The 57001-nt window shown below is 66.7% G+C and carries 55 protein-coding genes (2 of these 55 running past the window's edge); 19 read left to right on the forward strand and 36 right to left on the reverse strand.

Features of this window, described 5'->3' with window-relative positions; genetic code table 11:
• A protein-coding gene (locus tag VHP37_23150; protein ID HEX2829266.1) for an SDR family NAD(P)-dependent oxidoreductase crosses the window boundary here: on the reverse strand, positions 1-630 show its 5' portion. The gene continues 288 nt to the left of window position 1, outside the view; 630 of the gene's 918 nt are visible here — the first part of the coding sequence; its start codon is at positions 628-630; its stop codon lies off the left edge, out of view.
• Between the two features lie 104 nt (positions 631-734).
• Here VHP37_23150 and VHP37_23155 point away from each other — a divergent pair, with 104 nt between their 5' ends.
• Genes VHP37_23155 through VHP37_23165 form a run of 3 tightly spaced genes read left to right on the forward strand, consistent with a single transcriptional unit; the run spans position 735 to position 3200 of the window.
• On the forward strand, positions 735-1439 hold the full coding sequence (locus VHP37_23155) for a GntR family transcriptional regulator (GenBank protein ID HEX2829267.1): 705 nt from the start codon (positions 735-737) through the stop codon (positions 1437-1439).
• Positions 1440-1456: 17 nt separating this feature from the next.
• Complete coding sequence (locus tag VHP37_23160; GenBank protein HEX2829268.1) at positions 1457-1834, forward strand: carboxymuconolactone decarboxylase family protein; 378 nt, start codon at positions 1457-1459, stop codon at positions 1832-1834.
• A 1-nt stretch (position 1835) separates the two neighbouring features.
• Entirely contained in the window at positions 1836-3200 is a 1365-nt protein-coding gene (locus VHP37_23165) for an MmgE/PrpD family protein (GenBank protein ID HEX2829269.1), read from the forward strand.
• Here the strand turns inward: VHP37_23165 and VHP37_23170 are convergent.
• From VHP37_23170 to VHP37_23275, 22 genes are all read right to left on the reverse strand, one after another.
• The gene (locus VHP37_23170) at positions 3193-3699 is read right to left on the reverse strand and encodes a 3-isopropylmalate dehydratase (GenBank protein ID HEX2829270.1); all 507 of its coding nucleotides are present in this window, start codon (positions 3697-3699) and stop codon (positions 3193-3195) included. The two genes, VHP37_23165 and VHP37_23170, sit on opposite strands and share 8 nt — an antisense overlap.
• A 167-nt stretch (positions 3700-3866) precedes the next feature.
• Complete coding sequence (locus tag VHP37_23175) at positions 3867-5108, reverse strand: aconitase/3-isopropylmalate dehydratase large subunit family protein (GenBank protein ID HEX2829271.1); 1242 nt, start codon at positions 5106-5108, stop codon at positions 3867-3869.
• A gap of 16 nt (positions 5109-5124) precedes the next feature.
• Positions 5125-5985 carry a class II aldolase/adducin family protein gene (locus tag VHP37_23180; GenBank protein ID HEX2829272.1) on the reverse strand — a complete coding sequence of 287 codons (861 nt, stop codon included), beginning with the start codon at positions 5983-5985 and terminating at the stop codon, positions 5125-5127.
• 10 nt (positions 5986-5995) lie between these two features.
• Positions 5996-6952, reverse strand: coding sequence for a tripartite tricarboxylate transporter substrate binding protein (locus tag VHP37_23185; GenBank protein ID HEX2829273.1), 957 nt, complete (start codon positions 6950-6952; stop codon positions 5996-5998).
• A complete protein-coding gene (locus tag VHP37_23190; GenBank protein HEX2829274.1) occupies positions 6952-7908 on the reverse strand; it encodes a hydroxymethylglutaryl-CoA lyase in 957 nt (318 codons plus the stop codon). Before VHP37_23190 ends, VHP37_23185 begins: the two co-directional genes overlap by 1 nt.
• Positions 7909-7915: 7 nt before the next feature.
• Complete coding sequence (gene acnA, locus VHP37_23195; GenBank protein HEX2829275.1) at positions 7916-10588, reverse strand: aconitate hydratase AcnA; 2673 nt, start codon at positions 10586-10588, stop codon at positions 7916-7918.
• 181 nt (positions 10589-10769) lie between these two features.
• Complete coding sequence (locus VHP37_23200) at positions 10770-11771, reverse strand: tripartite tricarboxylate transporter substrate binding protein (protein ID HEX2829276.1); 1002 nt, start codon at positions 11769-11771, stop codon at positions 10770-10772.
• The gene (locus VHP37_23205) at positions 11771-12739 is read right to left on the reverse strand and encodes a tripartite tricarboxylate transporter substrate binding protein (GenBank protein HEX2829277.1); all 969 of its coding nucleotides are present in this window, start codon (positions 12737-12739) and stop codon (positions 11771-11773) included. Before VHP37_23205 ends, VHP37_23200 begins: the two co-directional genes overlap by 1 nt.
• 11 nt (positions 12740-12750) lie before the next feature.
• The gene (locus VHP37_23210) at positions 12751-13713 is read right to left on the reverse strand and encodes a tripartite tricarboxylate transporter substrate binding protein (protein HEX2829278.1); all 963 of its coding nucleotides are present in this window, start codon (positions 13711-13713) and stop codon (positions 12751-12753) included.
• A 30-nt stretch (positions 13714-13743) separates the two neighbouring features.
• The gene (locus VHP37_23215; protein HEX2829279.1) at positions 13744-15111 is read right to left on the reverse strand and encodes an MmgE/PrpD family protein; all 1368 of its coding nucleotides are present in this window, start codon (positions 15109-15111) and stop codon (positions 13744-13746) included.
• 103 nt (positions 15112-15214) lie between these two features.
• Entirely contained in the window at positions 15215-15817 is a 603-nt protein-coding gene (locus tag VHP37_23220; protein HEX2829280.1) for a thiamine pyrophosphate-dependent enzyme, read from the reverse strand.
• Positions 15817-16347: a thiamine pyrophosphate-binding protein gene (locus VHP37_23225; GenBank protein ID HEX2829281.1), complete on the reverse strand. Its 531-nt coding sequence runs from the start codon at positions 16345-16347 to the stop codon at positions 15817-15819. Before VHP37_23225 ends, VHP37_23220 begins: the two co-directional genes overlap by 1 nt.
• A complete protein-coding gene (locus VHP37_23230) occupies positions 16344-17321 on the reverse strand; it encodes a CysB family HTH-type transcriptional regulator (GenBank protein HEX2829282.1) in 978 nt (325 codons plus the stop codon). The genes VHP37_23225 and VHP37_23230 overlap by 4 nt, the downstream gene beginning before the upstream one ends.
• A 63-nt stretch (positions 17322-17384) precedes the next feature.
• Positions 17385-18431, reverse strand: a complete 1047-nt coding sequence (locus VHP37_23235; GenBank protein ID HEX2829283.1) for an NAD(P)-dependent oxidoreductase — start codon at positions 18429-18431, stop codon at positions 17385-17387.
• Positions 18367-19857: an FAD-dependent tricarballylate dehydrogenase TcuA gene (gene tcuA / locus VHP37_23240; GenBank protein ID HEX2829284.1), complete on the reverse strand. Its 1491-nt coding sequence runs from the start codon at positions 19855-19857 to the stop codon at positions 18367-18369. The genes VHP37_23235 and tcuA overlap by 65 nt, the downstream gene beginning before the upstream one ends.
• A 45-nt stretch (positions 19858-19902) precedes the next feature.
• Positions 19903-21543: a GMC family oxidoreductase N-terminal domain-containing protein gene (locus VHP37_23245; protein ID HEX2829285.1), complete on the reverse strand. Its 1641-nt coding sequence runs from the start codon at positions 21541-21543 to the stop codon at positions 19903-19905.
• A 23-nt stretch (positions 21544-21566) separates the two neighbouring features.
• Entirely contained in the window at positions 21567-21761 is a 195-nt protein-coding gene (locus VHP37_23250) for a hypothetical protein (protein HEX2829286.1), read from the reverse strand.
• A 9-nt stretch (positions 21762-21770) separates the two neighbouring features.
• Positions 21771-22940, reverse strand: coding sequence for an enolase C-terminal domain-like protein (locus VHP37_23255; GenBank protein HEX2829287.1), 1170 nt, complete (start codon positions 22938-22940; stop codon positions 21771-21773).
• A 3-nt stretch (positions 22941-22943) separates the two neighbouring features.
• Positions 22944-23906 carry a tripartite tricarboxylate transporter substrate binding protein gene (locus VHP37_23260; GenBank protein HEX2829288.1) on the reverse strand — a complete coding sequence of 321 codons (963 nt, stop codon included), beginning with the start codon at positions 23904-23906 and terminating at the stop codon, positions 22944-22946.
• A gap of 7 nt (positions 23907-23913) precedes the next feature.
• Positions 23914-24891, reverse strand: coding sequence for a TauD/TfdA family dioxygenase (locus VHP37_23265; GenBank protein ID HEX2829289.1), 978 nt, complete (start codon positions 24889-24891; stop codon positions 23914-23916).
• Positions 24892-24896: 5 nt separating this feature from the next.
• On the reverse strand, positions 24897-25703 hold the full coding sequence (locus tag VHP37_23270; protein ID HEX2829290.1) for an SDR family NAD(P)-dependent oxidoreductase: 807 nt from the start codon (positions 25701-25703) through the stop codon (positions 24897-24899).
• A gap of 287 nt (positions 25704-25990) precedes the next feature.
• The gene (locus tag VHP37_23275) at positions 25991-27400 is read right to left on the reverse strand and encodes an MmgE/PrpD family protein (protein HEX2829291.1); all 1410 of its coding nucleotides are present in this window, start codon (positions 27398-27400) and stop codon (positions 25991-25993) included.
• Positions 27401-27681: 281 nt separating this feature from the next.
• On the opposite strand from VHP37_23275, the gene VHP37_23280 reads away from it, so the two are divergent.
• Positions 27682-28410, forward strand: coding sequence for a Crp/Fnr family transcriptional regulator (locus VHP37_23280; GenBank protein ID HEX2829292.1), 729 nt, complete (start codon positions 27682-27684; stop codon positions 28408-28410).
• Here the strand turns inward: VHP37_23280 and VHP37_23285 are convergent, their stop codons facing one another.
• Entirely contained in the window at positions 28411-28791 is a 381-nt protein-coding gene (locus tag VHP37_23285) for a SirB2 family protein (protein HEX2829293.1), read from the reverse strand. It abuts the gene before it with no gap.
• Positions 28792-28903: 112 nt separating this feature from the next.
• Between VHP37_23285 and VHP37_23290 the strand changes: the two genes are divergently transcribed.
• The 3 genes from VHP37_23290 to VHP37_23300 all read left to right on the forward strand — a co-directional run bounded on the left by VHP37_23290 (position 28904) and on the right by VHP37_23300 (position 32270).
• Entirely contained in the window at positions 28904-31189 is a 2286-nt protein-coding gene (locus VHP37_23290; protein ID HEX2829294.1) for a xanthine dehydrogenase family protein molybdopterin-binding subunit, read from the forward strand.
• 148 nt (positions 31190-31337) lie between these two features.
• On the forward strand, positions 31338-32090 hold the full coding sequence (locus tag VHP37_23295) for a hypothetical protein (GenBank protein HEX2829295.1): 753 nt from the start codon (positions 31338-31340) through the stop codon (positions 32088-32090).
• Positions 32091-32102: 12 nt separating this feature from the next.
• Positions 32103-32270 carry a hypothetical protein gene (locus VHP37_23300; GenBank protein ID HEX2829296.1) on the forward strand — a complete coding sequence of 56 codons (168 nt, stop codon included), beginning with the start codon at positions 32103-32105 and terminating at the stop codon, positions 32268-32270.
• A gap of 33 nt (positions 32271-32303) precedes the next feature.
• On the opposite strand, the gene trxC is transcribed toward VHP37_23300, so the two are convergent.
• Positions 32304-32753 (reverse strand): thioredoxin TrxC, encoded by a 450-nt coding sequence (gene trxC / locus VHP37_23305; GenBank protein HEX2829297.1) that lies wholly within the window; start codon positions 32751-32753, stop codon positions 32304-32306.
• An 83-nt stretch (positions 32754-32836) separates the two neighbouring features.
• Between trxC and VHP37_23310 the strand changes: the two genes are divergently transcribed.
• Complete coding sequence (locus VHP37_23310) at positions 32837-33055, forward strand: DUF3606 domain-containing protein (GenBank protein ID HEX2829298.1); 219 nt, start codon at positions 32837-32839, stop codon at positions 33053-33055.
• Between the two features lie 40 nt (positions 33056-33095).
• On the opposite strand, the gene VHP37_23315 is transcribed toward VHP37_23310, so the two are convergent.
• The gene (locus VHP37_23315; GenBank protein HEX2829299.1) at positions 33096-34133 is read right to left on the reverse strand and encodes an ATP-dependent DNA ligase; all 1038 of its coding nucleotides are present in this window, start codon (positions 34131-34133) and stop codon (positions 33096-33098) included.
• Positions 34130-35158, reverse strand: coding sequence for a non-homologous end-joining DNA ligase (gene ligD, locus VHP37_23320; protein HEX2829300.1), 1029 nt, complete (start codon positions 35156-35158; stop codon positions 34130-34132). The genes VHP37_23315 and ligD overlap by 4 nt, the downstream gene beginning before the upstream one ends.
• A gap of 128 nt (positions 35159-35286) precedes the next feature.
• On the opposite strand from ligD, the gene VHP37_23325 reads away from it, so the two are divergent.
• Both VHP37_23325 and VHP37_23330 read left to right on the forward strand, forming a co-directional pair.
• Positions 35287-36936 (forward strand): NAD-dependent malic enzyme, encoded by a 1650-nt coding sequence (locus VHP37_23325; protein HEX2829301.1) that lies wholly within the window; start codon positions 35287-35289, stop codon positions 36934-36936.
• Positions 36937-37054: 118 nt separating this feature from the next.
• Positions 37055-38014, forward strand: a complete 960-nt coding sequence (locus tag VHP37_23330; GenBank protein ID HEX2829302.1) for a hypothetical protein — start codon at positions 37055-37057, stop codon at positions 38012-38014.
• On the opposite strand, the gene VHP37_23335 is transcribed toward VHP37_23330, so the two are convergent.
• The 7 genes from VHP37_23335 to VHP37_23365 all read right to left on the reverse strand — a co-directional run bounded on the left by VHP37_23335 (position 38011) and on the right by VHP37_23365 (position 44726).
• Positions 38011-38202, reverse strand: a complete 192-nt coding sequence (locus tag VHP37_23335) for a hypothetical protein (GenBank protein ID HEX2829303.1) — start codon at positions 38200-38202, stop codon at positions 38011-38013. The genes VHP37_23330 and VHP37_23335 overlap by 4 nt on opposite strands.
• 109 nt (positions 38203-38311) lie before the next feature.
• Positions 38312-39274 carry a tripartite tricarboxylate transporter substrate binding protein gene (locus tag VHP37_23340; protein HEX2829304.1) on the reverse strand — a complete coding sequence of 321 codons (963 nt, stop codon included), beginning with the start codon at positions 39272-39274 and terminating at the stop codon, positions 38312-38314.
• Between the two features lie 37 nt (positions 39275-39311).
• Positions 39312-40364: a GTP-binding protein gene (locus VHP37_23345; protein ID HEX2829305.1), complete on the reverse strand. Its 1053-nt coding sequence runs from the start codon at positions 40362-40364 to the stop codon at positions 39312-39314.
• A gap of 105 nt (positions 40365-40469) precedes the next feature.
• Positions 40470-41699 carry a hypothetical protein gene (locus VHP37_23350; protein ID HEX2829306.1) on the reverse strand — a complete coding sequence of 410 codons (1230 nt, stop codon included), beginning with the start codon at positions 41697-41699 and terminating at the stop codon, positions 40470-40472.
• Positions 41700-41701: 2 nt separating this feature from the next.
• Positions 41702-42685, reverse strand: a complete 984-nt coding sequence (locus VHP37_23355; protein ID HEX2829307.1) for an NAD(P)-dependent oxidoreductase — start codon at positions 42683-42685, stop codon at positions 41702-41704.
• 41 nt (positions 42686-42726) lie between these two features.
• Entirely contained in the window at positions 42727-43719 is a 993-nt protein-coding gene (locus VHP37_23360) for an amidohydrolase family protein (GenBank protein HEX2829308.1), read from the reverse strand.
• Positions 43716-44726, reverse strand: a complete 1011-nt coding sequence (locus VHP37_23365) for a LysR family transcriptional regulator (protein ID HEX2829309.1) — start codon at positions 44724-44726, stop codon at positions 43716-43718. Before VHP37_23365 ends, VHP37_23360 begins: the two co-directional genes overlap by 4 nt.
• Before the next feature lie 226 nt (positions 44727-44952).
• Here VHP37_23365 and VHP37_23370 point away from each other — a divergent pair, with 226 nt between their 5' ends.
• The 9 genes from VHP37_23370 to VHP37_23410 all read left to right on the forward strand — a co-directional run bounded on the left by VHP37_23370 (position 44953) and on the right by VHP37_23410 (position 54192).
• A complete protein-coding gene (locus tag VHP37_23370; protein HEX2829310.1) occupies positions 44953-46017 on the forward strand; it encodes a Gfo/Idh/MocA family oxidoreductase in 1065 nt (354 codons plus the stop codon).
• A gap of 9 nt (positions 46018-46026) precedes the next feature.
• Positions 46027-47142, forward strand: coding sequence for a Gfo/Idh/MocA family oxidoreductase (locus VHP37_23375; protein ID HEX2829311.1), 1116 nt, complete (start codon positions 46027-46029; stop codon positions 47140-47142).
• A gap of 36 nt (positions 47143-47178) precedes the next feature.
• Complete coding sequence (locus VHP37_23380) at positions 47179-48159, forward strand: tripartite tricarboxylate transporter substrate binding protein (protein ID HEX2829312.1); 981 nt, start codon at positions 47179-47181, stop codon at positions 48157-48159.
• A gap of 53 nt (positions 48160-48212) precedes the next feature.
• The gene (locus tag VHP37_23385) at positions 48213-49319 is read left to right on the forward strand and encodes an LLM class flavin-dependent oxidoreductase (GenBank protein ID HEX2829313.1); all 1107 of its coding nucleotides are present in this window, start codon (positions 48213-48215) and stop codon (positions 49317-49319) included.
• Between the two features lie 82 nt (positions 49320-49401).
• Complete coding sequence (locus VHP37_23390) at positions 49402-50400, forward strand: Gfo/Idh/MocA family oxidoreductase (GenBank protein ID HEX2829314.1); 999 nt, start codon at positions 49402-49404, stop codon at positions 50398-50400.
• Positions 50401-50406: 6 nt separating this feature from the next.
• Positions 50407-51588, forward strand: coding sequence for an acyl-CoA dehydrogenase family protein (locus tag VHP37_23395; protein ID HEX2829315.1), 1182 nt, complete (start codon positions 50407-50409; stop codon positions 51586-51588).
• Complete coding sequence (locus tag VHP37_23400) at positions 51585-52118, forward strand: flavin reductase family protein (protein ID HEX2829316.1); 534 nt, start codon at positions 51585-51587, stop codon at positions 52116-52118. Before VHP37_23395 ends, VHP37_23400 begins: the two co-directional genes overlap by 4 nt.
• Before the next feature lie 140 nt (positions 52119-52258).
• Entirely contained in the window at positions 52259-53128 is an 870-nt protein-coding gene (locus VHP37_23405; protein ID HEX2829317.1) for a tripartite tricarboxylate transporter substrate-binding protein, read from the forward strand.
• A gap of 86 nt (positions 53129-53214) precedes the next feature.
• Positions 53215-54192: a Gfo/Idh/MocA family oxidoreductase gene (locus VHP37_23410; protein HEX2829318.1), complete on the forward strand. Its 978-nt coding sequence runs from the start codon at positions 53215-53217 to the stop codon at positions 54190-54192.
• Positions 54193-54363: 171 nt separating this feature from the next.
• Here the strand turns inward: VHP37_23410 and VHP37_23415 are convergent, their stop codons facing one another.
• Together VHP37_23415 and VHP37_23420 are read right to left on the reverse strand one after the other, a co-directional pair.
• Entirely contained in the window at positions 54364-56202 is a 1839-nt protein-coding gene (locus VHP37_23415) for a phosphoenolpyruvate carboxykinase (GTP) (protein ID HEX2829319.1), read from the reverse strand.
• Positions 56203-56430: 228 nt separating this feature from the next.
• Positions 56431-57001, reverse strand: the 3' portion of a protein-coding gene (locus tag VHP37_23420; protein ID HEX2829320.1) for a glutathione binding-like protein. The gene runs 125 nt beyond the window's last position; only the last 571 of its 696 coding nucleotides appear in the window; its start codon lies beyond the right edge, outside the window; its stop codon occupies positions 56431-56433.

Below are 57001 nucleotides of genomic sequence, written 5' to 3' on the forward strand. Positions count from 1 at the left end.
CGTGTTGGCCGGGATCGAGCTCGTCATGCGGCTCCACGCGTACGGCGCGATGCAGTTGGAGCGCACGTTGTAGCGCGCCATGTCGAGCGCGATGCTCTTGGAGAGCGCGGCGATCCCGAGCTTCGCCGCGGAGTAGTTCGCCTGCCCGAAATTGCCGACCAGGCCGGAAGCGGAGGTCATGTGCACGAACGCGCCGGCGTTCTGGTTGCGCATGTGATTGGCCGCGGCGCGGCTCATGAAAAACGAGCCGTCGAGATGCACCGCGACGACCGAGCGCCAGTCGTCCTCGGTCATCTTGTGGAAGATGCGGTCGCGCAGGATGCCCGCATTGTTGACGACCGCGTCGATGCGGCCGAAGTGGTCGAGCGCGCACTGGATGATGCGCTCGGCCGACGCCCACGTGGCGACCGAGTCCGCGCTGGCGACGGCCTCGCCGCCCGCCGCGCGGATTTCGCCGACCACGCGCTGGGCGGCGGATTCGCCTTCCTGCACCTGGCCGCCGAGCGACGCGCCGATGTCGTTGACGACGACGCGTGCGCCCGCCGCGGCCATCCCGATCGCGATGTCGCGGCCGATGCCGCCTCCTGCGCCGGTCACGACGACCGCTTTGCCTTCGACGATACCCGGCATGTCATATCCTTTCTGTAAGTCTGCTTGCTTTATTGTAGACGATCATACAATATGCTAACCATTAAGTTACACAGTCGGCCGACCCGAGGGCCGAACACACCCTGATGAGCTCAACGGCCCCGCTACGGGCGATCGAAGCGCCGGCACCCCTGCGCAAGCAGGTGGTGGGCAGGCTTCGCGAAGCGATCATGCAAGGTCACCTGAAGCCGGGCGAGCGTCTGAGGGAGCGTGAGCTCTGCGAGATGCTCGGCGTCTCGCGCACGTCGTTGCGCGAAGGCCTGGTCGAGCTCGAGTCCGAAGGGCTGATCCAGAACGTCCCGAATAAGGCGCCGGTGGTGACCCCGATCAGCATTCGGCTGGCGGAGGAGATCTACCAGCTCCGCGGCGTGCTCGAGGCGCTCGGCGCCCGGCTTTTCGCGCGCCAGGCCAGCGCGGGGCAGATCGAGGAGCTGCGCGCGGCGACCGACGAGATCGAGCGCGTGTACGCAAGCTTCGAAGCGTCCGCTTTCCTCAAGGCGAAAGCCCGCTTCTACGAAGTGCTCATGGAGGGCGCGGGCAACCAGCTCGCGGCGCAGGTTCTGCGCGGCATCCACGCGCGGGTGAGCCAGCTTCGCGTCACTTCGCTGTCGAATCCGTCGCGCACCGCGCTCAGCATTGCCGAGATTCGCCGCATCGTGGACGCGGTGGCGGCCCGCGACGAGGAAGGCGCGTGGCGCGCCTCGACCGAGCACGTGGCGAGCGCCGCCGAGGCGGCGCTCGAAGTACTGCGCAAGCAACAGGCTCCCGAAGCCTCGACCCCAAACGTCTGAACGAAAGGAAGGAAACCGTGGACAAGCAACTGATGGATGCAGGACTGAAAGCGCGCCGCGAAGTGCTCGGCGACGAGTACGTCGATCGCGCGATGAAGAACGCCGACGACTTCAACAAGCCGTTCCAGGAAGTCGTCAGCGAGTATTGCTGGGGCCTGTGCTGGACCGACGAGACCCTGTCGCGCCGCGAGCGCAGCATCCTCAACCTCGGCATGATCGCGGCGCTGGGCAAGATGCACGAGTTCGAGCTGCACCTGCGCGGCGCGATCCGCAACGGCCTGACCAAGGAAGAGCTGCGCGCGGTGCTGATCCAGATCGCGGTGTATTGCGGCATCCCCGTCGGCGTCGACTGCTTCCGCGTCGCCAAGCAGGTGATCGGCGAAGCGAAGTCGTAGCGTGCCCGGCGCCACCGAGGGGCTGCTCGAGCTCGTCCGCGATCTTGCGCTTTCGAAGCTGCCGCGCTCGGTGGTCGAGAACGCGAAGTGGTGCGTGCTCGACACGCTCGGCTGCGGTCTTTACGGCAGCCGCGAGGCGTGGAGCGAGATCATGGCTTCGGAGATCGGCGACGAGGCGCCGCGCGGGACGAGCACGATCCTCGGCCGGACCGGCGGCGTCTCCGCACCCGCGGCGGCGCTGTGCAACGGCACGGCGAGCCACGGCTTCGAGCTCGACGATCTCCTCGACGAAGCGATCGTGCATCCGGGCGCGATCGTCGTTCCCGCCGCGATCGCCGCGGCGGAAGCGGCGGACGCCCCGGGCGAGCGCGTGCTCCTCGGTGTGATCGCGGGCTACGAAGTCATGGATCGCGTCGGTCTAGCGCTCGGGCTCGAGCCCGCGCATCGCGGCTTTCACAAGACCTCGCTGGCGGGTCCGATCGGCGCCGCGGTCGCCGCGGGCGTAGTGATGAAGCTCTCCCTCGGCGAGCTTCAGTCGTCGGTCGGTCTCGCCTGCTCCGCCGCGTCGGGCATCAAGACCTTCGCGACCGGTAGCGGCGGCGGCATGATGAAGCGCATGCACGCCGGGCGCTCGGCCGAAGCGGGCGTGCGCATGGCGCAGCTCGCTGCGCGCGGCTTCAGCGGTCCGCCGAACGCGATCGAAGGACGCTTCGGCGTGCTCGAAGTGTTCGGGGGCGAGACCGCGCAGCCCGACCTCATCGGCAAGGATCTCGGCGAGCGCTGGGCGGTGAACCGGGTGTTCGTGAAAGTGTTTCCGTGCTGCAGCTGGATACAGGCGCCGGTGCAGCAGCTCGTCGCGCTGCGCGGTGCGCAGCCGCTCGCGGCCTCGCAGATCGAGGCGGTGCGCATCGGCGTCAACTCGTACGCCCGGCGCATCAACGGCGAGCCGGCTCCCGTCGACACCATGGGCGCACAGTACAGCATCCCGTATTGCACCGCGCTCGCGCTGACCGGCAATCCTCACGACCCCGCGATGTACAGCGGCGGCGCGCTCGAGGACGCCTCGCGGCGCGCGCTCGCTTCGAAGGTCGAGCTCTTCGTCGACCCCGAGATGGAAGCAGTCTATCCGCGGCATTACGGCGCCAGCGTCGAAGTGCGGCTCGCCGACGGGCGCAAGCTTCCGAGCAGCATCCTCGACCCTCACGGCATGCCCGCCGATCCGGTCACCGAAAGCGAGCGGCTGCAGAAGTTCTCACGGCTCGCTTCGCGCGTGCTCCCACCGCAAACCGTCGAGCGCGCGGTGCAGAGCGTGCGCACGCTCGACCGCCTGCGCTCGGCGCGCGAGCTCGCGGCGGCGCTCAGGTAGTCGCAGGGAATACGATCGCCCCTGCTTTCGCGAGCAGCGGGTAGATGCCCCCGGCTTTGACGATGTCCAGAAGCTGCCGGGGAACCGGCTTGCCCCGCAGCGACCTGGCCGTCGTCGCGTTGGTGACGGTGCTCGCGTCGAAATCGACCTCGGCGATCTCGCCTTCCTCGAACAGCGTGGAGACGCCGGCGCACACCATCGCCGGAAACGCGTAGTTCACGCAGTTGCGGAAGAAGAGGCCGTTGAGCGACTCGGCGACGACGCAGCTCAGGCCCAGGTTCCGCAGCGAACGCGCCGCGGGCCGGCTCGAGCCCATCCCGAAGTTCGTCCCCGCGACGATGATGTCGCCCGGCTGCACGAGGTCCACCCACCCCGGCCGGTTCGCCTGAAACACGTACCGCGGCTGCTCAGACACCGGCAGCATGCTCGCCGGCGACGGCAGGATGAGGTCGGTGTTGATGTTGTCCGGGAACTTCCAGGCTCGGGCTTTGAATTTCATTCGATCAAGTCAAAGTCAAAAGCAATTGACCGCCAAGGTCGCAAAGGACGCAAAGGAATTCTTCGGGTGGCTAGTCACCCGGCTCTTCGTGCTCAAGGAACGCGACAGAGCAAGGCGCTCGCGACCGCCTCATCGCTTTTCCTTTGCGTCCTTTGCGGTTCAACTAATCAGCTCAAAAATTCGCGCGGATCCGTGATCACGCCCGTCAAAGCCGAGGCCGCGACGGTCGCGGGTGACGCCATGAAGATCCGTGCGGTCGGGTCGCCCATGCGGCCTTTGAAGTTGCGGGTCGAGGCGGTGATGCACGTCTCGCCGGGGGCCAGGATGCCGGAGTGGACCGCCGAGCATGCGCCGCACGAGGCGTGGGTCACCACCGCGCCGGCTTCGTTCAGGATGTCGATGAGGCCGCGGCGGCTCGCTTCTCGATAGATCGCCTGCGACGCCGGCGTGACGATGAAGCGCGTCTTCACCTTGCGCCCTTGCACCACGCTCGCCGTGAGCTCCAGGTCTTCGAGCGTGCCGTTGGCGCACGAGCCGACGAACGCCTGGTCGATCGCGGTTCCGGCCGCCGCCGAGACCGGCTGCGAGTTGTCGATCACCGCGTCGGGAAACGCCACCAGCGGCTCCAGCGACGACAGATCCACCGTGCGCACGTCGGCATACGCCGCATCCGCGTCGGGATAGACGCACTCGTACGCCGCGTCAGTGCGCTCGCGCAGCCAGCCGTTCATGATCTCGTCGGGCTCGAACGTCGCGAACTCCGCCGCGAGCTCGGTCGCCATCGTCGTCAGCGTCTTGCGCGCGGCGATCGAGAGGTCCTTCATGCCCGGGCCGCCGAACTCGACGTTCGTGGTCACGTGATCGCCGTAGCGCCCGGCGATGTGCAGGAAAGCGTCCTTCGCGGTCACCGCGCGCGGGAGCTTGCCGCGCAGCTCGTAGCGCACCGTCTCGCCCACCGCGAACCACGTCTCGCCGGTCACCGCCGCATAGACCACGTCGGGCGGCCCCACGCCGCGCGCGAGGCAGTTCAGCGCCCCGCCGCTGCCGGTGTGCGAGTCGCTGCCGATGAGCACGCTGCCGGGCAGCGCGTAGGCGTTGTCGACCGCGAGCTGATGGCTGATGCCTTGCGTGTAACCGACATCGTGAAAGCGCTTGATGCCGAAGCGCTTCACGAACTCGCGCCCGGTCTGCATCGCGATCGCCGAAGGCGGATTCATCGCCGGCACCCGGTGGTCGAACACCACCACGATGCGGTCGGGATCGGCGACGCGCAGCACGTCGAACCAGCGGTTCGGCATGAAGTTGGTGTCGAGGAGGAACACGACGTCGACCGGGACCGTCACCAGATCGCCGGGCGCAACGCGCTCGCGCCCGCTCCTTTTCGCGAGGATCTTCTCGGCGATCGTCATGCCCACGGTCGTCGCCTCAGGTGTCGTAGCCGGGGTTCTCGCGGTCGAGCTTGCGCAGCAGCGCCGACCACACCAGCGCGCCGCCCGCGGACTGGCCGCCCTTGCCGTAGATCTGCGGGCCTTGCGCCATCGCGTGGTCGACGACCTCCTGTGCGACCGGGTTCGGCTCCGCGCCGCCCGACAGCGCCAGCACCTGGAGTCGGCACGCGCGCTCGAGGCGATTCATGCGCGCGAAGGCTTCGCCGACGGTCTCGCCGAGCGTGAGCGTGCCGTGATTGCGCAGGATGAGCATCGCGCCGTCCGGTCCGAGGTCCTCGAGCAGGCGCTCGCGCTCGCCGGTGTCGAAGGCCACGCCTTCGTACGAGTGGTATTTGAGGAGGCTCATCACGGTGAGCGCCTGCTGCGAGATCGGCAGCAGCCCCTGCTTCTGCATCGACACCGCGGTGCCGTAGTGCGTGTGCAGGTGCATGACGCAGTGCGCGTCGGCGCGGCCCATGTGCACCGCGCTGTGGATGACGAAGCCCGCGCGGTTGGCGTTGTACGGCGACTCGGAGAGCTTGTTGCCTTCGACGTCGATCTTGAGCAGCGACGAGGCGGTGATCTCCTCGAACATGAGCCCGTACGGATTGATGAGGAACTGGTCGTGCCGACCGGGCACCCGGCACGACAGATGGGTGCTGATCATGTCGGTCCAGCCCATGATCGCGCACAGGCGATACGCGGCCGCGAGCTCGACCCGTGCCTGCCACTCTTCCGACGAGATGCGCTCCTTCGGCTGCCGGCGCGGCGGCGGACGCAGCTTGGTGACCGTGGCCTTCTTCGCGGGTGCGCGTGCGCGCAGGCGCGTGACGGTGGCGTTCTTCGGTACTGTTTTCATCGTTTCTCCTTTAGTCCGCCTGTATCCCCGCGGCCTTGATCACCGACGCGTATTGCGCGATCTCGGACCGGATGAACTTCGCAAACTCCTGCGGCGAGCCGCCCGCGGGCTCGAAACCCTGGTGCACCAGCGGCTCGGCGACCTCGGGCCGCTTGAGCGCGGCGTTGATCTGGGTGTTGAGCAGCGAGACGATGGCCGCAGGCGTACGCGCCGGCGCAAGCACGCCGTACCAGTTGCCCGTGACGTAACCGGGCAATCCCGCTTCGGCGAACGTCGGCACTTCGGGCGCCGCGGGAGAGCGCCGGCTGCCGGTGACCGCGAGCGCGCGCGCCCGTCCCGCTTTCGCCTGCGCGTAGGCGAAGAATACGCTCGTGAACGTGAGCGGCACTTCGCCCGAGACAACCGCCGTGACCGAGCCGGTGCTCGTCTTGTACGGCACGCTCATGAGCTTCACCTGCGCCGCGCGCATGAAGAGCTCGGCGGTGAGGTGCGTGCCGCTGCCGGCGCCGGTGTGCGCGAAACCGATCAGCCCCGGTTTCGCTTTCGCCATCGCGATCAGCTCCTTCACCGACGAGGCCGACGACGGATGCGCGATCAGCATGTAAGGCTGCGTCGCGACGAGCACGATCGGCGCGAAGTCGCGCACCGGGTCGTACGGCAGCTTCTTGTACAGGCTCACGCTGACCGCGATCGCGGCGCTGGTGCTGAAGAGCAGCGTGTGGCCGTCGGGCGCGGCGCGCGACGCCACTTCGCCGGCGATCACGCCGCCGGCGCCGGGCCGGTTGTCGTAGACGATGGGCTGTCGCAAGACGGGCGCCAGGCGTTCGCCCACGACCCGCGCGAGCGCATCGGTGCTGCCGCCCGCGCCCGCAGCGACGATGAAACGCACCGGGCGCGTCGGATACGGCTCGGCGGCCGTGGCGTGGCAGGCGACCGCGCACGCGATCGCGGCGAGTACGGCGCGCACTAGTGGACCTGCGCGCGCAGCCGCGCGAGGCTGCCGCCTTTCATGACCGACCCCGGCAGCGGATGGCCGACGATGTCCTCGGCCAGCTTCGCGCAATCGATGAGCCGATCCAGATCGAGACCGGTCTCTATGCCCATCTCAGCGCACATGAACGCGAGATCCTCGGTGCAGACGTTGCCCGCCGCGCCTTTGTGGCCCGCGAACGGGCAGCCGCCGAGTCCGGCGATGCACGCGTCGTACATGTCGACGCCCATCTCGAGCCCCGCGTAAGCATTGGCGATCGCCATGCCTCGCGTGTCGTGCAGGTGCAGGCTGATGCGCAACGACGGGTAGCGCTCGCGGATCGCCCCGACCGTGCGCTTGATGGAGGTCGGCGTCGCCCACGCCATGGTGTCCGACAAGCCGAAGGTCTCGATGTCGACATCGTGCTCGGCGGCGATCTCGTGCGCCTGCGCGACGAGATCCATGATCGTGCTCACCGGCACGTCGCCCTGGAAGTTGCAGCCGAAGGCGGAGTTGATGCCAGCGCGCTTCACCGGGATGCCGAGCGCCTTGAAGCGCTCGACCGCACGGTGGTTGTAGTCGACCTGTGCCTGCATGGTCTTGTTCTGGTTGCGCATCAGGAATTTCTCGGAGGCCGACAGCGAGATCTTCCCTTCGACGTGCAGCCGCGGCATCGCCAGCGCGCGCTCCAGGCCCTTGTCGTTGAGCCACACCGCGGTGTAGTTCACGCCGTCCTGCTTCTGGATGCCGTTCACGACCTCTTCCGCGTCCGCCATGCCGGGAACGCGCTTGGGATTCACGAACGAGACGATCTGGATGTGCTCGAGCCCGGTCTGCGACAGCGCGTCGATCAGCTCGATCTTGCGCGCGGTGGCGATGGGGCCGGGCTCGATCTGGAACCCTTCGCGCGGGCCTTCTTCCTGGATGTGGATCGCTTTCGGGAAATCGGACATCTGTGCCTCAGACGGTGGCCGGCCTGCGCTGCGCCGATCGGGTGATCTCGGAAAGCACGTACGGCATGATCCCGCCGTGCCGCTGGTATTCGATCTCGGCCGGCGTGTCGAGCCGCAGCGTGAGCGGCACGTCCTGCTTCTCGCCGTTCGCGCGCGTGATGACGAGCGTGACCTGCTGGCGCGGCTGCGCACGCTCGGACAGGCCGACGAGGTCGAACGTCTCGCTGCCGTCGAGCTTCAGTGTCGCGGCGGTGACGCCCGCGGGAAGCTGACACGGCAGCACGCCCATGCCGACGAGGTTGCTGCGGTGGATGCGCTCGAAGCTCGAAGCGACCACCGCGCGCACGCCCAGCAGCCGCGTGCCTTTGGCCGCCCAGTCGCGCGCGCTGCCGGTGCCGTATTCCTCGCCCGCGATGACGATCAGCGGCACGCGGTCGGCGGCGTAGCGGATCGCCGCGTCGTAGATGGTCGTCTGCGTCGCGCTCGGCTGGTGCACCGTCACGCCGCCTTCGACGCCGGGCACCATGAGGTTCTTCAGCCGCACGTTGGCGAACGTGCCGCGCATCATCACCTCGTGGTTCATGCGGCGCGCGCCGTAGTTGTTGAAGTCCGCGGGCGTGACGCCGAGCTTCTGAAGATAGAGGCCGGCGGGCGAAGTGGACTTGATGCTGCCGATCGGGCTGATGTGGTCGGTGGTGATCGAGTTGCCGAGGATCGCCAGGGCACGCGCGCCGCGGATGTCGGCGAGCGTCGACGAGCGCAGCGGCTCGCCGAGGAACGGCGGCTCCTTGATGTAGCTCGATTCGCCCTCCCACGTATACATCTCGCCCTTCGCCTGCGGGATGTCTTTCCAGTGCGGGTTGCGGCTGGTGATGTCGGCGCTGTAGGTCTCGCGATAGAACGCCGGGTTCTCCGCGATACGCAAGGCTTCTGCCAGCTCTTCGGCCGTCGGCCAGACGTCGCGTAGGTACACGTCCCCGGCGATCGGCTCCTTGTCGAAGTCGATGTTCACTCGGCCAGCGAGGGCGAACGCGACCACCAACGGCGGGCTCGCGAGGAATGCCGCGCGCACCGCCGGATGGATGCGCGCCTCGAAGTTGCGGTTGCCCGAGAGCACCGCGCACGCGACGACGTCGTCGTCGGCGATCGCTTTCTCCACCGCGGCGTCGATCGGGCCCGAAGCGCCCACGCACGTGCCGCAGGTATAGCCGGCGACGTTGAAGCCGAGCTTGTCCAGGTACGGCTGGAGGCCGGTCGCATCGAGATAGCGGCTCACGACCGTCGAGCCCGGCGTCAGCGAAGTCTTGACCTTGGCGTTGACCTTCAGGCCTCGCTCGATCGCTTTCTTCGCGACGAGACCGGCGGCGACCATCACGCCCGGATTGGACGTGTTGGTGCACGAGGTGATGGCGGCGATGACGACGTCGCCGTGCCTCACCTTGCCTTCGGCATTGCGCGCCTTCTCGTAACCGCCGCTCGCGGCAGGCTGAGTCAGCACTTCGTCGAAACGGCGCTTGATGTTCTTCAGCGCGATGCGGTCCTGCGGACGCTTCGGTCCCGCGACGTTGGGCTCCACCGTGGAGAGATCGAGCTCGATGACGCGGCTGTAATCGACCTCGCCTTTGCGCGCCGCGCCGAAGCAGCCTTGCGCGCGGTATAACGCTTCGGTCTCGCGCACGCGCTCTTCCGAGCGGCCGGTTTGCAGCAGGTAGCGGCAGGTCTGCTCGTCGACCGGGAAGTAGCCGATGGTCGCGCCGTATTCGACCGCCATGTTGGAGATCGTGGCGCGGTCGGGCAGCGTGAGATTCGCGACGCCGTCGCCGAAGTATTCGACGAAGTGCCCCACCACCTTCGCGCGGCGCAGCATCTCGGTGACGTGCAGCACGAGGTCGGTCGAGGTGACGCCATGCTTCAGCGCGCCGGTGACGTGCACGCCGGTGACGTCGGGCGTGAGGAAGCACACCGGCTGTCCAAGCACCGCCGCTTCGGCTTCGATGCCGCCCACGCCCCAGCCGACGGTGCCGAGGCCCGCGATCATGCCCGTATGCGAATCGGTGCCGACCAGCGTGTCGGGATAGATCACGCCGTCTTTCTCGAGGTAGCCCGGCGCGAGGAACTCGAGATTCAGCTGATGCAGGATGCCCCAGCCCGGCGGCAGGAAGCGGATGCCCTTGTACGCCTGCAGCGCCCACTTCACGAAGCGGAAACGCTCGTGGTTGCGCTCGGTCTCGAGCGCCATGTTCTTGGCGAGCGCGTCGGGCGTGCCGTGGTAGTCGACGGTGAGCGTGTGATCGAGCGTCATGTCGACCGGCACCACGGGCTGCACGATCTCGCCGGCGTGGCCCATGCGCGTGACCGCGCCGCGGATCGCGGTGAGATCGCCGAGGAGCGGTATGCCGGCGGCGCAGTTGAGCACCACGCGGCCGACGGTGAAAGGAATCTCCTCCTCGCGCTGGTCGTTCGGCTGCCACGCCGCGAGCGCGCGCACCTGCCGCTCGAGGACCCGCTTGCCGTCGCAGTTGCGAAGCAGCGATTCGAGAACGATGCGCAAGGAGACCGGCAGCCGCGAGATGCGCCCCGCCCCGCTCTGCTCGAGCGCAGGGAGCGAGTAATAAGCGCGCTTCTTGCCGTTGCCGAAGTCGATCTCGCGTTTTGTGGTGCTGTCGAATGGATTCGTCATGCTCTATACCTTGTTAAAAGCTATGAACCGCCAAGGACGCAAAGGACGCAAAGGAATTCATTCATCGGGCGCCCGTCATCGGTTCCTCATGTTCAAGACAACGTGATTCGGCGAGGCATTCGCGACCGCATCGCTTTCCTTTGCGTCCTTTGCGTCCTTTGCGGTTAAAACGCCTTTGACCTTATTCGGCTCTAATGCCGGTCTGCTTGATCACCTGTACCCACTTCGCGAAGTCGCTGCGCACGGTCTCGGCAAACTCCCGCGCGCTGCTCGTCGTCGCTTCGGATGCCAGCGCGGTCATGCGGTCTTTCATGTCCTGCGTCGCCATGATCTTCACGATGTGCTGATGCAGGCGCTCCAGCACGTCAGGCGGTAGTCCTGCCGGGCCGAGCACGCCGTTCCAGGTAAGCACCTGAACGGCCGCGAGGCCCGCTTCCGGCGCGCTCGGAACCGCGCTCACCGCGTGCCAGCGTTTCGCGTCGGTCACCATCAGGCCGCGCAGCTTGCCGGCGTTCACCAGCGCGACCGCCGATGGCAGTGTCGCGAACATCGCTTCGATGTGTCCCGCGACGAGATCGGTCGTCGCGGGGCCGCCGCCCTTGTACGCGACGAAGCTCACCTTGACCTGCGCCGCGCTCTTGAACAGCTCGCCCGTCAGGTGGTTCGTGCTGCCGATCCCGCTGGTGCCGAAGTTGAGCCGCTGCGGGTTCGAGCGCGCCAGCGCGACCAGCTCCTTCGCCGAGCGGACCGGCAGCGCCGGGTTGACGACGAGGATGTTCGGAAACGTGATCACCGGCGTGACGGCGGTGAAGTCGCGGTTCGGGTCGTAAGGCAGCTTCGCGTAGAGGCCCGGGCTCATCACGATCTCGTTGCTCGTGCCCAGGAGCAGCGTGTAGCCGTCCGCGGGCGACTTCGCGACGAGCGAGGCGCCGATCGTGCCGGTCGCGCCGGGCCGGTTGTCGACGATCACCGGCTGGCCGAGCGCCTCGTTCAGGCGCTGCGCGAGCGGTCGCGCGACGAGATCGGCGGGGCCGCCCGGGGGGAACGGCACGACGAGACGTATCGGTTTGGACGGATAGGATTGGGCGTGCGCAGTCGGAAGGGCGACGCACAGCGCGACGAACAACGCCTTTACGTCAAAATGGATTCCCGCCTTCGCGGGAATGACGGGCGCGCGCTCCATCAGTCCGCCGTCGTCCCAGCAGCTTTGATCACGGCGCCCCAGCGCTCGTAATCGCTGCGGATGACTTTGCCGAATGCGTCCGGCGTGTTGCCGACGAGGATCGTGCCGCTCGGCTCGAACTTGTTCTTGAAGTCGGGCAGCGCGACGACGCGGGCGGTCTCCCTCTGCAATACATCGATCACGCGGGGATCGGTGCGCGCCGGCGCGAGCATGCCGTACCACAGGTCGGATTCCGCGGTCTTGAGCTGCGGCAGCTCGGACAGCGCCGGCACGTCCGGCAGCGCGGGATTGCGCTTCGGGCTCGACACCGCGATCGCGCGCATGCGCCGGTCCTTGATGAGCGGTGTCACCGTCAGAATGCTCACGAACATGAAGTCCACCTCGCCCGAGAGGATGCCGGTGAGCGCCGGCGCGCTGCCCTTGTACGGCACGTGGACGATGTTCATGTGCGCCATGTTCTTCAGCATCTCGCCGGCGAGGTGCGCGCCGCCGCCGGTGCCCGACGAGCCGTAAGTGAGGCCCTTCGGCGTCGCCTTGGCCAGCGCGATCAGGTCGCGGAGGCTCTTCGCGGGCACGGTCGGGTGCGTCACGAGGACGAACGGCAGCGTGGCGATCTGGCTGACCGGCGCCAGGTCCTTCAGCGGGTCGTACGACAGCTTCTTGTAGAGGTGCGGATTGATGACGATCGCGGCATTGGTCGCGACCAGCACCGTGTGCCCGTCGGGCGGCGCTTTCGCCACGACGTCGGCGCCGATGTTGCCGTTGCCGCCCGCGCGGTTCTCGACGATGAACTGCTGGCCCAGCGTCCTGGTGAACTCGGCCGCCAGCGCGCGCGCGACGATGTCGGTTCCGCCGCCGGGTGCGAAGTTGACGACGATGCGCACCGGCTTCGTCGGATAGTTTTGTGCTGCCGCGCCGGCGCAAAGCCCGAGCGCGCTTACTGCAACTGCCAGTCGTGCCACGTACATCCCTACTCCTCTCATTCCGCCTTGAGCCCGAGGTCGCGCACGACCTTGCCCCAGCGCGCATGCTCCTGCTTCAGAAACGCCGCGTATTCCTGCGGCGTGTTCGAAAGCACTTCGAAACCCATCTTCAAAAGCTGCTCGCGCGTCGCGGGCGCGGCCACCACGTGCAGGATCTGCTCGTTCAATCGGTTGACGATCGGTTGCGGCGTGCCCGCGGGCGCGAGGATGCCGAACCACGTCAGCACTTCGAAACCCTTGAGGCCCGATTCGTCGAGCGTCGGGAACTCGGGCGCCATCGCCGAGCGCTTGAGGCTCGTCACCGCGAGCCCGCGCATCTTGCCGGAGCGAACGTTCGGCAGCAGCGTGCCGATGCTCGCGGTGAAGAGCTGCACGTGGCCGCCGAGCAGATCGATGATCGCGGCGCCGTCGCCCTTGTAGTGGATCGGCACCATGTTGATGCCGGTCATGCTCCGGATGAGCTCCATCGACATGTGCGGCGACGAGCCGATGCCGCCGGTGGCGAAGTTGATCTGGCCCGGCCGGGCCTTGGCGAGCGCCACCACGTCCTGGAAGCTCTTCACCGGCAGCGACGGGTGCGACACCATGAGCAGCGGGTTGTGCGCGACGCGCACCACCGTCGCGAAATCCTTGATCGGATCGAAGCCGACCTTCGGATACATCGCCGGCGCGACCGCGTGGGTCGTCTGGCTCGCCAGATACAGGGTGTGTCCGTCGGGCGGCGCCTTGGCGACGAGCTCGGCGCCGATCAGGCCCGTCGCGCCCGCCCGGTTCTCGACGATGAACTGCTGGCCCATGCGCTCGGACAGGCCGGTGGCGACCATGCGCGCGACGAGGTCCGAAGGCCCGCCGGCGACGAAGCCGACGATGATGCGCACCGGCTTGGTCGGATAGTTTTGCGCGTGCGCGAACGCGCACAGTGCGGCGAACAGCGTGAGACTGCGTACGACAAAACCCATCGTGCCCCTCCGGTGGAACTTAAGGTTGTGTTAGGCCCGCAGCAGTGCCGCGAGCTCGCGTGCGCTTCCTGAGCGCTCGGCGTTGCGTGCTTTCTCGATGATCCCGGCCGCGTCCTCGCGCGCTTTCACGCGCGCGGCGAGGCTTTCGAATTTTTGAATCAGCTCCTGCGGCGTGCACGGGTCCGCCGGCATGCCGTGCGGGTCGAGCCTGCTGCTGACTTTCCGCTCTCCGTTGCGCAGCTCCAGCTCCACTCGCGCGCCGTAATGCTTCGGATAGGCGGCTTCCATCTCCGGATCGACGACGAGCTCGACGCGCTGCGCGAGGTCCATGCGCGGCCGCGCATCCGGCGTGTCGGGCGCGTACGCGGCGGGATCCGCCGGATCGCCGGTCAGCGCGAGCGCGGCGCAATACGGGATGCTGAACTGCGCGCCGAACGTGTCTTGCGGATTGCGCCCGCCGTTCTGCGCCAGCGCATACGCCGAGACGCCGACCTGGACGCGGGCGATTTCTTCGAGCTTCAGGGCACGCGCACCGCGCAGCTCAACGAGCTGCTGCGCCGCCGCCTGTATCCACGCACAGCAGGGATAGAGCTTCACGTAGACGTGCTCGACGGCCCAGTGCGTACCGAGGTCTTGCGTGAGCAGCTCCGGTTGCGCCGCCTCCCCCGACATCACGTGCAGCAGGCCGAAGCGCCCTTCGATCGCGCTGGGCGGCGAGGTGAAGCCGCGGCTGCTAAGCTGCGCCATGCGCACGCCGGCTTCCGCTGCGCGTCCCGCGTGCATGCGCTTTTCCATGCCGCCGCCCTCGCCTGCGGCGAACGCCTTGGTGCCCGACGAGGCTGCGCAGGCGAGGCCGACGGCGCGCCGGAGCGCGTCGGCATCGAGGTTCATCACGACCGACGCCGCGACCGCGGCGCCGACGGGTCCCGCCACCGCGGTCTTGTGCCAGCCGTGCTGTGAAGGCCTGGTGCCCATCGCGCGGCCGAGGCGGTCGAGCATCTCGTAACCGGCGATGAGGCCCAGCAACAGGCGCTCGCCCGATGCGTCCGCGGCTTCGGCCGCCGCCAGCGCCGCCGACACCACGATCGCGCCGGGATGCACGATCGCTTCGTCGAGGTGGTCGTCGAGCTCGAAGCCGTGAGCCGCGGTGCCGTTGCAGAGCGCGGCGGCGGGCGCGGTGACGAGCTCTTTGCGTCCGACGATCGAAGCGACGCCTTGCGAGCCTTCCGCCAGCATCTCCTCCGCCATGATCCGCGACCACGGCTCGGGCGCGCCGAAGAGCATGCAGCCGAGGGTGTCGAGCAGGCACCACTTCGCCGCGTCTACGGTGCTCGCGGGCACGCGGTCGGAAGACAGCGTCGCGAGGAACTCGGCGAGGGTTCGGCTATGAGTGGTCATGTTAGCGAGCGCCTCCGAATCGCCACGTCGCGCTGCGCGCTCCTCGCGATGACCGTCATTGCGAGGAGCGGCGGCGACGAAGCAATCCCGTGGCGCACGAACTTCAATCGAACGCCTTCTGGCCGAGCAGGTGCTCGCGGAAGCGGTTCTTGAGGTGCGCGCCGTCGCGCAGCCGGATCGACATCGGATAGCGCTTGTTGCTCACCTTGATGTCGAGCAGCGCGGGTCCCGCGGTGTCGTAGATCGCGGCGATGCCTTTCTCCAGCTCGTCCTGCGTGTAGACGGTCTCCGCATAGGCGAACGTCGCGGCTTTCGCCATGCCCGACAGGCTCACGCCCTTGGCGGTGTGCGTGGGCTGCATGCCGGTCTCGGCGTAGAGCTCGTTGTCCATGACGACGATCGAGAGGTTCGGCGGACGCTTCGCGCCGATGGTCGCGAGGGCACCCAGCCCCATCAGCATCTCGCCGTCGCCGGTGACCACGATGACACGGCGGGAAGGCTGCGCGAGCGCGAGGCCGAGGCCGAGCATCGCGGCGGCGCCCATCGCGCCCCACAGATAGAAGGTGTTGAGATGGTCGTGCACGCCGCAGTCGTAGCAGCTCGATCCCAGGCCGGTGACGACCAGCGCATCACCGCGCTTGTCGAGGATCGCCTTCACCACTTCGCGGCGGTCGAGGGTGCCTTGTTTCTTGACGGTGTCGTTCATCACTTGCTCCAGTCCTTGAATCCCACGACGCGCTGGCCGATCAGCACCGCGATCGGACGATTGGTGCTGAACGCCATCGTACCGGCGGCGAACACCACTTCGCCGATCTCCTCGGCGCGGTCGACGCGCTGCACGATGCAGCCCGCGTCTTCGAGCAGCTTCTGCGTGCCCTGCCCCATCGCGATCTGCCACGGGTTGAACTCGCCCCACTCGCCGCGCATCGTCACGAGCATCAGCATCGGGAAACGCGCTTCCTGCGCGAGCGAGAGCATGTTCATGCAGTTGCCCGCGCCGGACGATTGCATCAGCAGCGCGCCGCGATCGCCGCCGAGCCAGGAGCCGGCGAGCATCGCCACGCCTTCCTGCTCGGTGGTGAGCGAGACCACCTTCATCTCCTTGTCGGCCTCGCAGTCGTTGATGAGCTGCGTGTGTCCGGCGTCGGGGACGTAGGCGACCTGGGCGATCTTCAGGCGCTTGAAGGTGTCGTAGATGTCGCGCGCCCAGGGGCGCGCAGGGGTTTCCTGTTTCACGGTTTCGCTCCGTTGTGTTTGCGTTGGTTCTTCAATTGCGGCGGCTGCGCTTCCACGCCCTGCACCGCGGCGCGGACCACTTCCGGCGTCAGCGCGGGCGCCAGGGTCGTGATGAAGTCGTAGACGTAGCGTCTCAAATAGCTGTGCTGGCGCAGCGAGATATAGGTCGTGCTCGACTCGAAGAGATGGCTCGCGTCGCGCGCGCGCAGGTCGCGATCGTGCGCGGGGTCGACCGCCACGGTCGCGAGGATGGCCACACCCAGGCCCAGCTCGACGTAGGTCTTGCACACGTCGGCGTCGACCGCGCCGAAGATGATGTTGGGCTCGATCCCCGCGCGGCGGAAAGCGTCCATCACCTTCCAGCTCCCGCTGCGCTGGCGGTCGTGGGCGATGATCGGATACTTCGCCAGCTCCTGCAGCGTGAGGTTCTTCGCGCGCAGGACCGGGTGGCCTTTCTTGGCGATGATGCTGCGCGAGATCGGAAAGCACGGCAGCATGGTGAGCCTGGGGAAAGGCCGCATCGTCTCGGTGCCGAGCGCAAGGTCCGCTTCGCCCGATTCGACCGCTTCGCAGATCTGCGTCGGCGTGCCCTGGTGCAACCCGAGCTTCACGCGCGGATAGCGCCGCATGAATTTCTCCACCACGTGCGGCAGCACGTAGCGCGCGTAGGTGTGCGTCGTCGCGATGGTGAGGGCGCCCTGCTCGCGCTCGTCGTACTCCTCGCGCACGCTCTTGAGATTGTCGACGTCGTTGAGGATGCGCTGGGCGATCTCCAGCACCTCGCGCCCCGGCTCGGTCAGACCGACCACGCGGTTGCGCTTCCTCTGGAAGATCTCCACGCCGAGCTCGGACTCGAGAAGCTGGATCTGCTTCGAGAGCCCGGGCTGCGAGGTGTGCAGCGCCTCCGCGGCGGCCGAGATGTGGTTGCCGCGGCGATGCACTTCGACGATGTATTTGAGCTGCTGCAGCTTCATCGAAGAAATCCGGGTCGGAGTCACATTTTCGGCGGTGATCATGAAATGTGACTCTGACCCGGATTATTGTTCGTTGACGTAGCGCGCGATCGCGGTGTGATCCGCGGCGCCGCCGAGCTGTTTCTCCGCTTTCTTCCACATCTCGAGGGTCGCCTTGCCGAGCTCGGCCGGGACGCCGCACTTCTCGGCGACTTCCATCGCCAGCGTGATGTCCTTGGCCATGAGGCCCAGCGCGAAGCCCGAGTTGAACTTCTCGTTGAGGATGAACTGCTCGAACTTGTTCTCGGTGCTGTTGTTGCGGCCGGTGGAGGCGTTGATGACCCCGATCAGGGTGTGCGGGTCGATGCCGAAGCTCTTCGCCACCCGCACCGCTTCAGCCGCAGCGGCGAGGCCCGCCGCGGAGACGTAGTTGTTCAGCACCTTGGCGGCGTGGCCCGATCCGAGCGAGCCGACGTAGAAGCGCTTGCCCATCGCGGCGAGGAGATCGTCGTGCGCTTCGGCGACCGCCTTGTCGCCGCCCAGCATGATCGACATCGTCGCTGCGACCGCGCCTTTGACGCCGCCCGAGACCGGCGCGTCCAGCAGTTTGAGGCCGCGCTTGGCGAGGTCTTCGCCCAGCTCGCGCGTGCCGACCGGCGCGGAAGAGCTCATGTCGATGATCAGCGCGCCCTGTTTGAACCCCTTGGCGAGGCAGTCGTCGCCTTCTTCGCGCCCCAGTGCGACGCGCCGCACGATGTGGCCGTCGGGCAGCATGGTGATCACCACCTCGGAGCCGGCCGCGAGGTCCGCGAGCGATTTCGCCGCGGTGAATTCCGCTGTCTTCGCCGGATCGGTGTCGTAGACGGTGACTTTCCAGCCCGCCTTGGTGAGATTGCGCACCATCGGCGCGCCCATGTTGCCGACGCCGATGAAGCCGATGCGGGTGTTCTCTTTAGTTGCCTTGTCCATATGTCCTCTGCTGTCCGTCGTCCCCGCGAAAGCGGGGACCCATCCTGACCTTAACCGTTTTTGAAATGGATTCCCGCCTGCGCGGGAACGACGATCCTCAAGCCGCGATCGCGAGCCTGGCTTTCGCCGCGTTACGTCCCGCGATGCGCCCGAAGACCGCACCGCTCATCAGCCCGGTCGCGCCGGGGTAGTTGAAGTAGAACAGCCCGCCGACCATCTCCCCCGCGGCATAGAGGCCGGGGATGGGCCGGTGGCCGGTGTCGACGACCTGTGCGTCGTTGGTGATGCGCAGGCCGCCGAACGTGAACGTGATGCCGCACGTCACCGCGTAGGCTTCGAACGGCGGATTCTCGAGCGGGATCGCCCAGTTGGACTTCGGAAGCTCGAGGCCGACCGTGCAGCGTCCGTCCTTCACGTTCGGGCTGAACGGCACGTCGCGCTTCACCGCGGCGTTGAACTCCCTGATCGTCTTGAGGAGCTCGGGCTTGTTGACGTCGTCGAGCTTCTCGACCAGCTCTTCGAGGCTGTTCGCCTTCACCTTGGTCACGTGCTTCGACTTGTACTCGGGGCGCAGATAGTGCAGCACCGACGAATCGAAGAGCTGCCACGCGAACTGCATCGGCTGCTGGAGGATGATGCGGCCGTATTTGGCGTAGGTGTAGTTGCGGATGTCCGCGCCTTCGTCGACGAAGCGCTTGCCGTCGGCGTTGATCATGATCGAGAAGGGATAGTTGTCGCGCTCGTAATCGTCGATCGTCGAGGGGTCGCCGAAGTCCGAGGCGTAGCGCTCCCAGCCCACCGAGTGGCAGCCCGACCAGTGGCCCCACGGCTGGGCGCCGATGTCCATCGCCATCTGCAAGCCGTCGCCGGTGTTGTATTTCGAGCCGCGCACTTTCGCGAGGTCCCAGCCCGGCCCGAGGTGGCGCGCACGCCACGCCGCGTTCGCTTCGAATCCGCCGCACGCCAGGATCACGCTGTTCGCATGGAATTCTTTCGTTACGCCATCCAGCTTGACGACCACGCCGTGTACGCCCGCGTCGGAGTGCAGCAGCGATTTCGCCCATGCGTTGTAGAGGACGGTGACGCCGGCTTTCTCCGCCGCTTTGTAGAGCGTCTGCACCAGGCCCGGTCCGCCGCCGACCGCCGCGAGCGTCGCGCCGCCCCAGAAAGTGAACTTGCCGTCGACCTTGAACGATTGCCGGCCGAACTGCGGCAGCCAGCGCACGCCCTTGTCCTTGAGCCAGTGCATCGTCTGCTTGGAGCCGCGCACGAGCAGCTCGCAGAGGTCGGGATCGGTGCGGTTCTGCGTGATGCGCGCCATGTCGTCGAAGAACTTGTCTTCGGTGTAGGTGCCGAAGTCGCTCTTTCTCTCTTCTTCCGACAGATCGGGCGAGAGCGCGAAGATGTCTTCCGAGCCTTCGTAGACGAAGCGCATCAGGCCTTCGGTGTACGTGCTGTTGCCGCCGCGATCTTCTTCCGGCGCGCGCTCGAGCAGCAGGACCTTCGCGCCTTCGTCGGCCGCAGTGATCGCCGCGCACAGAGCGGCATTGCCGCCGCCGACCACGATGACGTCGTACTTGCCTTCCATCCACCCTCCTTTGTTCCGCTCGGGGTCTGACCCCGCTCTTTGGGGTCAGACCCCGGTTTTCACAGATTCCAGAATCAGGTCCGCGCCTTTTTCACCCGTCGCCAGCGACGGCGCATTGGTGTTCGACGACGGGATGGTCGGGAACACCGACGAATCGACGACGCGCAGGCCGCTGACGCCGCGCACCCGCAGCTGCGGATCGACGACCGACCGCTCGTCCGCGCCCATGCGGCAGGTGCCGACCATGTGCCAGCTCGTGTTCACGCCGTCGCGGATGTAATCGAGCATGCCGGCTTCGTCGGTCACGCCGGGGCCGGGGCGCGTCTCGCGCACGATCAGCGCTTTCATCGCGGGGCTTGCGGCGACCGCGCGGGCCCGCCGCATGCCGTCGAGGAAGAGCTGCGCGTCGGCTTCGTGCGAGAGATACCGCGGGTCCATCGCCGCATGCTCGTGCGGGTTCGCGGAGCGGATGTGCACCGTGCCCGTCGAGTGCGGCTGGAGCGGCGTGATCCCGATCGAGAACCCCGACCACGGATCGAGCCCGTAGCGCGCGGTGCGCGCGTAGCGGTCCTTGCCGGACACCGGCATGAGCCGCAGCACGAGGTCGGGCTGTCCGGCCTTGTCGTCGCTGCGCAGATTGGTCTGAGCGGTCGACGAGCAGATCGCGAGAAAACCCTTGCGCGTGAGCGCGAAGCGCAAGCCCTCGCGCATCTTGCGCCAGGGATTGCGCAGCACGTCGTTGACGGTGAGCGGCTTCGCGCACTCGTAGGTGATGCGCACGTTGGGATGGTCGCGCAGGTTCTCGCCGACGTCGGGCGAATGACGCACGACGGCAATGCCGTGCTTCTGCAGGAGGTCCGCATTGCCGATGCCCGAGAGCTCGAGGAGCTGCGGCGACTTGAGCGGCCCCGCGGAGAGGATGACCTCGCGCCGCGCCTTCACCGGCTGCACGCGGCCGTCGCGCGAGATCTCGACGCCGACCGCGCGCGTGCCTTCCATCAGCACCCGGGTCGCGACGGTGTCGGTGATCACCGAAAGATTCGGCCGCGACAGCGCCGGCTTCAGATACGACACCGCCGAGCTGGAACGCAAGCCTTTGCGCGTCGAATACTGGAGATAGAACGTGCCTTCGTAGCTGCCGTCGTTGTAATCGTGCAGGCGTTGCGAGCCCAGCGCTTCGCACGCGTCGACGAACGCGTCGGCGAGCTCGTCGAACTTGTGCAGGCGCGTGACGCCGACCGGACCGCCCTTGCCGCGCGTCTCGTCGCCTTCCGGAAAGTCCTCGAGCCGCTTGAAGAGCGGCAGCATGTCGGCGTAACCCCAGCCTGCGCAGCCGGCGTCGCGCCATTTGTCGTATTCCCTGGGATCGCCGCGCACGAAGAGGTTGCCGTTGATCGAGCTCGAGCCGCCGATGACGCGCCCGCGCACCCACAGCTGCTGCTTGCCGTTGAGATGCTGCTGGGGCTCGGTCTTGAACGGCCACGTGAAGCGCTCGTCCATCAGCACTTTCGCGACGAACATCGGCACGTGGATGTTGATGTGGTCGTCGCGGCGGCCCGCTTCGATCAGCAGCACCTGGTGCCTGCCGTCCGCCGAGAGGCGGTTCGCCAGCACGCAGCCGGACGAGCCGGCGCCGACGATCACGTAGTCGAACTCGGCGGTTTCAGGAAGCGACGTCACGTACATCTCACTCCTCCTCGGACCGGGGCTCAGGCCCCTTTTGTCGTGTCGCGGTAGCCGTGCACGCGTGCGTCGGCGACGCACCGCTCGTAATCGGCGAATCCCTCGTAGGCCTGCGCCACCGCCTTGCCGTTCATGACGTACTTCCAGCGCCAGCGCGCGTCCTGGTCCTGGAAGAAGCGCCAGGGCCGCGCGGATCGCTCCTGTTTGCGTGCGCCGGTCATCGCCGCCCCTTAAGCGATGCGCTCGTACAGCAGTGTGTTCTTCTTGAGTGCGGCTTCGTCGATGGCGATCCCGAGGCCCGGACCGTGCGGCACGTCGACGTGCCCGTCGCGGATCCTGAAATCGCTCTCGGGCGACAGCGGGTCCCTGGCGGTCGCGTTGAGGCCCATCACGAACTCGCCCGCGCCCATCATGCGGGAGGCCGGCGTGCTCGCGTAGAAATGAGCGCTCGCCGCGGCTTCGAGCTGCGACTGCACCGCAAGCCCGCCGCAGTTCAACTGGATGTTCGCGGCTTCGGCGACCGCCGCGATCTTCTTCGCCGCAGTCAACCCGCCGAGCTTGTAGAGCTTGATGCAGAACGCGTCGACCGCCCGCGCTTCGGCGAGCGCGTACGCATCCTGGAGCGTGAAGATCGCCTCGTCGGCCATCACCGGAACGCCGCCCGCCGCGCGGCGGATCTCCGCCATGCCCTGAAGGTCGCGGCGCGCGATGGGCTGCTCGATGTAACCCAGCCCCATCGGCCTGATCGCGGCGATCGCGGACAGCGAATCGGCCAGCGTCCAGCCGGTGTTGGGATCGATGCCGATCACCACGTCCTCGCCCACCGCCTTGCGCACCGCTTCGAAGTTCTGCACGTCGCGCTTCCAGCCGCGGCGGTCGGCCATCTTCAGGCACAGCACCTTGATGCCGAACTCGTCGACCGCGCGCTTCGATTCCGCGATCATCGTCTCGACGTCTTCGGCCATGCTGACCGACCATTCGAGCGGGATGCGCGGCTGGCAGCAGCCGCCGATGAGGTTGTAGATCGGCTGGTTGAGCGCCTTGCCCTGCGCGTCGCGCAGCGCGATGTCGAGCAGCGCGCGCGCCGCGGGGTTGCCGGCGAGGCGGTTGTCGAAAGTCTCGCTGATGCCTTCGATGTCGAAGATCGAGCGGCCGATCAGCGCCGGTCCGAGGATCTCCTTCACCGCCGCGACGACGGAGAGCGAAGTATCCGGAACGAAATGCCCCGGGCTGATCGGGCGGATCTGCGCGGTGCCGACCACGCCGCCGTCGTAGATCTTCACCAGCACCGGCTTGCCGAGCAGGCGCTCGGCGGGGCCGGTGTCGTAGCTGCCGCTGGAGAAGATGCGCTGGACGCGCGCCGAGAGCGCGGTGACGAAGACTTCAATGCGATCGATCACGCGTCACTCCCCCCTGATACCGGCGTTCTTCACGACCTTTTCCCAGCGCGGGATCTCGGCCGCGATGAACTTCGCGAACTCGGCCGAGGTGTTGCCCACGGGCTCGAAGCCTTGCGCGAGCATCTTGTCGCGGATATCCGCGGCGCGCATCGCTTTCGAGGTCTCTTTCGCCAGCGCATCGACGATCGGGCGCGGCGTGCCGGCCGGGGCGAGCAGGCCGTACCACGACGCGGCGTAATACCCGGGCACCCCGGCTTCCGCGATCGTCGGAACGTTGGGCATCGCGGGGCTGCGTTTCGAGATCGATACGCCGAGCGCGCGGATCTTGCCGTTGTTCACCTGCGGCAGCGCGGCCGGTACCGACGAGAACAGCGCCTGCACCTCCCCGCTCACCAGCGCGGTGAGCGACGGCGCCGCCCCTTTGTACGGCACGTGCACCATGTCGACGCCGGTCATCGATTCCAGCAGCTCCATCGCGAGGTGCGTGACGTTGCCCATGCCGCCGGAGCCGTAGGTGATCTTGCCCGGCTGCGATTTCGCGAGCGCGAGCAGGCCCTTCACGTCGTTGGCCGCGACGCTCGGATGCACGCTCAGCACCGAAGGCCCGAGCGCGACGAGGCTCACCGGGATGAAATCCTTGCGGATGTCGAACGGCAGTCTGGCGTACAGCGAGGGTATGGCGATGGTGGAGTTCGCCATGAGCAGCGTGTGGCCGTCCGCGGTGCCTCGCGCCACGATCTCGGCCGCGATGTTGCCCGCGGCGCCGGGACGGTTGTCGACGACGAACGACGCGCCCATGGCTTCGCCGAGCTTCTGCGCGATCGCTCGCGCGGCGATGTCGGTGCCGCCGCCGGGCGCGAAGCCCACGACGACGCGCACGGGTTTGGAAGGATATTTCTGCTGGGCGTGAACCGCGCCGGACGCGGCGCACGCGGCCGCGAGCGCGAAGAGGATGGTTTTGGACATGGGGACCTCAGGCCGCGATTGCGGTGTGTCGGGGATGCGCGGGACGCGTCATCGCGTCGGGCGCTTCGAAAGGCTTGTGGCCTTCGACCTGCGAGGCGTACAGCACGCGGCGGTTCTCCGCGTTGAACGGGTCGCGCTTGTGCAGCGTCGCGCGGTTGTCCCAGACCACGACGTCGCCGACCGACCACTCGTGCTCGTAGACGAAGCGCGATTGCGTCGCGTGCTCCCAGAGCTCGTTCAGCAGCGCCTCCGAATCTTCCAGCGACAGGCCGTTCACGTACGCGCTGTGGCGGCGCCCGAGGAACAGCATGCTGCGCCCGGTCTCGGGATGCGTCGAGACGATCGGGTGGCTCGGCCCTTCGATCTCGCGGATGTCCATGTCCAGCCGCGCGCCGGGGCGGATCTGCATCGCGGTATCGACGATGTTCGCCTGCTTGATCGTCATGCCTTTGAGGCGCTGCTTCATCGCGTCGGACAGCGTGTCGTACGCGGCGTAGCAGTTGCTGAAATAGGTGTGGCCGCCTTCGGGCGGAATCTCCACCGCGAGCAGCATGCGCGCCGCCGTCGGGCGCTCCTTGAACGAAAAGTCGGCGTGCCACACCACTTCGCCGTCGCCCAGGATGCCGACCGGCTTGCCGTCCTGCTTCACGTTGGTGACGACCGTCACCTCGGGCGGCAGGTTGAAGATCTTGTTCGCGGTGCGCTCTTCGAGGCCGCGCTTGTGGAGGTTGGACGACGTCACCGGCGTGCCGAAGCGCTTCGCGAAGGTGACGAGGTCCGAAGGAGTCATGGCCTGGCCGCGAATCACGAGCAGCAGGTGGTCGAGCCAGTGCGCGTGCAGACGCGCGAAGGTCGCGTCGTCGAGGGTCTTGAGATCGAGGCCGCGCACCTCGGCGCCGAGCGCCGCACGCGTCGGCACCACCTGGATGGGGTCGGACCCCGGCTTCTTCGGGGTCTGACCCCGGTTTTCAACGACAGAACTCATGTCATTCACTCCGCCAAAACCTTGAGATAGCTCGACCGCCCGCCGTCGGCCGCGATCGTCGTGCCGGTCAGCATGCGCGACTCGTCCGACGCCAGGAACACCGCGATGGACGCGATGTCTTCGGGATCGCCCTTCGAAAACGGATACAGCTTCTGGAACGCCGCGCGCTCGCGCGCCGCGGGTCCCGGCTTCTCCGCGAGCATGAAGTCCTTGTTCTCGTAACGCGCGATCTGGCGCTCGGTGCGTACCGAGCCCGGGGCGATCGCGTTGGCGCGGATGTTGTGCTGCGCGTACTGCGCGGCGAGCGTCTTGGTGAACGAGACGATGCCGCCTTTGGTCGCGGCGTACGCGGGCTTCATCGAGCCCATGAGGCCGAGGTGCGACGTCACGTTGACGATCGAGCCGCCGCCCGCCTTCAGCATGTGCGGGATGCCGTGGCGGCACGTGAGGAACGGGTGCAGCAGGTTCAGATTGATCGTGCGGTGCCAGACGTCGAGGTCCATCTGGTGCACCGGTACGTCTTCCTGCAGCGAGCCGCCGGCGCAGTTGAAGATGACGTCGAGACGGCCGAAGCGCTCGACCGTCGCCGCGACCGCGCGCGCGACGCTCGCGTCGTTCGTCACGTCGGTCTCGACGAACAGCGCATCGCCGCCCGCTTCCCTGATCTCGCGCTCGGCGCGCTCACCCTGTTCGCGCCTGATCTCGATCAGGGCGACTTTGGCGCCTTCGCGCGACGCCAGCTTGGCGGTCGCTTTCGCGATGCCGGCGCCCGCGCCGGTCAGGAAAACGACCTTGCCGTCGAGTCTTGCCACGGCTTTCTCCTCTTTCGGTAGGTGGAGGACTTTAGCCGCGGCCGCTATAACTCACAAGACGAATTTGTTAATCCAGTATTCCCGCTGTGGAATACTACGAAAAACAAAGCATCAACACGGAGATCACGGAGGTTCACGGAGGACACGGAGGAAAGCACTCGGACGCGCACGTCTCACACCGCGTCTTTAGCAACGAAGTGATGACTCAGGATGCGCCACCCGCGGCATCCCTCCGTGTCCTCCGTGTTCCTCCGTGCCCTCCGTGTTAAAGCTTTTGAACTGTGCTCTTAAGGTCTTGCGTCAGGAATAGTGAGCTCAACGAGCCGAGCCGCTCGCGGCTGGGTATCGAGCGTCCGGCACGTCTCGACGATCTCGTCGAAGCGCGCCGCGGACACCGGGAGGCCCGGCACGATGTCGCGCAGCCGCCGCGCCTCTTCGTCGAAATCCCAGATGAACTCGCGTCCCGTCCCCTGCTTCGAGTAGCTCTTCCCGTCCTTGGTGTAGATCGTGATGCGCGGGCCGAACAGCGGCGCGGTGTGCGAAGGGATCATCGTCACGCGCTTCATGATGTCGAGCACTTCCGGCTTCGCATCGCTGACTTTCGGCGGACCGCCTTCCCATTTCTGGAGCACCGGAAAGCCGCGCTCGACGATCGCATGGGCGGTGTAGTAAGGCGTCATGCCCGGTTTGGGCGGCGCGTCTTCGCGGCGCGACGTGAACGCGGGGCTCGGATACTGCGTCTCGAGCCAGTTCACCACCGCCTCCACGCGCTCGACGTTCCCGGGCCTGATGTCGTGCTCTTTCACGAGCGCCGCGGTGACGTCGATGTGCGCGATGTTGTAGCCCGAGATCGAGTAGATGCGATACAGCGTCTCGAGGAAGATCCAGCTTTTGCCCAGATCCTTCGTGATGTCGGCAAGGTTCGCGCGCGTCGCGCCGACGAAGCTGTAAGTGAGCTCGCCTTTGTTGCTGCCGGCGAACGCGTGATAGAAACCGGCGTCGCCTTCCAGCACGGTATCGCCGCCGACGTGTCCCTGCCGCGCCAGCGACACCGCGAGCATCGCGTTGCGCACCGCCGCGCCTTCGCGCAGCGCCTTGCCGCCGCAGCGCGGCGCCTCGAGGTTGCCGCCGGCGAGGCTCGCGCACAGCGCGATCGCGCTGTTCACTTCGTCCTCGCTCAGGCCGTAGAGCTTCGCCGCCGCGATCGCCGCACCGAAGATGCCGAACACCGGTCCCGCATGAAAGCCGCGCGACATCACCGTCGGGATGTAATCGGCGGCGAGTCGCTCGCAGACTTCATAGGCCGCGGCGACCGCGGTCACCAGCTGTCTGCCGTCCGCGCCGGCGCTTTCGGCGGCCGCGAGCGCGGTCGGGATGATGCTCGTGCCCGGGTGCGTGAGCATGCGAAACGTATCCCATTTGCCGCCCGAGAATGCCATCTCCGAGCCCGCGTACGCCGCGCCCGCGCGCGTGACCTTCGAGCCGTCGACCGGGATCGTCGCGCCGTGCGCGACGCCGCTTTCCTCTTCGGTGACGAGCTTCACCGCTTTCTTCGCGTCCCCGGTCTGCGAGCCGAGCAGGATCGACCCCAGGCAATGCAGCGTGACGCCTTTCGCGCGATCCACCACTGCGGGAGGAAGATCGCGGTAATCGAGGTTCGCCACCCATTTCGCCAGCGCGCGGCTGATCGAGGTCATAGTTGCACTCCACTGTCGTTGTTTCGCGACATGTTAACGCGGCCGTGCAGCGCATTACGGCGCTCGAAAGCGCCGGCAGTAAACGGAACGCGCGTTCCGGCGTTGTGAGCGAGTGGAGGCACTTTGCAGGGTTAACGGCGAGCGCACAAGCGGGGCGCCTGTTGACTTCCTGCGTCGTTTTCCCTCTCCTTGCGGAATTTTTCCGGGCGCCGTGACGTTTTTAACAACCGATATGTCGGCGTTCTTCTACAGTCGCTCACCCGCAAAGCACGGTTGAAAGCATGAGCCGATACACAGGCGATCCGCAGCTTCTCAAGCGACTGCCGCCGTTCTCATGGCTGAGCGAGAGCCAGCTCGCATGGGCCCTGCCGACGGTGGAACATCGACGCTACGCCGCGCGCGCCGTGCTCCAGCGTTATGGCGAACCCGGCGACGGTCTTTACATCGTCGTGTCGGGGCGCGTGTCCGTGCTTCACCAGGACGCGCAGGGCCACGAGCTCATCGCGGCTTCGGTCGGCCCGAACGATTTCGTCGGCGAGCTCGGCCTGCTCGAAGAGGAAGCGTGCGCGGCGAGCATACGCTGCGACACCGCCTGCGAGCTGCTCTACATCCCGCGCAAAGTGGTGCTCGAGTGCCTCGAGGACAACAACCGCGCCGCGATGTGCATGCTCAGGAAGACGCTGCGCCGCCTGTGCGACACGCATCGCAAGCTCGCGACGCTCGCGCTCACCAAGGTCTACGATCGCGTCGCCGCGGTGCTGCTGGAGCACAGCCGCGACGCGGACGGCGAGCGCCGCGTCGAGATCGGCTCGGAGCAGATCTCCGCGCGCGTGGCGGCCTCGCGCGAGATGGTGAGCCGCGTCATCAAGGACATGATCGGCCGCGGCATGGTGCGCAGGGAAAGGCGCAAGCTCGTGATCGTCGACGCGGCGGCGCTCGCCGCGAAGGGCACCGGCGCGGAGCGCGAGCCGAACGGCCACGACCCGCTCGCGGTCGCATCGCCGCAGTGATCAGCCGGGCGGCCACGGGCTCTTCGTGACCGCCACCGCGACGATGTAGAAGAACACCGCCTGCGCCGCGATCAGCGCGGCGATCCGCACCCCTTTCGTCTTCCCCCGCTTCAAGGCGATCGTTCCCAGCACGATGTACGCGACGAGGCCGGTCACTTTCGCGGTGATCCAAGGCGCCTGCAACGGATACTGCCGGATCATCACCGCCAGCGTCACCGCGCTCGCGAGGAGCACCGTATCGACGACGTGCGGCACGATCCTCACCCACCGCTTCGCGAGCATTTCCGGCGCGCGCAGCATCCACCCGCCGCGCAGCGTGAACAGCAGCCAGCTCGCGGCCACCGCCGTCATGTGCACCGTCTTGATCGTGGTGTAGTCCACCGGCCTCCCGTCATTCGTCGCGACAAAAACGCGCGCATCATACTGCGGCCGCGCGGACGCTGCGCGCCTGTTACCATCGGCGGCTGCGCTAACGCTCCGGAGACCCACGACCATGCACGCCGACGCCGATCACCCTCATCACGGTAACCGAGTCGAGGACCGGCGCCTCATCACCGGCGCGGGCTGTTATGCCGCCGACTGGAGCGTCGCGGGGCAGCTCTACGGTTATTTCGTCCGCGCCGATCGCGCACACGCCGAGATCGCAGCGATCGATACGTCTGCGGCGATGAAAGCGCCGGGCGTCAAGGGCGTGTACACCGGCGTAGACGCGGTGCGCGCGGGCTACGTGAAGCCGCCGCACGCCTTCACCTTCCCCGGCAGGAACGACATGAAGGCCCGCGCGCCGGATCGTCCGGTGCTCGCGCACGGCAAGGTGCGGTTCGTCGGCGAAGCGGTCGCGCTCGTCGTCGCCGACAGCGCGGCGGCCGCGCAGGACGCCGCCGAGCTCGTGTCGATCGAGTACCGCGATCTGCCCAGCGTCACCGATCCCGAAGCCGCACTGGCCGCGGGCGCGCCCCAGATCCACGACGACGTGCCGGGCAACCTCGCGTTCGAATCCGAAGCCGGCGACGAGCAAGCGGTCGAAGCCGCTTTCGCAAAAGCGGCGCACATCACGCAGCTCAAGGTCGTGTCCACGCGCGTCGCCCCCAACCCGATGGAGCCGCGCGCGTGCCTCGTCGCGTACGACGCCGCGCACGACGAATATCGCTTCAACGTGGTGATGCAGGGCGTGACGACGCTGCGCCAGCAGCTCTCCGCCTACACCAAGGTGCCGCAGGACAAGCTCAGGTTCGAAGCGCGCGACGTCGGCGGCGGCTTCGGCCAGCGCACCATCGCCTATCCCGAGTATGCCGCGCTGATGATCGCGGCGAAAGCGCTGGGCAAGCCGGTGAAGTGGGTGTCGACGCGCATGGAAGGCTTCGTCGCCGACGCGCACGGCCGCAACAACATCATCGACGGCAAGCTCGCGCTCGACAAGGACGGCCGGTTCCTCGCCATGCGTCTCGACTGGATCAACGACATGGGCTCGTACCTGTCGACCGGCGCCATGGGACACATCCGCAACACCACGACGTGCATGACCGGCGTCTACAGGATTCCCGCGCTCTATGCGTCCTACCGCATCCCGCTGACCAACACCACGCCGGTCGCGGCGTATCGCGGCGCGGGCCGTCCGGACATCGCTTACGTCGTGGAGCGCCTGGTGAACGCGGCGGCGGCGGAGACGGGGGTCGATGCGGCGGAGCTGCGCCGGCGCAACTTCATCCCGCCCGAGGCGTTCCCCTACACCACCCCGACCGGTTCGACCTACGAGATCGCCGACCTGCCGGGGCTGCTCGACAAGGCGCTGAAGCTCTCCGACTGGAACGGCTACGCGGCGCGGCGCGACCGGTCCACCGCGGCGGGCAAGCTCCGCGGGATCGGCATCTCGACCGTGATCGAGAACACCGGCGCGGGTAACGCGCCCAAGGACGAAGTCGAGATCGAGCTCGACGCGAGCGGCACCGTCACGGTCTACACCGTCTCCAAGGCGCAGGGCCACAGCCACGAGACGACGCTCGCGCAGATCGTCGCGAGTGCGCTCCAGGTGTCCCCCGGGCAGGTGAAGGTGGTGCAGTGCGCGCCGGATTCCAAGCTCCTGGGCAATCACACCGGCGGCTCGCGCACGACCGTCGGCGCCGGCAGCGTGTGCCATCTCGCCGCGCTCAAGCTGATCGACGAAGGCAAGGCGCTGGCGGCGCTCGAGATGCACCTCGAGCCGTCGCAGATCGCCTACGGCCACGGCGAGTTCACGTCGACCGAATCGGAGCGCGTGCTGACGCTCGCCGATCTCGCGAAGAAAAAGAGCGTGAGCGTCATCGCCGACGGCAAGTTCGGCTCGACCTTCCCCAACGGCTGCCACGTCACCGAAGTCGAGGTCGATCCCGACACCGGCGTCGCCGAGATCGTCGCGTATTCGGCGGTCGACGACTGCGGGGTCGTCATCAACCACTCGGTGGTCGAAGGTCAGCTCCACGGCGGCGTGGTCCAGGGCGCCGGACAGGTGTTCGGCGAGGCCATCGTCTACGATGCGGACACCGGCCAGCCGCTCACCGCGAGCTTCCAGGACTACTACATGCCGCGCGCGGGGCTGCTGCCGGGCATCCGCGGCGAAGAGCATCCGACCCCGAGCAAGGTGAGCCCGCTCGGCGTCAAAGGGATGGGCGAATCGGGGTGCACCGCCTCGATCCCGGCGCTCGTCGGCGCGGTGCTCGACGCGCTCAAGCCACGCGGGGTGGCCCACCTCGACATGCCGTTCACGCCGGCGCGGGTGTGGCAGGCCCTGCACCGGGCGTGAGGGCGGAGCGCGGCGTATGCCGCACCTCGCGCCAAAAACGGCGCGAGGCGTCATCGCGGCGTGCCGTTAAGTCGTTTGTGTTCAATAGCGGCCCGCTGCCTGCTAGGATACGAGGCGGTCGGCGTGACGCCGGAACCTATACGAAACGATGAAACGCACAGCAGGGGCACTGGGGCTCTTCACTCTCACGGCTGCGCTCGCGAGCGCAGCCGGCATGGACACGACGCTTCCCACGGTGACCGAAACCGGCGCGATCTACTCGCCGGCGGCCGTCGTGAAGCGCGCCGACTTCCGCGGGCATCCGGCGTCGGCCGACGCGCAGCAGGTTGCCGACTGGTCGGTCCATTCCGCCGACAGCCGCGGGCTGCCGTTCATCATCGTCGACAAGGTCAACGCGCGGGCCTATGCGTTCGACCGCTACGGCATGCTGATCGACTCGACGCCGATCCTGATCGGCATGGGCGTGGGCGACAAGTTCGCGCCGGGCGTGCTGCAACTGGACATGTACCAGACCAAGCCGTCGCAGCGGGTCACGCCCGCCGGGCGCTTCTTCGCCGAGGAAGACCGCAATCTCGAAGGCGAGAAGGTGCTGTGGGTCGACTACGACGCGGGCATCGCCCTGCACCGGCTGCCGAAGAAATTCACCAAGCAGCGCCGGCAGGAGCGCATCGTGTCGCCCGACCCGGCCGAGCACCGCATCACCTATGGCTGCATCAACGTGCCCTCCCCGTTCTACGACCGCGTCGTGGCCACCCACTTCCGGAGCCGCGGCGGATACGTCTACGTGCTGCCGGACTCGACGCCGCTTTCCGCGGTGTTCCGGATCCACGATGTCGCGCCGCGTCCGGCCCTGCGCACCGTCGCGGGCGAGCGGCCCGCGCCGACCCTTCAACGCTTTTAGCCTCACGCTGCCATGTCGAATACTCTGAAGTTCTGCTACCACGGGCAGCACTACCGGCCGCGCGACCAGTTCAAGCCGCTGCCCGGGACGACCCACCGCCGCGAAGTCTGTTCGGACTGCTACGCCAAGATCATGGCGGACCGGAAGATGAAGCGGAAAAAAGCGCAGGTCTCGCGCTGATCTTGCCTGGGGTCTGACCCCGGCTTTTCGGGGTCAGACCCCGGTTTTTCGAGCGACGCTTCTCAGCCAGTCGGTCAGCATCGGGTTCTGCATCGCGCCCGACTGCCTGGCGATCTCCTGCCCTTTCCTGAAGACGATCACCGTCGGTATCCCGCGGATGCCGTAGCGCCCTGCGACCTGCGGCGCGGCTTCGGTGTCGAGCTTGGCGAGCCGCATGACAGGCTCGACCTCCTGCGCGGCGCGCGCGAAATGCGGCGCCATCATCCTGCACGGCCCGCACCAGGCGGCCCAGAAATCCACCGCTACCGGCAGGTCGCCCTTCCCGATCTGCGCGTCGAAATTCGACGCGTCGAGCTCGATCGGCTCGCCGCGAAACAGCGGCTGCTTGCACTGGCCGCACTTCGCGCCGGGGCCGAGGCGCTCCTGCAGCACCCGGTTCACGGTGCTGCACTGCGGGCATACGACGTGTAGGGCTTCGCTCATGATCGGCCGGGAAGCAAATGAGGCACCGGGTTCAGCACTTGCTGTAAATCGGGGACAGACCCCGATTTTCAAGGAGATAAAAAATGCTCACGCATACGACAGGGCTCGTGCCGCCGGACGCTTCGCGCGTCGGCCTGGAAGAGGAATGGGAAGTCAGCTATTGGTGCACCCGCTACGGGCTCAGCGACCAGGAGCTGCGCACCTGTATTGCCGAAGTCGGGCCCCGCACGGAGGACGTCGAGGCTTACCTGCGGCGGACCGGCCGCGGCAAGCAGATTTTCAGCAATACCGGCGAGGATTGAAACCGGGGTCTGCCCCGATAAAGCCGGGTCAGACCCCACGTCAGGCGGGCGCGAGGAGGCTCAGGGTTTCGCTCGCTTCCTGCGCGACCTGTTCCATCGTGCATTGCCTGGGCTCTTTCTCCGGGCGCCACCGCAGGAACTTGGTGCCGTGGCGGAAGCGCCCGCCGCTGAAGTGGTCGTACTGCACCTCCACGACGAGCCGGGTCGCGAGCGGCTCCCACTCGCCGCTGCGCTCGGTGCTCCAGCGGCTCGGACCGCCGGGCTTGCTGCCGGAGAAGCCGGGCGCCTCGCGCAGCGCCTCCAGCTTCGCGGTCAGCGCGGGTTTCTCTTCGGACTTGATGTTGGCGCAGAAGCCCACGTGGTTCAGCAAGCCTGTCTCGTCGTACAGCCCGAGCAGCAGCGATCCCACCACGCGCTCCTTCGCCGCGTAGCGAAAACCGCCGACCACACAGTCGGCGGTGCGCATGCGCTTGAACTTCTGCATCCCGGTGCGCTCGCCGGTCTGGTACGGGATGTCGGCGCGCTTGGCCATGATGCCGTCGAGCCCCGATCCCAGCGACTGCAGCCATTCCTCGGCGCTCTGGCGCTCCGCGGTCTGCGGCGCGATCTTCACCAGCGAATCGGCGCCGACGTAGCGATCGACGAAGGCTTCGAGCGCCGCCCGGCGCTCGCGCAGCGGCCGCGCCACGAGGCTGCGTCCTTTGTCGTCGACGAGCAGATCGAAGACGAGGAACAGCGCCGGGTGCTCCCGCGAGAGCTTTTCGACGCGGCTCTTCGCCGGATGGATGCGCATGAGAAGCTGGTCGAAGGAGAACGCCGAGTGTTCGGGCACGACGAGCTCGCCGTCGACCACGAAGCGCTTCGCCCTGAGCTTCGCGAGCGCCGCCACGACCTCGGGAAAATAGCGGTTGAACGGCTGGCCCGATTTCGAGCGCAGGTCGACCTCCGAGTCTTCGCCGAACGCGAGGCAGCGAAAGCCGTCGAACTTCGGCTCGTACAGCCACTCGGGGCCGTTCGGCAGGCTGCCGACGAGCTTCGCCTCCATCGGCTCGTAATCGAAGGGGATCGGAAGCGTCACGGCACCGCCTTCACGAGCCGCTCGAGATCGAAGCGTCCCTGCGTCGACAGCATCGGCGCCCACAGGTCGCCGAGCTTCGCGATGCGCCGCGGGACGTTGGCCATCGTGTAATCCTCGATGCGCGCACCCTTCTCGATCTCTTTCCACGTCACCGGCGTCGATACCGTCGCCTGCGGTTTGGGTCGCGGCGAGTACACCGATGCGAGCGTGCGGCCCCACGCGTTCTGGTTGTAATCGACGAGCACGCGCCCTTCCGGCCGCTTGGCCACGCGATATTCGGCCGTGATGATGTCGGGCTTGAGCTTCGCCATGTCCTGCGCGAAACGCTTGGCGAAATGCCACACCTGCTTCTGCGTCGGGCCGCGCCTGATCGCGACGTAGACGTGGATGCCCTTGGACCCCGTGGTCTTGGCGATCGGCGTCATGCCGAGGCCTTCGAGCGCGTCGCGCACCAGCAGCGCGGTTTCGCGCACCGTCTCGAACGACGCGCCGGGGACCGGATCGAGGTCGAAGTGCAGGAAGTCGGGCCGGTCGACGTCGTCGCAGCGCGCGTACCACGGGTTGAGGTCGATGCAGCCGAGATTGATGATCCACAGCAGGCTGGCGGCATCCTGCACCATGGGGAAGTCGATGACGTTGCCCGACGCGTGCCCGATCGAGCACGTCTCTATCCACTCCGGCCGCGGGCTCGGCACGCGCTTCATGAAGAAGAAATCGCCCGCGGCGCCGTTCGGATAGCGCTTCATCACCATCGCGCGGTGTTCGATATGCGGGAGCAGCGCCGCCGCCACGTCGGCGTAGTACTGGAGCAGGTCGCGCTTGGTGAGACCGAGCTCCGGCCAGAAGATCTTGTTGAGGTTGGTCAGCCGCACCGTGCGCCCGCCGATCGCAATCTCGGCCTCGTCGACGGCCGCGGGTATGACGATGCGCTCGACGGACTGGCCGCCGCGGCGCCCACGGCCGCTTACCGAGCTTCGCGATGGATGACGCGTGCGGGTTGCACGCTCGCCGGCGGCCATGTGCATGCGCTGGCAGGAAGCAATGCGTGGACCTGTTCGACCGCAGGCGGAGTGCGGGGCGCAGCCACGCGCGCGATACAATGGCAGCCCGGCGCTCCCATCGTATCGCCGCATCAGCCCCTCAGGAGCCTCGCATGACCCATAAAGCACCCGCCAACGACTCCGAGTTCCCGCACGGCGTCGCGCTGCTGCGCGATCCGCTGCGCAACAAGGGAACCGCGTTCACCGGCGAAGAGCGTGACGCGCTCGGCCTGCGCGGCCTGCTGCCCGCGCGCGTGCACACGCAGAAAGAGCAGGCCGCGCGCGTCATGACCAACCTGCGCGCGCTCTCCGACCCGCTGGAGAAGTACGTCGCCCTCAACGCGCTGCACGACCGCAACGAAGCGCTCTATTTCCGCGTGGTGATCGACCACATCGACGAAGTGATGCCGATCATCTACACGCCGGTCGTCGGGCTGGCGTGCCAGCAATACGGCAAGGTGTTCCAACGGCCTCGCGGCCTGTGGATCACCAGCGAAGACCGCGGCCGCGTGCGCGAGGTGCTGAAGAACTGGCCGTATCCCGCGAAGATGATCGTGGTGACCGACGGCGAGCGCATCCTCGGCCTGGGCGATCTCGGCGCACAGGGCATGGGCATCCCGGTCGGCAAGCTCGCGCTGTACACCGGCTGCGGCGGGATCGCGCCGCACCTGTGCCTGCCCGTGACGATCGACGTCGGCACCAACAACGCGGAGCTGCTGGCGAACCCGTTCTACATCGGCCTGCGCCAGCGCCGCGTGACCGGACAGGCGTACGACGAGCTGATGGAAGAGTTCATCACCGCCGCGCGCGAAGTGTTCCCGGGCGTGGTCATCCAGTTCGAGGACTTCGCGAACCACAACGCGTTCCGGCTGCTCGAGATGTATCGCGAGCGCATCCCGACCTTCAACGACGACATCCAGGGCACGGCGGCGGTCGCGCTCGCGGGCATCTTCTCGGGCTTACGCATCACCGGCGAGAAGCTCACCGACCAGACCTTCCTCTTCATGGGCGCGGGCGAGGCCGCGGTCGGCATCGCCGACCTCATCTCCTCGGCGATGGAGAGCAACGGTCTGTCGCGCGCGGACGCGCGCAAGCGCTGCTGGCTGTTCGATTCACAGGGCCTGGTGGTCAAGAGCCGCACCAAGCTCGCCGAGCACAAGCTCGGCTATGCGCACGACGCGCCGGGCACCGAGAGCTTCGTCGACGCGATCAAGCGGCTGAAGCCGAGCGGCATCATCGGCGTCGCCGCGGTGGGCGGCACGTTCACGCGCGAGGTGCTGGAAGAGATGGCGAAGATCAACCAGCGTCCGATCGTGTTCGCGCTCTCCAACCCGACCTCGCAGTCGGAGTGCACCGCCGAGGAAGCGTACCGCTGGACCGGCGGGCGCGCGCTGTTCGCCTGCGGCAGCCCGTTCGATCCGGTGACGATCAACGGCCAGACCTTCGTGCCGCGGCAGGGCAACAACTCGTACATCTTCCCAGGGATCGGGCTCGGCGCGGTCGTGAGCGAGACCAGCCAGATCTCCGACGAGGTGTTCATGGCGGCCGCCTACAAGCTCGCGCACCTCGTCACCGAGTCCGACCTGAACCAGGGCTCGCTCTACCCCGCCCTGTCGCGCACCCGCGAGGTGTCGGCGCACATCGGCGCCGCCGTGGTCGAGGCCGCGCACGCCAGGAAGCTCACCGGCCGCAAAAAGCCGGCGGACGTGCTCGGCGACGTCGAGGCCCGGATGTACGAGCCGGGGTATTCGAGCTACATTTAGACCGCGCTACAGTTCGCCGCCATGCCGCCGTAATGGCACATGACGGCGCGCGGTCCTTGGGCGCGGGCTTTGCGTTTAGTATATTGCGGTTAATTTTCAGGATATTGGGCCTATAGCCATGGCCGAAGCAGCAGCGCGCACGCTCGTCACGAGCGTGTTGTTCCTCGATATCGTCGGCTATTCGAAGAAATCGGTCGCCGACCAGATGTCGGTGAAGACGCGTTTCAACGACGCGCTCGCGAAATCGCTGAAGCCGCTCGCGACGGCCGACCGGGTCATTCTCGACACCGGCGACGGCGCGGCGGTCACCTTTCTCGGCAACCCGGAAGACGCGCTGTTCTCGGGCCTGATCCTGCAGAGCTCGACCGATCTGCCGGTGCGCATGGGCATCAACCTGGGGCCGGTGCGGCTGGTGCGCGACCTCAACGGCCAGACCAACATCCTCGGCGACGGCATCAACGTGGGCCAGCGCGTGATGAGCTTCGCCGACCCCGGCCAGCTCCTCGTCTCGCGCTCGTTCTACGAAGTGGTGTCGCGCCTCTCCGATGTCTACGAAGGGCTCTTCGAGCACGTCGGAGAGCGCAAGGACAAGCACGTGCGCGCGCACGAGGTCTATGCGGTGAATGTCTCGGTCGAAGCGCTGCCCGAGCTCGTCGAAGCGACGTGGGGCACCGACTGGGCGGCCTCGGTCGGACTGCCGACCAGCATCGACCGCCAGATCGACGAGCGCGCGGACCTGCCGGCGCAGGTCTTCGACGCCGGCAGCCATCTCGTGGTGTCGGGCTACAGCCAGCTCTCGGTGCTCTCGGCGGTCGAAGACCTCGAGCGTCAGGGCGTCCAGCTACGCTCGCCGATCTCCAAGATGGGCAACAAGTGGCTGGCGACGTGCAGCCAGCTGCCGACGGCCGCCGACGACTGCAAGGTCGAGGAGCTCGGGCTGATGCGCATCGTCACCGGACCCACGCGCGAAGGCGTGGAAGACAAGGTTCAGGAGCTCCTCCAGAGCGGCGCGCGCCTCGTGCACGACATCGACGAAGCGAGCGGCGTGTTCACCGCCGTGCTGGAAGTCAATAACTAGTGCAGTAGCGCAGGCTGCGATTCTTCAGACGGGTCGCGCTCGGTCAGGCCGTGTTTCTTCGCGTCCTCCACGCATGCCCACAGGTCGCGGAAGCGCCGCTGCGCGCGCGTGACTCCGTGCGCATCCACGTGCATCCATCGCCACAGACCGTCGGCATCGCGCTCGATTGCCCAATCGACCATCGTCATCGTAGACCTCGCGGTGACTGAGAGAAAGACACAAACCCGGTAGACGAGCAAAGCCTGTACCGACGCGCGGGGTCCGACCCGGCTCCTCTGGGGTCGGACCCCGGTTTTGCTAGTCGACCTTGGCCCCGGCGGCCTTCACGAGCTTGCCGAGCTTCTGGATGTCCGACTGCAAATGCGCCGTGACCTGCTCGGGCGCCATGCTGATCGGGTCGGCGCCCTGCTTCGCCCACGCGTCCTTGATCGCGGGCGTCGAGACCATGCGCGCAAGCTCCCTGCTGAGACGCGCGACGACGTCGGCGGGCATCCTAGCCGGGCCGATCACGCCGCTGTAGAGCACGATGTCGAAGCCTTTCAACGTCTCGCCGATCGCGGGCACGTCCGGCAGCGCGGGCGAGCGCTTCGCGGTCGTCACGCCGAGCGCGCGCAGCTTGCCGGCCTGGATGTTGGAGATCGCGGCGGGCGTGGTGCCGAACGTCACCGCGATCTCGCCGCTCAGCACCGCCGCGACCGCGGGCGCGCTGCCCTTGTACGGCACGTGCACCATCTTGACGCCGCCGACGGTGTTCAGGGTCTCGCCGGTGAGGTGCAGGATCGTGCCCGCGCCCGACGAGCCGTAGGGCACTTCACCGGGACGCGCTTTCGCGAACGCGATCAGCTCCTTCACGTTTCTCACCGGCAGCGACGGGTGCACCACCATGACGAGCGGCGTCGCGGCGACCATGCCGATCTGCGTGAAATCGCGCACCGAGTCGTACGGCAGCCTGCTGTAGAGGGTCGCGTTGATCGCGTGCGTCGTCATGTCGACGAAGTACAGGGTGTAGCCGTCCGGCGGCGCCTTGGCCGTGAGGTCGGCGGCGATCGTGGTGCCGGCGCCGGGACGGTTGTCGACGATGAACTGCTGTCCCATCGCGGCGCCGAGGTGGTTCGACATCACGCGCGAGAGCACGTCGGAGATGCCGCCCGGCGTGAAACCGACGATCACGCGCACCGGCTTGGTGGGATAGCCTTGCGCCGCCGCGGTGAGCGGCAACGCGGCGCAAACCGCGCAAAGTATGGAAGGGATGAAGCGCATCGCCGATCTCCCCTAGGGGGTCTGACCCCTTTTTTGTTTACCGCGCGATCGCCCCGATCGCCGCGAACAGATTCTCCACCGTCCCCTGATCGATGCCCTTGGTGATGAACACCAGGCGCGTCGAACGGTCTTCGCTCGGCCACTGGCTAAGCTCGATCGGCGGATGGAAGAGGTGCTGCACGCCTTGCACGACGATGGGGCCTTGTTTGTCCGCGACGTTCACCAGCCCTTTGACGCGCAGGAGGTCGGGACCTCGCAGCGTGGTGAGCACCTCGAGACACTGGGCGAACGTCGCCCACGAGAACGGCTTGTCGTAGCGCAGGCAGAACGATTTCACCGCGCTGTCGTGACGGTGCACGTGGCCGTGCTCGTCGTGGACTTCCGCACCCATCCAGCGCTCGACCTCCTCGAGCTTGGACTTGGCGGTGGTAAGCCCCACGTCGATCAGGAACGCGAGCTCGATCTCGCCGTTCACCGCGCGCTTGATCGGCGCCTGCGGATTGAGCTCGCGCAGCCGCGCCTCGAGCGCCGCCAGCGATTCCTCGTTCGAAAGATCCGACTTGGTGATGACGAGGCGGTCGGCGAGCGCGGTCTGCTTCAGCGCTTCCTGCATCGTGTCGAGCTGACCCGCGCCGTTGACCGCATCGACGAGGGTAGTGACGGCGTCGAGGCGGTACTGCGCCTGGAGCATCGTGTCCGTCATCAGCGTCTGCATGACGGGCGCGGGATCGGCGAGCCCGGTCGTCTCGACGACGACGCGGTCGAACTGGATGATCTGCCCGAGGCGGCGCTTGGCGAACATCTCGCGCAGCGTCTCCTGGAGGTCGCCGCGCAGCACGCAGCACAGGCACCCGTTGTTGAGCAGCATCATCTGCTCGGACGACACCTCGACGAGATCGTGGTCGATGCTCACCTCGCCGAGCTCGTTCACGATCACCGCGACGTTCTTCATCTCCGGCCGCTTCAGGAGCCGGTTGACGAGGGTCGTCTTGCCGCTGCCGAGGAAGCCCGTGACGACGCTGACGGGGATGCGCCCCGCCAGCGGATCGCGGCCGCGGGTTTCCGGTTCGTTGAGGATGTTGGTGGGCATGCAGTTTGGAACACCACCCCCATCCCGACCTTCCCCCTGAGGGGGAAGGAGAAAACCATCCCTCCCCCTCAGGGGGAGGGTTAGGGTGGGGGTGGGTTTTATATCTTAGGCATTCATCTCGAGGATATAGAGACCACCGGCGAAACGATCGACGCAATAAACAGTCCTGTTTTCGTCGACCCAGACGTCGTTGATCTGGACCGCGCCGGCGGGCGACATCTTGGGCGCGCCGGGCACGTAGTAAGCGACTTCCTGCGGCTGGAACGGGTTCGACGTGTCGAAGACGCGCAGGCCGCCGTTGAAGAACGTCGCGAACACCAGCGTGTCCGAACGGAACGACGACTTGACCGGCTGGTTCTCGTGCATGTTGTGCGAGCCGTAGCGGCCGCCGCGCTTGCCGAAGCTCTCCACCGGCGGCAGCGGCATCGTCGCGATCGGCACCAGGTTCTTCTCGTCCGCCGCGTTGACGATCCACGTCATCTTCGGCCAGTCCTTGCCGTCGTCCTTCACGCACTCGTCGCTGACGATCAGCAGATCGCGCGAGAAGATCGGCATGACGGTGTGCGTGAAGCCGTTCATCGGCGGGCCGTAGATCCAGCGCGACACCAGCTTGGGCTTGGACTTGTCCTTGATGTCGAGGATGATCGCGCCGCCGTCGATGTAGCCGAGATACGCGCGGTCCGGACGCTCCGGATAGACCATGCAGTTGTGGGTACGGTAACCCGCGTCGAACTTGGGATGGCGCGGCAGCGGCTCCTCGCCTTTCCGGGTGCCCGGCAGCCACCAGCGGCCGACTTCGGTCGGCTTCGACGGGTTCCTGACGTCGATGATGCGGTAGAACTGGTCGTCCTTCGGATCGTTGGGCTCGAAGTCCGCGGCGCCCGCCGAGAGGTGCACGTACTCGCCGTCGACGAAGAACACGCAGTGCGCGCCGCGCGAATGCGGGCCCGATGCGTCGAAGTGCGAGATGAGCCGAGGCTCTTCGGGCTTGCTGATGTCGAAGAGGTCCATGCCCGCGGGCTTGGCGCCCATCTCCTTGGTCTGGTACGCGACCGCCATGAGGTTGCCGACGACGTCGAGCGAGTTCGAGCGCACCTTCGCGTGCGGCAGGTCGGTCTGGCAGATCACCTTCGGATTCTTCACGTCGGTCACGTCGACCGCGGTGAAGTTCTTCGGCGCCGACTCGTGCGCGAGCCACAGGATGCGGCGGCCGTCGTTGGCGATCTGCAGGCTGATGCCTTCGCCCACGCCCCCGAAACCCTGGAGCTCGTTGTGCGAGATCAGCTTCATGTTCCAGGAGAGTGTCTGGCTCGGATTGCCCTGGGTCGTGCTCATGTTCATCGTGCCTTTCTCTTTTTACGTGATTGGACAGGGGCCGCGGTCCTGGCGGTCCGGGATTTGGAGGATTTCGCCAGGCCTGCCATCCTTTCGAGCACGGCGTGTATCGCCGCCGTGTCCTCCTTGGCATGCCCTGAAGCGTAAGCAGCCGAGTAATAAGCCTTGCTTGCCTCGAAGAGCGGGGTCGGACAGTGCAGCGCCGACGCGTAAGCGCCGATGATATCAATATCCTTCTGGTACACGTCGACCTTCATCGTCGCCTCGGAGTAGTCCCCGGCGATCATGAGGGGGGCGCGGACCTCGAACATGCGCGAGGTCCCGGCCCCGTCGCGAATGACGTCGTAGACGAGGTTCAGATCGAGACCGGATGCCTTGCCCAGCACCATCGCTTCGGCAGTCGACAGGTTGTGGATGGTCACCAGCAGATTCGCGATGAACTTCAGCCGCGAGCCGCTTCCGAACTCGCCGCAGTAGTGCAGGCTGCGCGCGAAGCCTGCGAACACCCGGCGGCACTTCTCCACCGCGTCTTTCGGTCCGCTCGCGTAGACCGAGATGTCCTTGCGCGCCGCCTGCGCGCCGGTGCCGCTGATCGGGCAGTCGAGCAGGACGACGCCGCGCTCGTCGCACACGTCGCGCACGCCCTCCTTCACTTCCAGCGGCAGCGTGCTCGTCTCGATGACGATCGTTCCGGGCGGCGCGCCGTCGAGCAACCCGTTCTTCCCGAAGAACGCCGCGTCGACCGCCTGTATGCTGGGCAGCGAGGTGATCACCACCGGCGTGCTCGACGAGACGTCCGCGATCGTCTTCGCCGGTTTACCGCCCAACGACTTCAGCATCGCGTTGCGCTTCGCGTCGACGTCGTAACCGATGACGTCGAAGCCGGCCGCCCTGAGGTGCTTCGCATACGCGCCGCCCATGATGCCCAGACCCACCTGGCCCACGCGCGTGACGGCGCCTCCTCCCCTGCTTTTCTTCGTTCTCATTCTTGCAGCCCGCTCAGCGAGACCGTTCGATCATACCGCGTCTATAACCGGCCGCCGAAGAGCGCAAGCGCACTGCGATAGCACACGTCTTCGCGCTCCTTCTGCGTGAGCCCCGGGACCGCTTCCAGCCGCTCGACCGGCTGCTCTTCGCCCATGTCGAAAGGCGAGTCGGTGCCGAGCACCACGCGCTCCGAGCCGACGCGGTCGATGAGGTGCCGGATCGCGAGTGGATCGTGGGTGAGCGCGTCGAAGTAAAACTGCTTGAACATCTCGAACGGCCGCGATTTCGTCACCGCGGCGGTATCGGGCCGCACCTTGTGGCCGTGCTCGAAGCGCCCGATCTGGTATGGCAGAAAGCCGCCGCCGTGCGCAAGCAGCATCTTCATGTCTTTCAACTCGTCGAGCGCGCCGCTGAACATGAGCTTGCCCATCATGATCGTGGTGTCGAGCGGGTTGCCGATGAGGTTCGTCAGGTAATAGCAGTCGAGCCGCCCGCCCGAGCCCTGGGTGTTCGGGTGCGCGAAGACGACGACCTTCAGCTCCTGGATCCGCTTGAGCACCGGACGGAACTTCGGGTCTGCCAGCTCTTCCTCGCCGATCGCCGTGCCCATCTCGACCGCCTTGAACCCGTATTCCTTCACCACGCGCTCGAGCTCGACGATCGCGGCGTCGGGATGCTGCATCGGCAGCGTCGCCATGCCGCGCAGGCGATCGGGCTTCTTCGCGCACATCTCGGCCACGCCTTTGTTCACGAGCTGTGCGGTCGTAGCCGCGAGGTCGGCATCGCCGAGGTTGTAGAAGAACGACTGCGGCCCCGGCGAGATCACCGACACATCCAGCCCTTTGCGGTCCATCGACTCGAGCTTGGCTTCGGCGTCGTAGAACTCGGGGATGAGATCGAAGCGGACCTTGCCGCGCACGAAGACGCGCTTGCCGCCGGCCTCCTCGATCCTGGTGTTGTAGACCGGGTTCTCGCGCATCGCCTGGACGATGGTTTCGGGAATGACGTGGCTGTGCAGATCGATGCGTTTCAAGAAAAGCTCCTCCGCGGGGTCCGCCCCCGGCTTCTTTGGGGTCGGACCCCGGTTGTGTCGGGGTCTGACCCCGGCCTTTTTGGGGTCTGACCCCGGTTTTGACTCGGCAGGCTGAACAACCCGAGGTCGAACAGGTGATTCACCTCCGCGGTGAGCACCTGCGACACCTCCTCCACGGCCGCGGAGATTCTCCGCTCGGCCTGAAGGCCGACCATGAGTATTCGATGGATCGTCGCGTCGGCGATCTGGAACGCTTCGATGCGCCCGGCGCGGACGTCGTCGTGGAACGTCGAGAGCGGCATGATCGCCGGCCCGATGCCTCGCAGCAGCAGACGGCGGATCGCTTCGACCGCATCGACTTCGGCTTCGACGTCGAGCTTGGAGCCGTAGCGCGCGAGCTGCTCGTCGACGATCGCGCGTATCGCCTCGGTCGTGACCACCGGCGTCTTCGAGAGCTCAGGCAGGGTGTAGAAGCGCCGCGCGCCGCGCGGCTGAGGCTTCGCCAGCACGACGATCGGCTCGGAGATCAGCGGCAGCAGACGCAGCGCGCGACTCGGCGCCGGGCTCGTCAGCACCGCGAGATCGACACGCCCTGTGAGCAGGCTGTCGTAGAGCTGGCTGCTGAAGCCTTCGACCACCTTCAGCGTCACATCGGGACATTGCTTGCGCACGCGCTCCATCACACCCGGCAGGAGCATCGGTCCGGTCGTCGGCGAAAGCCCGAGCACGACGCGGCCGCGCGGCACTTCGCTCGACGTGCGCAGCTCGTCCTTCGCGCGCCCGAGCTCGCGCACGATGCGGCGGCAGTGATCGAGGAACGTCAGGCCCGCGCTCGTCAGCCGCACGCCGCGCGGCAGGCGCACGAGCAGCTCGGTGCCGAGCTCTTCCTCGATGCTGCGCACGTGGCGCGACAGCGCGGGCTGCGCGATGCCGAGGTGCCGGGACGCGCGCGTGATGCTGCCCATGTCGGCGATCTCGACGAAGTAGCGGATGCTGCGTAAGTCCACGTGGGAAGCTGCCGGGGAGCGATACTGGTGGCGCGGAGGGATGCGAAGTTGGCATGAAAGAACGCGGCGCGTCAACCGGTCCTTCCTCTCCGCAGTGCAGCACGCATACCCTCGCGCTTACGGCGTGCCATGCCGAATCGGCATGGCACGGATTCGCATTTGATATTTGTCCGGTATCTCTGCCGGGCCTAACATCGCCAGCCACGACAGGCATCGAGGAGCAGCAGTGAAACAGATCAACGTGGCCGTGATCGGCACCGGGTGGTGCGGCGGTATCCGCGCCGAGACGTGCGCGGCGCACGCGCTGGTGAAAGACCTGCACATCGCGGAAAACCGCCCGGAGCGGCTCGAGGAGATCGCCGACAAGACGAACGCGAAGACCGCCACCGCCGATTACCGCAATCTTCTGCAGATCCAGGACATCGACGCGGTGATGATCTCGGCGACGCCCGAGGCGCTGCACTACCCGATGGCGCGCGAGAGCCTGCTCGCGGGCAAGCACGTGTTCCTCGAGAAGCCGATCGCCCTCGAGCTGCACGAGGCCGACGACCTCATCCAGATCGCCCGCCGCAACAAGCTCAAGTTCACGATCGGTTACTCGCAGCGCTTCAATGCCAAGTACGCCTACGTCAAGCGCTGCATCGAGGACGGCACGATCGGCCGCCCGGTGAGCGCGCTGGTCTCGCGCCACATCACGCGCGGCCTCGGCAAGAAGATCACCGGCCGCAGCAAGCTCTCGCCGGCGGCGATGGAGTCGACGCACGATCTCGACTTCGTCCTCTGGTGCCTCGAGCCCGCGAAGCCGGTCCGCGTCTACTCGCAGACCAACTACGGTGCGATGCGCGACGCCACCGGCGCCGACATCCCCGACGCACAGTGGATCACGGTCACGATGGACAACGGCTTCTCGTTCGTCGTCGGCGGCGGCTGGAGCCTGCCGCCCGGCTATCCGAACTTCTCGACCACGTGGATCGAGATGATCGGCACCGAAGGCGCGGTGTTCGTCGACGACAGCCACCGCGACGTCATGGTCAATACGATGAAGCAAGGCATCCAGCTTCCGATGTCGTCGATGCCCGGCGAATTCGTCAACCACACCTATGCCGGCCCGATGGAGCGCGAGACCACGCACTTCCTCGAAGCGGTGGCGTGCGATCGGCCGGTGCTGGTCACGCCCGAGCAGGCGCGCCAGGTGATGGAGGTTTACGTCGCGGCGGACCTCTCGGCCGAGCGCGGCGAGCCGGTCACCCTGCCCCTGCCCGAATCGCGTCCCGCCGCAGCCGCAGCCTGAGGTAGCCCCATGAAGAAACAACCCAAACGCATCGGCCTCGCCATCATCGGCGCCGGCCGCGTCGGTCTCATCCGCGGCGAGATCGCCAAGCGCTTTCCGCAGGTCGACTGGATCGGTCTCGCCGAGAAGAATGCGGACCGCGCCAAGCTCGTCGCCGAGAAAGTCGACGCCGATTTCGTGACCGCCGACTTTCGCGAGCTCCTGAAGCAGCCCGAAGTCACCGCGGTCGTCGTCTCCACCGACGAGCACCTGCACGTCGGCCCCATCATGGCGGCGCTCGAGCGCAAGCTGCCGATGATGATCGAGAAGCCGCTCGCGACCGACCTCGAAGAATCGGCGCGCACGCTGAAAGCGATCGAAGACGCCGGCGTCGACGCGGTCATCGGCTATACGCAGCGCTTCCGGCGCCGCTGGCTGGTGGCGAAGGAAAAGGTGCGCACCGGCGCCCTCGGCGACGTCACGATGGTCACGTCGCGCGCCTTCATGAACCGCCTCGTCGCGATCGACAACTACAAGCGCACCGAGAATCCGGCGGAAATCTCGCCGATGGTGATCTCGGGCACGCACGCGCTCGATGTCGTGATGTGGCTGATGGAAGCGAAGAAGCCGGTCGAAGTCTACGCGCGCTCGGTCGACAAGGCGCTGGGCCCGAAGTGGAAAGGCATCGACGGCACCGGCTACGTCATCACCTTCGAGGACGGCTCGATCTACCACGGGGTGATCTCGTGGGCCCTGCCCGAAGTGTGGCCCGGCGCGGTGTACAGCCTCGAAGTCGGCGCGGTCGGCACCGAAGGCGTGCTCACCATCGACGACACCCACCGCGACATCGTGCTCGCGGTGAACAGCGCGCAGGGCGAAGGCTACGCGCCGCACGAGTCGCGCCGCGTCGACTTCCTGACGAGCTACCCTGTCGGGGACATCGCGCTGGGCGAGTTGCGCGGACCGATGCGCGAGGAAACCAATTCGTGGCTGACGCGGCTCTCGCTGGGCCTCAAGACCCAGCACGCCACGGCTGCCGAGGGACACAATCGCCTGATGCTGACCAAGGCGATCGACCTGTCTGCACGAACTAAAAAACCGGTGGCGTTACCGATCGTCCCCGGCGAAGAGAAGCGCGGGCTCTAGATCCGCGCTCTGACCTCAAAACGAGGAGGAGGAAGCATGAAGAGCACAGTGTGGATCGCGGCCGCGGCAGCGGCTTTCACCGCAGTTCCCGCGGCATACGCGGCGCAGAGCGACTACCCCAACCGTCCGGTGCGCATGATCGTGCCGTTCGCGCCCGGAGGCGCGTCGGATCACGTCGCGCGCATCATCCAGCCGCGCATGGTCGAGCTCCTGGGACAGCCGGTCGTCGTCGAGAACCGTGCCGGCGCGGCGGGGAACATCGGCGTCGAGCTCGCGGCGCGCGCGAGCCCCGACGGTTATACCTTCCTGCTCGGCAATGTCGGCACGATGGCGATCAACCCCAACATGTTCCCGACCTTCCCGGTCAAGGCGCTGCGCGACCTCATCGGCATCACCGAGGTCGTCGACGTGCCGGGATCGCTGGTCGTGCACCCGTCGCTCCCGGTGAAGACCACCAAGGAGCTGATCGCGTATCTCAAGGCCAATCCGGGCAAGCTCAATTACGGCACTCCCGGACCCGGCAGCGCCAACCGGCTCGAGACCGAGATCTTCCAGATCATGACCGCCACCAAAATGGTCCACGTGCCCTACAAAGGCGGGGCCGGACCGGCGATGACGGGCCTGGTCTCGGGCGAGGTGCAGGTCGCTTTCGTGACGTTCTCGTCCTCGATCACCTTCGCGAAGAGCGGCCGGCTGCGCATGCTCGGCGTGGTCGCTCCCGACCGCGTTCCCGCGATGCCCGAGGTGCCGACCATGAAGGAACAAGGCTTCCCGACGATGACCGTCGGGTCGTGGCAAGGCGTGTTCGTGCCGAAGGGAACGCCGCAGAACGTCCAGAAGAAGCTCTTCGACGTCTCGCAGGAGACGATGAAGAATGCCGAGGTGCAGAAGCGCCTCGCCGACGGCGGCATCAACGTCGTGCTGAGCGACAACCCCGCCGCGTTCCGCAAATTCTGGGAAGCCGAGAACCAGCGTTTCGGCAAGGTCATCAAAGACGCGAAGATACCGACCGAGTAACCGATCGCGGTGAGCCGACGCGCAACCAAGAAAGCACCACCAGGAGCAACACCATGAAACTCGGCATGTTCATGATGCCGCTGCACCCGCCGGGCCGCAGCTATCCCGAGACCCTGCGCGAAGACCGCGCGTGCATCCTGCTCGCGGACAAGCTCGGCTACGAGGAAGCGTACGTCGGCGAGCACGTCACCGACCGCGCCGAGACCATCACCTCGTGCCTGATGTTCCTCGCCAGCCTCGTGCACGACACCAGGAACATCAAGCTCGGCAGCGGCACGATCAACATGCCGAACAGCCATCCCGCCGCGATCGCCGCGCAGGTCGCGATGATCGACAACATGCTCGAGGGCCGCTTCATCATGGGCATCAGCCCGGGGGGGTTGATGTCGGACGCGGAAGTGTTCGGCAACTACGGCCGCGATCGCAACGCCATGTTCGTCGAGTGCATCGACATGGTGCTGAAGATCTGGGAGAGCGAGCCGCCGTACGACCTCAAGGGGCAATTCTGGGAGGTCACCACCGGCAAGACCATGATCCCCGAGATCGGCCAGGGCGCGATCCTCAAGCCCTACCAGAAGCCGCACCCGCCCATCGTCGGCACCGTCGTCGCGCCGTTCTCGAAAGGCGTGACCGCGATGGCGGAGCGCGGGTGGCAGCCGATTTCCGCCAACTTCCTCCTGCCCGAGTGGGTGAAGACGCACTGGCCGAATTACGTGGAAGGCCGCAGGAACATCGGCAAGGAGGCCACACCCTCCGAATGGCGCGTCGCCAAGAGCATCTTCGTCGCGGACGACGAGGCGACCGCGAAGCGCTACGGGCTCGGTCCGGAAGGTCCGTATCACTTCTACTTCAAGCAGCTCGTCCGCAAGCTCGTGGGCTTCGGCAATCGCGGCAACCTGTTCAAGGTCGACCAGAGCATGCCGGACTCGCAGATCACGCCCGAATACGTCACCGAGAAGCTGGTGATCGCAGGCACCGTGAACAGCGTGGTCGACCAGATCCTCGCGTTCCAGGAGAAGACCGGCGATTTCGGCGAGCTCGTGTACGCGTGTCACGACTGGGTCGACCCCGCGCTCGCCAAGCGCTCGATGGAGCTCATGGCGGAGAAAGTGATGCCCGCGGTCAACGCCGCGCTCGCGAAAACAACAATCGGGGTCTGACCGCAGGGTCAGACCCTCTAACTCCGGGTCAGACCCCGGCCTTTTTGAGGTCTGACCCCGGTTTAATCCAAGGAATCGCAAAGTGTTCAACGTCGCAGTCGTCGGCATGGGATGGTGGGGCAAGATCATCGTCCCGCTCCTCAAACGCAGCACCAAGATTTCGGTCTCGAAAGTCGTCGAGATCAATCCCGCGGCCATCGCGGATTTCGCGAAACAGCACGAGGTCGAAGTCGTCACGAGCCTCGACGACGTTTTGAGCGATCCTTCGATCCAGGGCGTGGTGCTCTGCACGCCGCACACTCAGCACACCGACCAGATCGTCAAGGTCGCCAACGCAGGCAAGCACGTGTTCTGCGAGAAACCGCTGTCGATGACGCGCGCCGACGTGCTGCGCGCGGTCGAGGCGGTCAACCGCAACAAGGTCGCGCTGGCAGTCGGTCACGAGCGGCGCTTCGAGCCGCCGATCATGGAATTGATGCGCGTGGTCAAATCGGGCGAGCTCGGGCTGCCGCTGCAGGTCGAGGCGAACTTCAGCCAGGACAAGTTTCTCTCGCTGCCTGCCGACAACTGGCGTCTCTCGGGCAAGGAAGCGCCTGCGGGACCGATGACCGCGACGGGCATCCACCTCCTCGATCTCTCGGTCGGCGTCTTCGGCCAGGCGGAGAGCGTTTACGCCAGCGTCAAACAGCTCGGCAGCCAGCTCGTCAACGGCGACACGCTCGCGATCCTGGTCTCGTTCAGGAACGGCGGCCATGCGCTCATCAGCGCGATCCTCGCGACACCTTTCGAAGGCCGCTTCGCCGTCTACTGCAACAAGGGCTGGATCGAGGTGCGGGACAAATCGCACCCGGAAGCGCCCGAAGGCTGGGTGCTGACCAAAGCCTTGCGCGGCGGCAAGCGCGAGGTCGTCGAATACAAGCCGGCGGACAACGTGCTCGCCAATCTGGAAGCGTTCGCCGACGCGGCGTTAGCGCGCGCGCCCTACCCCGTGCCGCAGGAACAAATGATTGCCAACATCTCGGCGCTGGAAGCAATATTCAAGTCTGTGCAATCCGGCGCGCCGGAAAAGGTGCCGGCGTAACCTTCCATGCGTAAAGCGACACCCGATTACGGCGGCGTCCTCGAGCGTGCCGAAGCGCTCGTGCCGACGCTGGCTGCGCGCGCGCGCGCGGCCGAAGAGCTGCGCCGCATTCCCGACGAAACGATCGAAGAGCTGCGCCGGTCCGAGCTCTTCCGCGTGCTGCAGCCGAAGCGCGTCGGCGGCCTGGAGCTGCCGTACGAAGCGCTGGTGCGCGTCACCGCGATCCTCGCGCGCGGCTGCGGCTCGACCGCATGGGTGTACGCCAATCTCGCGAACCACGACTTCATGCTGGCGATGTGGCCCGGCGAAGCGCAGGAGGAGGTCTGGGGCGCGTCGTCGGACCAGCTCATCGGCTCGGCGCTCATGTTCCCGCCGGGCCGCGCGACTCGAGTGGCCGGCGGTTATCAGCTCTCCGGCCGCTGGAAGTTTTCGAGCGGCATCGACGCGTGCACGTGGACGATGCTCGGCGGCATCGCGTCCGCCGACGGCGAGCTTCCCGACTACCGCGTCTTCCTCGTCCCGCAGAGCGATTACGACACCCTGGATACGTGGCACGCGGCCGGCCTCAAGGGCACCGGCAGCAAGGACGTCGTGGTGAAAGACATCTTCGTGCCCGAGCACCGCACCCTCGCGGTCGAGCGCATGAAAGGCTGCGGCGCGCCGGGCATCGCGCTCAATCCGGGCCCGCTCTACCGCCTGCCGGTGTTCGACATGTTCCCTTACGTCGTCGCCTCTACCGTGCTGGGGCTCGCGCAGGCGGCCGTGAAGATCTTCGCCGAGGACACACGCCATCGCGTGACCTCGTACACGACGCAGCTCATGTCCGACCACGCCACCACCCAGTTGCGGCTGGGCGAGGCCGCCGCCGCGATCGAAGCGGGCGAGCTCATGCTGATCACCAACTGCGAAGCCGCGATGGAAGCGGCCGAGGCGTCGCGCGTGCCGACCGTGGAAGAGAAGATCCGGCTGCGCCGCGACGGCGCCTACGCCGCGCGGCTGTGCGCACACGCCGTCGACCTCCTCTTCGAAGCAGGCGGCGGCGAGTTCCTGTACGAGGACAAGCCCATACAGCGCATCTTCAGGGACGTGCACGCCGCACAGAACCATTACGCGCTGACCTGGGACGTCGCAGCTTCCGCCGCGGGCAAATTCATGCTCGGGATCGCACCCGACATCGCGACGCTGTGAGCGATCCGCAAAGCCCTCCGGCCTGCCCTCCGGAGCAGGCTTTCGATCCCCGCGATTTCCGCAACGCCCTCGGCACCTTCCCGACCGGCGTGTGCATCGTCACCACCGTAACGCCCGAAGGCGCGCCCATCGGGCTCACCTGCAACTCGTTCAGCTCGGTGTCGCTGTCGCCCGCGCTCGTGCTGTGGAGCCTCAGCCTGCGCTCGCCCAACCTCTCCAACTTCCTGCAGGCGCCCCACTTCGCGATCAACATCCTCGCGGCCGAGCAGCGCGACCTGTCCGCACGCTTCGCCCAGCCGATCGCGAACAAGTTCGACGGCGTGAACCGCCTCGAAGGCCGCCTCGGCGTGCCACTGATCGCCGACGCCGCGGCGCACCTGGAATGCCGCAACGAGACACGCTATTACAGCGGCGACCACGTGATCTTCATCGGCCACGTGCTGCACTACGCCTACCGGGCGTGCGAGCCGCTGCTCTTCTGCAAAGGGAAATACGCGAACCTGCGGGGCGAAGAACCGCAAAAAACGTAGGGTGCGTCAGCGGCGATAGCCGCGTAACGCACCGAGGAGGATGCATGAAAATGGCCCGGATGTTTGCTTGCGCGCTACTCGCCGCATTTGCAGCCGGCGCATCAGCGCAAACCTTCCCAACCCGACCCGTGCGTCTCGTCGTGCCTTTTCCGCCCGGCGCGGCGAGCGATTTCCTCGCGCGCGTGCTCGGGCAGAAGCTCACCGAGAGCTGGGGCCAGCAGGTCGTCGTCGACAACCGTCCGGGCGCGGGCGGCCTGATCGGCGGCACGGTGGTCGCGAAGTCGGCGGCGGACGGTCACACGATCGGGCTCGTCGGGCAGCCGCACCTCACCGCGCCGCTCCTCGCCAAAGAGCCGCCGTGGGATCCCTTCAAGGACTTCACCTACATCGGCAACGTCGCCTCGATGCCGAACGTCGCGGTGGTCGGGCCGGGACTTCAGGTCGCTTCGCTGCAGGAGATGCTGGCGCGCATCCGAGAAAAGCCCGGCTACTACAACTTCGGCTCGGCCGGCGCCGGCAGCTCGTCGCACTTCGCGACCGAGATGTTCAACGCGGCGGCGAAGCTCAACGCGGTGCATGTGCCGTTCAAGCTGCTCGCCGATGCGCTCGCCGAGATGTACGGCGGCCGCGTGCACTACTATCTCTTCCCGCTGCCCGCCGGCATGCCCGCGCTCAAGGACGGCAAGCTCAAGGCGATCGCGAGCGGCGGCAGGACGCGCGCGGTCGCGCTGCCCGACGTGCCCACGATGTCCGAAGCGGGCATGCCCGGTTTCGTCTCCGAGAGCTACTTCGGCCTCGTCGGCCCGCGCAGCGTGCCGGCGGCGATCGTCGCGAAGATCAACGGCGACTCGGTGAAGTACCTGAAGACCGACGAGGTCAGGACGCGCTATCAGGCCGGCGGCGCCGACCCCGCGCCGAGCTCGCCGCAGGAGTTCCAGAAACTGATGGCGAACGAGCAGCAGCGCGTGAAGACGATCATCAAAAACATCGGACTGAAGGCTCAGTACTGAACTGCGTGAAACGTGAAACGTGAGAAAACCCGTGGCTCCTTTCACGTTTCACGTTTCACGTTTCACGTTTCACGTTGGGAGATTGAATGGTAGACGCAGCACTGATCGGACTCGGCTGGTGGGGCAAGAACATCCTCAAGGCGGTGCAGGGTAGGAGCTCCAAGATCCGCTTCGTGCACGGCGTCTCGAAAGAGCTCGACGAGGCGAGGCCGCTCGCGGAGCAGCACGGTTTCACGCTGTCGTCGGACCTCGACGCGGCGCTCGAGGACAAGCGCGTGCACGCGATCGTGCTCGCGACGCCGCACTCGCTCCATCCCGATCAGATCGTCGAGGTCGCGCGCGCGGGCAAGCCGGTGTTCTGCGAGAAGCCGTTGTCGCTGAAGCGCGCGGACGCGGCACGCGCCCTGGAGGCCGTCGCCAAAGCCGGCGTACCGATCGGCGTCGGCCAGAACAAGCGTTTCTGGCCGTCGATGGACGGTCTGCGCCAGGCGCTCGCGACGGGGATACTGGGAAAGGTGCTGCACGTCGAGGGCCACTACAGCAACGAGAATTCGGGCCTGCACTTCTCCGACTGGCGCGCGGACCCGAACGAAACGCCCGGCGCCGGCATGACCGGCACCGGCATCCACATCCTCGATGCCTTCGTGAACGCGTGCGGTCCGGTGGCCGAGGTGCAGGGCCAGTTCATCTCGACCAAACCGAGCCCCGATCCCCGCGACACGATCTCGGTGCTCTTCCGGTTCGAGAACAACGTCAGCGGATTGCTGGGCGCGGTGCGCGCCTCGCCCTTCTACTGGCGCGTGCAGGTTTTCGGCGACGAAGGTTCGGTCGAGGCGATCGGCGAAACCGGTCTCGTCGTGCGCACGCGCGGCGGCAAGACCGAGGTCCGCGAGTTTCCGCCGCGCGATTCTCTGCTGGCGGAATTCGAGCATTTCGCCGACGCGGTCGAGGGCCGTGCGCCCTATCCGATCACCCCGGCGGAGATGCTGAACACCGTCGGAGCGTTCGAGGCGATTACGCGGTCGCTGGAAACGGGCGAGCGCGTTCGCGTGGCAGCCTTGTGAGTCGTCATTCCCGCGCAGAGCCTGCCCTCGAGTGCTTTAGTCGGGGGCGGGGATCCATCTTGACCTCGAGCCTCCGAAAATGGATTCCCGATCCCGCTACCGCGGATCGGGAATGACGAGCGCAAAAAAACGGCACCCGCGGGTGCCGTTTTCGTTTGCCGCCGAGCGAACTCAGCTCACCGCTTGCTCGAGCTCCTTGCGCTTGGCTTCCATCGCGTCGGGAAGACGGCTCTTCAGCGAATCGAAGAGCTTGCCGTGGTCCTGCACCTCGTCGCGCCACGCGCCGCGGTCGATCTGCGTGAGCTTGTCGTACGTCGCGCGGCCGATGTTCAGCCCGGCGAGGTCGAGGTCCTCGTAACGCGGCACGCGCCCGATCGGGGTGTCGACGGCGCCTGCCGTGCCCTCCACGCGCTCGATGATCCACTTCAGCACGCGCATGTTCTCGCCGTAGCCCGGCCACAGGAACTTGCCGTTCTCGTCCTTGCGGAACCAGTTGACGCTGAAGACCTTAGGCTTGTCGGCGAGCTTCTCGCCGAGCTTCAGCCAGTGCTGGAAGTAGTCGCCGAAGTGATAGCCGCAGAACGGCAGCATCGCGAACGGATCGCGGCGCACCACGCCGACCTTGCCGATGATCGCGGCGGTCGTCTCGGACGCCATGGTCGCGGCCATGTAGACGCCGTGCGTCCAGTCGTAGGCTTCGGCGACGAGCGGCACGGTGGTCGTGCGGCGGCCGCCGAACAGGAACGCGCTGATCGGCACGCCGGCGGGATTCTCCCAGTCCTTGTCGAGCGACGGGATCTGGTCCGCGGCGACGGTGAAGCGCGCGTTCGGGTGCGCCGCGGGCTTGCCGCTGGCCGGATCGTACGGGTTGCCCTGCCAGTCGATGAGGTCCTTGGGCGCTTCCTTGGTCAGACCTTCCCACCACACGTCGCCGTCGGGGGTCAGCGCCACGTTGGTGAAGATCGTGTTCTCGTGGAGCGCGGCGAGGCAGTTGGGATTGGTCTCGTGCGACGTGCCCGGCGCGACGCCGAAGGCACCCGCTTCGGGATTGATCGCATAGAGGCGTCCGTCCTTGCCCGGCTTGATCCACGCGATGTCCTCACCGATGGTGGTGACCTTCCAGCCCTCGAGCGCCTTGGGCGGGATCAGCATGGCAAGGTTGGTCTTACCGCACGCGCTGGGGAAGGCCGCGGCGATGTAGTGCTTCTTCCCGCCGGGGGGCTCGATGCCCAGGATGAGCATGTGCTCGGCGAGCCAGCCCTGCTCGCGCGCCATGATCGACGCGATGCGCAGCGCGAAGCACTTCTTGCCGAGCAGCGCGTTGCCGCCGTAGCCCGAGCCGAACGACCAGATCGACTTGTCCTCGGGGAAGTGGACGATGTACTTGTGCTCCTTGTTGCTCGGCCAGCGCACGTCCTTCTCGCCCGGAGCGAGCGGCGCGCCCACCGAGTGCAGGCACGGCACGAAATAACCGTCCTTGCCCAGCACGTCGAGCACCGCGCGGCCGATGCGCGTCATGATCCGCATGCTGACCACCACGTACGGCGAGTCGGTGAGCTCCACGCCGATGTGGGCGATGGGCGAGCCGAGCGGCCCCATGCTGAAGGGGATCACGTACATCGTGCGCCCGCGCATGCAGCCGTCGAACAGCTTGGTGAGGGTCGCCTTCATCTCCGCAGGCTCGACCCAGTTGTTGTTGGGGCCCGCGTCTTCCTTATTCTTCGGGCAGACGAAGGTGCGGTCCTCCATGCGCGCGACGTCGGCGGGATCGGAGCGCGCGAGGAAGCTGCCGGGACGCTTGTCCTGGTTCAGCTTGATGAGCATGCCGGAGTCGACCATCTCCTGGTTGAGGCGGTCGTACTCTTCCTGGGAACCATCGCACCAGTACACACGGTCCGGCTTGCAAAGCTGGGCCATCTCCTCGACCCATGCCTTGAGCTTCTGGTTGGTGACGTAGGCCGGGAATTCCATGGCAGGTGCAACGTGAGCCGCTGTAGCGGTCTGGTTCATACGGCTTTCCTCATCCTGGGCGCGCTAAAGAATGTTCGCGTGAAAAAACAAAGGCAAAGCAAGCGGCCGTTCGTGAAATGCGCGACACCCGTGCGCTTCACATCCGCTTGCTCTGCCGTGGGGCCCTGATTTTACGCTATTTTCGAACGGTATGCAGGCACTAACGCCGCCGCAGTGCAGCGTGGAAAGTGCCTCGTGCGGGGAGGCGTTTCGCGTGCTGAAAAGCGCCTAACGTCGCTGGAACTGGGTCTTGCCGAACATGATGTCCCACGATTTGGCGTCGTGAGGCGCGTTGTTGCTGGCGTCGGCGAGCACTTTGACGCCGCGCTGGACCGCCGGACGCGCATCGATCGCGTCGAACCAGCGCTTCGCGTTCGGATACTCCTCGATGTTCACTCCGCGCGCGTCGGCGCCGCGCATCCAAGGGAAGCACGCCATGTCGGCGATGCTGTATTCGTCGCCGGCGAGGTATTCGGTTTCCGCGAGCCGCTTGTCGAGGACGTTGGTGAGGCGGTTGCACTCGTTGGTGTAGCGGTCGATGGCGTACTCGATCTTGTCGTGGGCGTAGCGGCGGAAGTGATTGGCCTGCCCCATCATCGGGCCCAGGCCGCCCATCTGCCACATGAGCCACTGGACGCAGGTCCAGCGCTCCGCCATGTCGATCGGCAGGAACCGGCCGCTCTTGGACGCGAGGTACAGCAGGATCGCGCCCGTCTCCATGAGCGACAGCGGCTTGCCGCCGGGCCCTTCGCTGTCGACGATCGCCGGGATGCGGTTGTTCGGGCTGATCGCGAGGAAG

The sequence above is a fragment of the Burkholderiales bacterium genome, from assembly GCA_036262035.1.
Taxonomy (GTDB): Bacteria; Pseudomonadota; Gammaproteobacteria; order Burkholderiales; family SG8-41; genus JAQGMV01.

Bases quoted from the DNA above. Each gene is read 5' to 3' on its own strand.
- VHP37_23155 (HEX2829267.1), top strand. From the start codon at position 735: ATGAGCTCAACGGCCCCGCTACGGGCGATCGAAGCGCCGGCACCCCTG.
- VHP37_23170 (HEX2829270.1), bottom strand. From the start codon at position 3,699: ATGAAATTCAAAGCCCGAGCCTGGAAGTTCCCGGACAACATCAACACC.
- VHP37_23175 (HEX2829271.1), bottom strand. From the start codon at position 5,108: ATGACGATCGCCGAGAAGATCCTCGCGAAAAGGAGCGGGCGCGAGCGC.
- VHP37_23180 (HEX2829272.1), bottom strand. From the start codon at position 5,985: ATGAAAACAGTACCGAAGAACGCCACCGTCACGCGCCTGCGCGCACGC.
- VHP37_23190 (HEX2829274.1), bottom strand. From the start codon at position 7,908: ATGTCCGATTTCCCGAAAGCGATCCACATCCAGGAAGAAGGCCCGCGC.
- acnA (HEX2829275.1), bottom strand. From the start codon at position 10,588: ATGACGAATCCATTCGACAGCACCACAAAACGCGAGATCGACTTCGGC.
- VHP37_23200 (HEX2829276.1), bottom strand. From the start codon at position 11,771: ATGGAGCGCGCGCCCGTCATTCCCGCGAAGGCGGGAATCCATTTTGAC.
- VHP37_23205 (HEX2829277.1), bottom strand. From the start codon at position 12,739: ATGTACGTGGCACGACTGGCAGTTGCAGTAAGCGCGCTCGGGCTTTGC.
- VHP37_23210 (HEX2829278.1), bottom strand. From the start codon at position 13,713: ATGGGTTTTGTCGTACGCAGTCTCACGCTGTTCGCCGCACTGTGCGCG.
- VHP37_23215 (HEX2829279.1), bottom strand. From the start codon at position 15,111: ATGACCACTCATAGCCGAACCCTCGCCGAGTTCCTCGCGACGCTGTCT.
- VHP37_23220 (HEX2829280.1), bottom strand. From the start codon at position 15,817: ATGAACGACACCGTCAAGAAACAAGGCACCCTCGACCGCCGCGAAGTG.
- VHP37_23230 (HEX2829282.1), bottom strand. From the start codon at position 17,321: ATGAAGCTGCAGCAGCTCAAATACATCGTCGAAGTGCATCGCCGCGGC.
- tcuA (HEX2829284.1), bottom strand. From the start codon at position 19,857: ATGGAAGGCAAGTACGACGTCATCGTGGTCGGCGGCGGCAATGCCGCT.
- VHP37_23245 (HEX2829285.1), bottom strand. From the start codon at position 21,543: ATGTACGTGACGTCGCTTCCTGAAACCGCCGAGTTCGACTACGTGATC.
- VHP37_23250 (HEX2829286.1), bottom strand. From the start codon at position 21,761: ATGACCGGCGCACGCAAACAGGAGCGATCCGCGCGGCCCTGGCGCTTC.
- VHP37_23260 (HEX2829288.1), bottom strand. From the start codon at position 23,906: ATGTCCAAAACCATCCTCTTCGCGCTCGCGGCCGCGTGCGCCGCGTCC.
- VHP37_23265 (HEX2829289.1), bottom strand. From the start codon at position 24,891: ATGAGTTCTGTCGTTGAAAACCGGGGTCAGACCCCGAAGAAGCCGGGG.
- VHP37_23275 (HEX2829291.1), bottom strand. From the start codon at position 27,400: ATGACCTCGATCAGCCGCGCGCTGGCGAAATGGGTGGCGAACCTCGAT.
- VHP37_23280 (HEX2829292.1), top strand. From the start codon at position 27,682: ATGAGCCGATACACAGGCGATCCGCAGCTTCTCAAGCGACTGCCGCCG.
- VHP37_23290 (HEX2829294.1), top strand. From the start codon at position 28,904: ATGCACGCCGACGCCGATCACCCTCATCACGGTAACCGAGTCGAGGAC.
- VHP37_23295 (HEX2829295.1), top strand. From the start codon at position 31,338: ATGAAACGCACAGCAGGGGCACTGGGGCTCTTCACTCTCACGGCTGCG.
- VHP37_23300 (HEX2829296.1), top strand. From the start codon at position 32,103: ATGTCGAATACTCTGAAGTTCTGCTACCACGGGCAGCACTACCGGCCG.
- trxC (HEX2829297.1), bottom strand. From the start codon at position 32,753: ATGAGCGAAGCCCTACACGTCGTATGCCCGCAGTGCAGCACCGTGAAC.
- VHP37_23310 (HEX2829298.1), top strand. From the start codon at position 32,837: ATGCTCACGCATACGACAGGGCTCGTGCCGCCGGACGCTTCGCGCGTC.
- ligD (HEX2829300.1), bottom strand. From the start codon at position 35,158: ATGCACATGGCCGCCGGCGAGCGTGCAACCCGCACGCGTCATCCATCG.
- VHP37_23325 (HEX2829301.1), top strand. From the start codon at position 35,287: ATGACCCATAAAGCACCCGCCAACGACTCCGAGTTCCCGCACGGCGTC.
- VHP37_23330 (HEX2829302.1), top strand. From the start codon at position 37,055: ATGGCCGAAGCAGCAGCGCGCACGCTCGTCACGAGCGTGTTGTTCCTC.
- VHP37_23335 (HEX2829303.1), bottom strand. From the start codon at position 38,202: ATGACGATGGTCGATTGGGCAATCGAGCGCGATGCCGACGGTCTGTGG.
- VHP37_23340 (HEX2829304.1), bottom strand. From the start codon at position 39,274: ATGCGCTTCATCCCTTCCATACTTTGCGCGGTTTGCGCCGCGTTGCCG.
- VHP37_23345 (HEX2829305.1), bottom strand. From the start codon at position 40,364: ATGCCCACCAACATCCTCAACGAACCGGAAACCCGCGGCCGCGATCCG.
- VHP37_23350 (HEX2829306.1), bottom strand. From the start codon at position 41,699: ATGAGCACGACCCAGGGCAATCCGAGCCAGACACTCTCCTGGAACATG.
- VHP37_23355 (HEX2829307.1), bottom strand. From the start codon at position 42,685: ATGAGAACGAAGAAAAGCAGGGGAGGAGGCGCCGTCACGCGCGTGGGC.
- VHP37_23375 (HEX2829311.1), top strand. From the start codon at position 46,027: ATGAAGAAACAACCCAAACGCATCGGCCTCGCCATCATCGGCGCCGGC.
- VHP37_23380 (HEX2829312.1), top strand. From the start codon at position 47,179: ATGAAGAGCACAGTGTGGATCGCGGCCGCGGCAGCGGCTTTCACCGCA.
- VHP37_23385 (HEX2829313.1), top strand. From the start codon at position 48,213: ATGAAACTCGGCATGTTCATGATGCCGCTGCACCCGCCGGGCCGCAGC.
- VHP37_23395 (HEX2829315.1), top strand. From the start codon at position 50,407: ATGCGTAAAGCGACACCCGATTACGGCGGCGTCCTCGAGCGTGCCGAA.
- VHP37_23410 (HEX2829318.1), top strand. From the start codon at position 53,215: ATGGTAGACGCAGCACTGATCGGACTCGGCTGGTGGGGCAAGAACATC.
- VHP37_23415 (HEX2829319.1), bottom strand. From the start codon at position 56,202: ATGAACCAGACCGCTACAGCGGCTCACGTTGCACCTGCCATGGAATTC.